Source organism: Gammaproteobacteria bacterium (genome assembly GCA_037388465.1).
Classification (GTDB): Bacteria; Pseudomonadota; Gammaproteobacteria; order SpSt-1174; family SpSt-1174; genus JARRKE01.
Genome location: JARRKE010000010.1, coordinates 1 through 45,337 on the forward strand (window position 1 = coordinate 1; position 45,337 = coordinate 45,337).

Annotated in this window: 44 protein-coding genes; 18 read left to right on the forward strand and 26 right to left on the reverse strand. The window is 62.9% G+C overall.

Annotation, left to right across the window (positions count from 1 at the left end; genetic code table 11):
- Window positions 1-472: DUF1641 domain-containing protein (locus P8Y64_03385; protein MEJ2059521.1), on the forward strand; the 472-nt coding region annotated here is incomplete at its 5' end.
- Between the two features lie 15 nt (window positions 473-487).
- Here P8Y64_03385 and rnhB read toward each other — a convergent pair.
- Window positions 488-1,099, reverse strand: a complete 612-nt coding sequence (gene rnhB, locus P8Y64_03390; protein MEJ2059522.1) for a ribonuclease HII — start codon at window positions 1,097-1,099, stop codon at window positions 488-490.
- A gap of 98 nt (window positions 1,100-1,197) precedes the next feature.
- On the opposite strand from rnhB, the gene P8Y64_03395 reads away from it, so the two are divergent.
- The 3 genes from P8Y64_03395 to lpxB are packed head-to-tail and all read left to right on the forward strand — an operon-like array spanning window position 1,198 to window position 4,397.
- Window positions 1,198-2,151, forward strand: coding sequence for a Gfo/Idh/MocA family oxidoreductase (locus P8Y64_03395; protein MEJ2059523.1), 954 nt, complete (start codon window positions 1,198-1,200; stop codon window positions 2,149-2,151).
- Between the two features lie 27 nt (window positions 2,152-2,178).
- Window positions 2,179-3,273, forward strand: coding sequence for a DegT/DnrJ/EryC1/StrS family aminotransferase (locus P8Y64_03400; protein ID MEJ2059524.1), 1,095 nt, complete (start codon window positions 2,179-2,181; stop codon window positions 3,271-3,273).
- Window positions 3,274-3,281: 8 nt separating this feature from the next.
- The gene (lpxB, locus tag P8Y64_03405) at window positions 3,282-4,397 is read left to right on the forward strand and encodes a lipid-A-disaccharide synthase (GenBank protein MEJ2059525.1); all 1,116 of its coding nucleotides are present in this window, start codon (window positions 3,282-3,284) and stop codon (window positions 4,395-4,397) included.
- A gap of 12 nt (window positions 4,398-4,409) precedes the next feature.
- On the opposite strand, the gene lpxA is transcribed toward lpxB, so the two are convergent.
- The 13 genes from lpxA to rpsB all read right to left on the reverse strand — a co-directional run bounded on the left by lpxA (window position 4,410) and on the right by rpsB (window position 16,778).
- On the reverse strand, window positions 4,410-5,177 hold the full coding sequence (lpxA, locus tag P8Y64_03410) for an acyl-ACP--UDP-N-acetylglucosamine O-acyltransferase (GenBank protein MEJ2059526.1): 768 nt from the start codon (window positions 5,175-5,177) through the stop codon (window positions 4,410-4,412).
- On the reverse strand, window positions 5,174-5,614 hold the full coding sequence (gene fabZ, locus P8Y64_03415) for a 3-hydroxyacyl-ACP dehydratase FabZ (protein MEJ2059527.1): 441 nt from the start codon (window positions 5,612-5,614) through the stop codon (window positions 5,174-5,176). Before fabZ ends, lpxA begins: the two co-directional genes overlap by 4 nt.
- Before the next feature lie 45 nt (window positions 5,615-5,659).
- Complete coding sequence (lpxD, locus tag P8Y64_03420; GenBank protein ID MEJ2059528.1) at window positions 5,660-6,652, reverse strand: UDP-3-O-(3-hydroxymyristoyl)glucosamine N-acyltransferase; 993 nt, start codon at window positions 6,650-6,652, stop codon at window positions 5,660-5,662.
- A gap of 19 nt (window positions 6,653-6,671) precedes the next feature.
- Window positions 6,672-7,199, reverse strand: a complete 528-nt coding sequence (locus P8Y64_03425) for an OmpH family outer membrane protein (protein MEJ2059529.1) — start codon at window positions 7,197-7,199, stop codon at window positions 6,672-6,674.
- Window positions 7,200-7,212: 13 nt separating this feature from the next.
- On the reverse strand, window positions 7,213-9,495 hold the full coding sequence (bamA, locus tag P8Y64_03430; GenBank protein ID MEJ2059530.1) for an outer membrane protein assembly factor BamA: 2,283 nt from the start codon (window positions 9,493-9,495) through the stop codon (window positions 7,213-7,215).
- A complete protein-coding gene (rseP, locus tag P8Y64_03435) occupies window positions 9,496-10,854 on the reverse strand; it encodes an RIP metalloprotease RseP (protein ID MEJ2059531.1) in 1,359 nt (452 codons plus the stop codon).
- On the reverse strand, window positions 10,851-12,053 hold the full coding sequence (ispC, locus tag P8Y64_03440; protein MEJ2059532.1) for a 1-deoxy-D-xylulose-5-phosphate reductoisomerase: 1,203 nt from the start codon (window positions 12,051-12,053) through the stop codon (window positions 10,851-10,853). The genes rseP and ispC overlap by 4 nt, the downstream gene beginning before the upstream one ends.
- A gap of 19 nt (window positions 12,054-12,072) precedes the next feature.
- On the reverse strand, window positions 12,073-12,873 hold the full coding sequence (locus P8Y64_03445; GenBank protein ID MEJ2059533.1) for a phosphatidate cytidylyltransferase: 801 nt from the start codon (window positions 12,871-12,873) through the stop codon (window positions 12,073-12,075).
- Window positions 12,866-13,606, reverse strand: coding sequence for a polyprenyl diphosphate synthase (gene uppS / locus P8Y64_03450; protein ID MEJ2059534.1), 741 nt, complete (start codon window positions 13,604-13,606; stop codon window positions 12,866-12,868). Before uppS ends, P8Y64_03445 begins: the two co-directional genes overlap by 8 nt.
- Window positions 13,607-13,622: 16 nt before the next feature.
- Entirely contained in the window at window positions 13,623-14,180 is a 558-nt protein-coding gene (frr, locus tag P8Y64_03455) for a ribosome recycling factor (GenBank protein ID MEJ2059535.1), read from the reverse strand.
- Window positions 14,181-14,183: 3 nt separating this feature from the next.
- Entirely contained in the window at window positions 14,184-14,906 is a 723-nt protein-coding gene (pyrH, locus tag P8Y64_03460; GenBank protein MEJ2059536.1) for a UMP kinase, read from the reverse strand.
- A 78-nt stretch (window positions 14,907-14,984) separates the two neighbouring features.
- Window positions 14,985-15,866 (reverse strand): translation elongation factor Ts, encoded by an 882-nt coding sequence (gene tsf / locus P8Y64_03465; protein MEJ2059537.1) that lies wholly within the window; start codon window positions 15,864-15,866, stop codon window positions 14,985-14,987.
- Window positions 15,867-15,881: 15 nt separating this feature from the next.
- Window positions 15,882-16,778: a 30S ribosomal protein S2 gene (gene rpsB, locus P8Y64_03470; GenBank protein ID MEJ2059538.1), complete on the reverse strand. Its 897-nt coding sequence runs from the start codon at window positions 16,776-16,778 to the stop codon at window positions 15,882-15,884.
- 236 nt (window positions 16,779-17,014) lie between these two features.
- On the opposite strand from rpsB, the gene map reads away from it, so the two are divergent.
- Together map and glnD are read left to right on the forward strand one after the other, a co-directional pair.
- A complete protein-coding gene (map, locus tag P8Y64_03475; GenBank protein ID MEJ2059539.1) occupies window positions 17,015-17,782 on the forward strand; it encodes a type I methionyl aminopeptidase in 768 nt (255 codons plus the stop codon).
- Window positions 17,783-17,823: 41 nt separating this feature from the next.
- Window positions 17,824-20,496, forward strand: a complete 2,673-nt coding sequence (gene glnD, locus P8Y64_03480) for a [protein-PII] uridylyltransferase (protein MEJ2059540.1) — start codon at window positions 17,824-17,826, stop codon at window positions 20,494-20,496.
- Window positions 20,497-20,547: 51 nt separating this feature from the next.
- On the opposite strand, the gene P8Y64_03485 is transcribed toward glnD, so the two are convergent.
- Window positions 20,548-21,309: a TIGR04219 family outer membrane beta-barrel protein gene (locus tag P8Y64_03485; GenBank protein MEJ2059541.1), complete on the reverse strand. Its 762-nt coding sequence runs from the start codon at window positions 21,307-21,309 to the stop codon at window positions 20,548-20,550.
- A 75-nt stretch (window positions 21,310-21,384) separates the two neighbouring features.
- Window positions 21,385-22,449, reverse strand: a complete 1,065-nt coding sequence (gene mtnA / locus P8Y64_03490; protein MEJ2059542.1) for an S-methyl-5-thioribose-1-phosphate isomerase — start codon at window positions 22,447-22,449, stop codon at window positions 21,385-21,387.
- Window positions 22,450-22,523: 74 nt separating this feature from the next.
- Here mtnA and P8Y64_03495 point away from each other — a divergent pair, with 74 nt between their 5' ends.
- The 5 genes from P8Y64_03495 (at window position 22,524) to P8Y64_03515 (ending at window position 27,182) form a co-directional block, all read left to right on the forward strand.
- Complete coding sequence (locus P8Y64_03495) at window positions 22,524-23,852, forward strand: TRZ/ATZ family hydrolase (GenBank protein MEJ2059543.1); 1,329 nt, start codon at window positions 22,524-22,526, stop codon at window positions 23,850-23,852.
- Window positions 23,853-23,925: 73 nt separating this feature from the next.
- Window positions 23,926-24,636, forward strand: a complete 711-nt coding sequence (gene ubiG / locus P8Y64_03500; protein ID MEJ2059544.1) for a bifunctional 2-polyprenyl-6-hydroxyphenol methylase/3-demethylubiquinol 3-O-methyltransferase UbiG — start codon at window positions 23,926-23,928, stop codon at window positions 24,634-24,636.
- Window positions 24,637-24,642: 6 nt separating this feature from the next.
- A complete protein-coding gene (gene gph / locus P8Y64_03505) occupies window positions 24,643-25,332 on the forward strand; it encodes a phosphoglycolate phosphatase (protein MEJ2059545.1) in 690 nt (229 codons plus the stop codon).
- On the forward strand, window positions 25,329-26,603 hold the full coding sequence (gene rmuC / locus P8Y64_03510; protein MEJ2059546.1) for a DNA recombination protein RmuC: 1,275 nt from the start codon (window positions 25,329-25,331) through the stop codon (window positions 26,601-26,603). Before gph ends, rmuC begins: the two co-directional genes overlap by 4 nt.
- 117 nt (window positions 26,604-26,720) lie before the next feature.
- Entirely contained in the window at window positions 26,721-27,182 is a 462-nt protein-coding gene (locus tag P8Y64_03515; GenBank protein ID MEJ2059547.1) for a cold-shock protein, read from the forward strand.
- A gap of 69 nt (window positions 27,183-27,251) precedes the next feature.
- Here the strand turns inward: P8Y64_03515 and P8Y64_03520 are convergent, their stop codons facing one another.
- Window positions 27,252-27,440 carry a hypothetical protein gene (locus tag P8Y64_03520; GenBank protein ID MEJ2059548.1) on the reverse strand — a complete coding sequence of 63 codons (189 nt, stop codon included), beginning with the start codon at window positions 27,438-27,440 and terminating at the stop codon, window positions 27,252-27,254.
- Between the two features lie 37 nt (window positions 27,441-27,477).
- Here P8Y64_03520 and hpnC point away from each other — a divergent pair, with 37 nt between their 5' ends.
- The 4 genes from hpnC to P8Y64_03540 are packed head-to-tail and all read left to right on the forward strand — an operon-like array spanning window position 27,478 to window position 31,293.
- Window positions 27,478-28,344 carry a squalene synthase HpnC gene (hpnC, locus tag P8Y64_03525; protein MEJ2059549.1) on the forward strand — a complete coding sequence of 289 codons (867 nt, stop codon included), beginning with the start codon at window positions 27,478-27,480 and terminating at the stop codon, window positions 28,342-28,344.
- A gap of 21 nt (window positions 28,345-28,365) precedes the next feature.
- Window positions 28,366-29,235, forward strand: a complete 870-nt coding sequence (gene hpnD, locus P8Y64_03530; protein MEJ2059550.1) for a presqualene diphosphate synthase HpnD — start codon at window positions 28,366-28,368, stop codon at window positions 29,233-29,235.
- Entirely contained in the window at window positions 29,228-30,535 is a 1,308-nt protein-coding gene (hpnE, locus tag P8Y64_03535) for a hydroxysqualene dehydroxylase HpnE (GenBank protein MEJ2059551.1), read from the forward strand. Before hpnD ends, hpnE begins: the two co-directional genes overlap by 8 nt.
- On the forward strand, window positions 30,532-31,293 hold the full coding sequence (locus P8Y64_03540) for a YciK family oxidoreductase (GenBank protein MEJ2059552.1): 762 nt from the start codon (window positions 30,532-30,534) through the stop codon (window positions 31,291-31,293). The genes hpnE and P8Y64_03540 overlap by 4 nt, the downstream gene beginning before the upstream one ends.
- A gap of 84 nt (window positions 31,294-31,377) precedes the next feature.
- Here P8Y64_03540 and P8Y64_03545 read toward each other — a convergent pair whose 3' ends face one another.
- The 3 genes from P8Y64_03545 to P8Y64_03555 are packed head-to-tail and all read right to left on the reverse strand — an operon-like array spanning window position 31,378 to window position 33,895.
- Window positions 31,378-32,418, reverse strand: a complete 1,041-nt coding sequence (locus P8Y64_03545; GenBank protein ID MEJ2059553.1) for a thioredoxin fold domain-containing protein — start codon at window positions 32,416-32,418, stop codon at window positions 31,378-31,380.
- 14 nt (window positions 32,419-32,432) lie between these two features.
- Window positions 32,433-33,095, reverse strand: a complete 663-nt coding sequence (locus tag P8Y64_03550) for an endonuclease III domain-containing protein (GenBank protein MEJ2059554.1) — start codon at window positions 33,093-33,095, stop codon at window positions 32,433-32,435.
- Complete coding sequence (locus P8Y64_03555; GenBank protein MEJ2059555.1) at window positions 33,092-33,895, reverse strand: pseudouridine synthase; 804 nt, start codon at window positions 33,893-33,895, stop codon at window positions 33,092-33,094. The genes P8Y64_03550 and P8Y64_03555 overlap by 4 nt, the downstream gene beginning before the upstream one ends.
- Window positions 33,896-34,208: 313 nt before the next feature.
- Between P8Y64_03555 and P8Y64_03560 the strand changes: the two genes are divergently transcribed.
- Entirely contained in the window at window positions 34,209-36,617 is a 2,409-nt protein-coding gene (locus tag P8Y64_03560) for an EAL domain-containing protein (protein ID MEJ2059556.1), read from the forward strand.
- 14 nt (window positions 36,618-36,631) lie between these two features.
- Here P8Y64_03560 and ispD read toward each other — a convergent pair whose 3' ends face one another.
- The 6 genes from ispD to P8Y64_03590 form a co-directional block, all read right to left on the reverse strand.
- Complete coding sequence (ispD, locus tag P8Y64_03565; GenBank protein ID MEJ2059557.1) at window positions 36,632-37,330, reverse strand: 2-C-methyl-D-erythritol 4-phosphate cytidylyltransferase; 699 nt, start codon at window positions 37,328-37,330, stop codon at window positions 36,632-36,634.
- Entirely contained in the window at window positions 37,327-37,626 is a 300-nt protein-coding gene (gene ftsB, locus P8Y64_03570; GenBank protein ID MEJ2059558.1) for a cell division protein FtsB, read from the reverse strand. Before ftsB ends, ispD begins: the two co-directional genes overlap by 4 nt.
- Window positions 37,627-37,675: 49 nt before the next feature.
- Window positions 37,676-38,962: a phosphopyruvate hydratase gene (gene eno / locus P8Y64_03575; GenBank protein MEJ2059559.1), complete on the reverse strand. Its 1,287-nt coding sequence runs from the start codon at window positions 38,960-38,962 to the stop codon at window positions 37,676-37,678.
- 66 nt (window positions 38,963-39,028) lie between these two features.
- The gene (gene kdsA / locus P8Y64_03580) at window positions 39,029-39,865 is read right to left on the reverse strand and encodes a 3-deoxy-8-phosphooctulonate synthase (GenBank protein MEJ2059560.1); all 837 of its coding nucleotides are present in this window, start codon (window positions 39,863-39,865) and stop codon (window positions 39,029-39,031) included.
- Window positions 39,862-41,508, reverse strand: coding sequence for a CTP synthase (locus P8Y64_03585; protein ID MEJ2059561.1), 1,647 nt, complete (start codon window positions 41,506-41,508; stop codon window positions 39,862-39,864). The genes kdsA and P8Y64_03585 overlap by 4 nt, the downstream gene beginning before the upstream one ends.
- A 154-nt stretch (window positions 41,509-41,662) precedes the next feature.
- Window positions 41,663-43,513, reverse strand: a complete 1,851-nt coding sequence (locus P8Y64_03590) for a KUP/HAK/KT family potassium transporter (protein ID MEJ2059562.1) — start codon at window positions 43,511-43,513, stop codon at window positions 41,663-41,665.
- Between the two features lie 251 nt (window positions 43,514-43,764).
- Between P8Y64_03590 and P8Y64_03595 the strand changes: the two genes are divergently transcribed.
- Together P8Y64_03595 and P8Y64_03600 are read left to right on the forward strand one after the other, a co-directional pair.
- A complete protein-coding gene (locus tag P8Y64_03595; GenBank protein MEJ2059563.1) occupies window positions 43,765-44,268 on the forward strand; it encodes a RimK/LysX family protein in 504 nt (167 codons plus the stop codon).
- Window positions 44,268-45,337 (forward strand): UUP1 family membrane protein (locus tag P8Y64_03600; GenBank protein ID MEJ2059564.1); only part of this gene is annotated, 1,070 nt, incomplete at its 3' end. The genes P8Y64_03595 and P8Y64_03600, both read left to right, overlap by 1 nt.

Consider the following 45,337-nt stretch of genomic DNA (forward strand, 5'->3'; position numbering starts at 1 on the left):
GCTGATGGTCAAGTGGCGCGCCGTCAGCGCCTTCATCGACCAGCACCTGGCCGGCGATCTCGCGGCGCTTGCCGTGCAGCTCACCGAGTTCGTGCAGCAGAACGAGACCGACGCCGCGCTGGGCGATCTGCTCACCACCCTGGGCAAGCTGCATCGCAACGGCACCCTGCGCCGCCTGGGCGATCTCAGCGATCTGCTGGCCGGGGTCGAGGAAAGCGTGGATCTGGTCGCCCTGCTGGGCGATGTGGTCCACGATGCCGACAAGCTGTCGGTCGGCAAGGCGCTGCAGATGATGAAGAGTGCGGAGCAGGCGTTCGAGGATGCCCAGCACGCCGGGGATCATCAGGATTACGGCGGCTGGCGCGGCCTGTTGCACCTGATGTCCGACAAGGATGTGCAGAAGGGACTGCGCCTGATCTCGATCCTGCCCGGCTATCTGGAAAAGCGCATCGAACAGGCGCAGGCCGCCTGAGCCGGCTGCAGGGCGTTATCTGCCCGCCGCGCGGCGCACCGGTGCGAAGCTGAGCCGGTGGCAGGGGCTGGGGCCGTGGCGGCCCAGGGCCTCGATGTGGGCGGCGGTCGGATAGCCCTTGTGCCTGGCGAAGCCGTATTCGGGATGCCGGCCGTCGAGCTCCAGCATGTAGCGGTCGCGGGCGACCTTGGCCAGGATGGAGGCGGCGCTGATGGCCGCTTCGGTGGAGTCGCCGCCGACGATGGCGCGCGTCTCGCAGGGCAGATCCGGGCAGCGGTTGCCGTCCACCAGCGCCAGTCCGGGCGCGACCTTCAGTTCGGCCACGGCCCGCTGCATCGCCAGCATGCTGGCGTGCAGGATGTTGATCTCGTCGATCTCGCGTTCGTCGGCAAAGCCCAGGCCCCAGGCCAGGGCCTTTTGCTCGATCTCGGCGGCCAGGCGTTCGCGGCGGCGTTCGCTGAGCTTTTTGGAATCCGCCAGCCCCTCGATGGGTGCGTCCGGATCGAGAATGACCGCTCCGGCGACGACCGGGCCCGCCAGCGGCCCCCTGCCCGCTTCGTCGACTCCCGCGACCAGTCGAGGCGAGGAAAAGGCGAGTTCGATCTGGGGCGGGTCGGTGTGCGTCATCGCGGCATGATAGACCAAGGCGCCTGCGGCGTCCTCTCTTGCGCCGTTGAGTATGTTAGGCTTAGCCGCCATTCAGCATGGACCGGATTCAAAGCCTGATGACTGCACTTCGATGCGCCGTGGTCGGCGTAGGTTACCTCGGCAAATTCCACGCCCAGAAATACGCCGCCGCCCCCGATGCCGAACTGGTCGCGGTGGTCGACGCAGACCCGGAAAGCGCGCAGCGCGTAGCCACCGAGAATGGCTGTCAGGCCCTGACCGATTACCATGAACTGCTCGGCAAGGTGGATGCGGTGAGCATCGCCGTGCCGACCACCCTGCACCACCAGGTCGCCAGGGATTTCCTGCAGGCGGGCGCACACGTGCTGGTCGAGAAACCGATTACCGTGACTCCCGAGGAAGCCGGCGAGCTGGTCGATATCGCGGCGCAGAAAAACTTGGTGCTGCAGGTCGGCCATCTCGAGCGTTTCAACGCGGCCATCCTCGGCCTGGGCGACCGGTTGGCCGAACCCATGTTCATCGAGTCGCACCGCCTGGCGCCGTTCAAGCCGCGCGCGACCGACGTGAACGTGGTGCTGGATCTGATGATCCACGACATCGACATCATCCTGGATATCGTGAAGTCCGAGGTGGTCAACATCGCGGCCAGCGGCGCGCAGGTGCTGTCCAGCGACATCGATATCGCCAACGCCCGCCTGGAATTCGCCAACGGCTGCGTGGCCAACGTCACGGCCAGCCGCATCAGCATGAAGATGGAACGCAAGATGCGCCTGTTCCAGCGCGATGCGTACATCGCCATCGATTTCCAGAACAAGGGCCTGACCATCCACCGCAAGGGTGAGGGCGAGATGTTCCCCGGCGTGCCGGAGATCAAGAGCGAAGAGACCTTTTACGAAGAGAGCGACGCGCTGAACAGCGAGATTCTCGCCTTCCTGAACGCCATCAGGACCGGCACCCCACCGCCGGTGAGCGGGGAGGACGGCAAGCGTGCGCTGGAAACTGCGATGCGTATCACCGACCTGCTCGCGCAATCCCCCAACAGTCTCAACTGATTCCAACTTTATATAGAGGTTACAGCCATGATCCCCATGGTCGATCTCAAACAGCAGTACCACGAGCTCAAGGCCCAGATCGACGCCGGCATACTGGAGGCGTTGGAGAACACCCACTTTATCCTCGGGCCGAACGTACAGGAATTCGAGAACGAAACCGCCGCCTACCTGGGTGTGAATCACGCCGTGAGCTGCGCCTCCGGCACCGACGCCCTGCACCTGGCGCTGGTGGCGCTGGGCGTGGGCCCGGGCGACGAGGTGATCACCACGCCGTTCACCTTCATCGCCACCGCCGAGGCGATCCGCTACGTGGGCGCGACGCCGGTGTTCGTGGACATCGACGAGCGCACCTTCAACATCGACCTGAACCAGCTGGAGGCCGCCCTCACCCCGGCGACCAAGGCCGTCATCCCGGTGCATCTGTTCGGGCAGCCGGTGGACACCGTCAGCCTCAAGGCCTTTTGCGAGGCGCACGACCTGCTGCTGGTCGAGGACTGCGCCCAGTCCTTCGGTGCGGCGGTCAAGGATCGCATGACGGGCGGTTTCGGCGATGCGGGCTGCTTCAGCTTTTTCCCCAGCAAGAACCTGGGCGGCGTCGGTGACGGCGGCCTGGTCACGAGCCAGTCCGACGAGGTGGCGGCGCGCCTGCGCATGCTGCGCAACCACGGCAGCAGCAAGCGCTACTATCACGACACGATTGGCTTCAACAGCCGTCTCGACGAACTGCAGGCGGTCGTGCTGCGCATCAAGCTCAAGCATATCGACCGCTACAATCAGGAGCGGCGCCGGGTCGCCCACCGCTACAACGACGGCCTGGTCGGCACCGATATCCTCACTCCGCACGAGGACGGCATCGGGACTCACGTGTTCCACCAGTACACCCTGCTCAGCGACCGCCGCGACCGCATCATGGCCGCGCTGTCGGACAAGGAGATCGCCTCGGCGATCTACTACCCGGTGCCCCTGCATCAGCAAAAGGCCTTTCAGGACACGGTCAGCGGCCAGAACTTCCCGGTGACCGAGAGCGTGGCCGCACGTTGCCTGTCGCTGCCGATCTTCCCCGAACTGGAGAACTCACAGATCGACACCATCTGTGAGGTGATCAAAGAAGCCATCCAGTGAAGCGGGCCATGATCGTCGCCGGAGAGGCCTCCGGCGACCTGCACGCGGCGAACCTGGTCCGCGAGCTGTACCGGCTCAATCCCGCCGTGCACGTCTACGGTATGGGCGGCGGCCAGCTGCGCGCCGCCGGCGCCAAGATCCTGATCGACTCCACCAAGCTCGCCGTGGTCGGGCTGTGGGAGGTGTTGGCCCATTACCGCGAAATCAAGCAGGTGCTGGGCCAGCTGCAGTCCTCCCTGCGCGACGATCCCCCCGACCTGCTGATCCTGGTCGATTACGCCGAGTTCAACCTCAAGCTCGCCAAGACGGCGCGTGAGCTCGGTATCAAGGTGTTCTTCTATATCAGCCCCCAGGTGTGGGCCTGGCGCGAAAAGCGTGTCCGCAAGATCAAGGAGCGGGTCGACCTCATGGGCGTGCTGTTCCCGTTCGAGGCCGATTTCTACCGCAAGCACGATGTGCCGGTGGAATACGTCGGCCATCCGCTGATCGATCACGTCGAGGCGGGGCTGAGCCCGCAGGCCACGCGCGAGATGCTGGGCCTGGACGCCGACGAGCCCGTCGTCGCCCTGCTGCCCGGTTCGCGCAAAAGCGAGATCTCGCGCCTGATGCCGCTGATGAACGCGGCGGTGGCGCATATCGGTAAGGAAGATCCGCGGTGCCGGTTCGTATTGCCGATCGCGCCCGGGCTGGAACGCGAGCTCATCGTGTCGCACCTGGAGGACCCGGAGCGGGTCGTTCTGGTGGAGGGGCACGCCTATGACGTGATGCAGATCGCGCGCGCCGCCATCGTGGCATCGGGAACGGCCACCCTGGAATGCGCCCTGATGGGCACGCCGATGGCTATCGTCTACCGGGTGGCGCCGCTCAGCTATTTCCTGTTCAAGCGGCTGATCCGCATCCCCTTCGTGGGGCTGGTGAACGTGATCGGCGGACGGGAGATGGCGGCCGAGTTCATACAGGACCGGGCCACGGCCGGGAACGTGGGCAGCGAGGTGTTGAGACTGCTGCGCGACGAGTCATATCACGCCGAGCGCCGTGCCCTGCTGCAGGAGGTGCGTGAGCGTCTGGGCAGCGGTGGAGGGGCCCGCAACGCGGCGGCGGCCGCGCTGAGCCTGCTGACCTAACAGGTTGTCGTTTTAACGGATTACTCCGCGGTTGCTAGTCAGCACGAAGTCGCGCAACTGCCCCACTTCCGGATATTTCGCGGCGTCTTCCTGCACCGCCTCCAGGGCCTCGGCCCGGTCGGTACAGCGGATCAGCGTCTTGAAGGCGCGGCGCAGGGCCTGGATGGTTTCCGGGGTGAAACCGCGCCGCTTGAGCCCTTCCTTGTTGATGCCTACCGCATGCGCGTAGTTGCCTGACGCCATGGTGTAAGGCGTCAGGTCGCGGTTCAGGGCGGAGCCCATGCCGGTAAAGGCATGCGCGCCGATGCGGCAGAACTGGTGGACCAGGGTGAAGCCGCTGAGGATGACGTGATCCTCGACCACCACGTGCCCGGCCAGGGACGAGGCGTTGGAGAAGATCACGTTGTTGCCCACCTCGCAGTCGTGAGCCACGTGCACGTAGGCCATCAACAGGTTGTTGCTGCCGATGGTGGTCTTGCCGTGGCCTTTGGTCGTGCCGCGATGCAGGGTCACGAATTCGCGGATGACGTTGTTGTCCCCGATGACCAGCTGCGTGTCCTCGCCGCGGTATTTGAGGTCCTGCGGTTCCTCGCCCACCGACGCGAACTGGAATATCCGGTTGTTCTCGCCGATGTGCGTCGGCCCCTTGATGGAGACATGCGGGCCGATCTCGCAGCCCTTGCCGACGGTGACACCCGGTCCAATGATGCTGTATGCGCCGACCGATACGTCTTCTGCAAGCTCGGCGGCTGGATCGATGATCGCCGTCGGGTGAATCACATCTCCACCTCGCGTCCGGCACACATCAGCTCGGCGCTGGCACAGAGTTCACCGTCCACCAGCGCGCTGGCCTCGAATTTCCACATGCCGCGGACCACACGGATCAGGCGAACCTTGAGCGTCAGTTGATCGCCGGGTTCCACCTGGCGCTTGAAGCGCGTGTTGTCCACCGATACGAGCAGATAGACGAAGTTTTCGCTGGGTTTGTCGTCCATGGTCCTGAACGCGAGCAGACCGGTGGCCTGGGCCATCGCCTCGATGATCAGTACACCCGGCATGACCGGCTTGATGGGGAAATGCCCCTGAAAGAAGGGTTCGTTGATGCTGACGTTCTTGATGGCGGTCAGGGTTTCGCCAGGCGTGCACTCCAACACCCTGTCCACCAGTAGAAAGGGGTAACGGTGAGGCAGATGCCCCATGATTTGATTGATGTTCATCATGATCCAATATCCAACAAGTCCACTAAATCCTGTATTCGGGCGTTATTGTTCTGATTTACGCGCGCTGTTCAGCCGTTTGATACACGCCATGGTGCGTTTCCATTCGCGCGTTTCCTGGGCCGGCATGCCGGAGGAGTAGACTCCGGGTCGTTCGATCGAGTTGGTCACCATCGACATGCCGGTGATGACGCTGCCGTCGGCGATTTTCAGGTGGCCGACGATACCGACCGCGCCGCCGATGGCGCAATTTTTGCCGATCACCGTGCTGCCCGCGATCGCCGTTGCGGCCGCGATGGCGGTATTTTCGCCGATCACCACGTTATGGGCGATCTGGACCTGGTTGTCGATCTTAACACCCGACTCGATACGCGTATCATCGATGGCGCCGCGGTCGACAGTGGTGTTGGCGCCGATCTCGACGTTATCACCGATGACGACCCGGCCGATCTGCTGCACCTTGATCCATTGCCCACCGTCGTTGGCAAAGCCGAAGCCGTCGGCGCCGATGACCGCGCCGTGGTGAATCTGGCAGGCCGTCCCGATTTGGCAGTCCTCGCCGATCGTGACATTGGCGCCGAGCCGGGTATCCCGGCCGATGGAGGCGTTCTCGAGCACGCAGCTGCCGGGGCCGATGAAGGCGCCGGCGGCCACAACCACGCCAGCCCCGATCACGGCGTGCGCCGAGACGGTTGCGGATGCGTCGACACGGGCGGCAGGGTCGACAAAGGCCGACGGATGCTGTCCTCCGGCCGATTCGGGCTGCGGGTACAACAGCGGCAGCGCCTTCGCGTAGGCGACGTACGGGTCGGAGACGACCAGGCAGTTGATCCGGCAATGCCCCGCATCCTTCTCGGTCAGCAGCACCGCAGAGGCCTGCGTGTGTTCGAGGTGCTTGCGGTACTTGGTGTTGCTGAGGAACGTCAGTGCGCCGGGTGCAGCATTCTGGATGGTGGCCACGTGGTCCACCGTTTCCTGCGCATCACCGATCAGCTTCGCTTCCAGACGGGAAGCGAGTTCCCCCAAGGTCAATGCCATCTGCCCCGCTCTTTCGTATTTATTTGCTGTCTTTGTTCTTGTTTTTGTTCAGGTAGTCGAGCACTTCGTTGGTAATGTCGACGCGTTTGCTGGCGTAAACCACGTTGTTGGCCAGGACGATGTCGTAATGGCCCTGCTCCGAGATCTGCACGATGGCGTTATATATCTGCTTTTGCAGCTTGCCCAGCGCCTCGTTGCGGGCGGAGTTGAAGTCTTCCTGGAAGGCGCTCAGTTCGCGGCTGAAGGTGCGTGACTTGTCGTTGATCTCGTTTTGCAGGTTTTCCTTTTTCTTGGCGGACATGACATCGCCTTCGTTCTTCATCTGCTCGTTGAGCTTCTGAAGCGCCTGGCGCTTTTTCATCAGGTCGCTTTCCCGAGCGGAGAACTTCTGCTTGAGCGCGTCGTTCGCTGCCTGAGCCTGCGGGGACTTCTGCATCAATTCAGAGACATTGACCACGGCGATCTTGAGGTTCGCGTCGGCCGCCTGGGAAGCCAGCGGAACCATCAGCATTGCCGCCATGAAAATCGAGCTCAGCCATTTCTTCATGATTCTCTCTCCATCAGAATTGGGTACCGATCGTAAACTGGAAACTCTGAGTATGATCACCCGGTTTCGCATTCAGCGCGCTGGCGAAACTGAAATTCAACGGCCCGATCGGAGACAGCCAGATCAGCCCTATGCCGGCCGAGGTCCTGAGCTGGTTGAATTCGAAGTCCTTCGGTTTGGCGAATACGTTACCGGCATCGAAGAACGCGCTCATCCGCACAGAATCCAGTTTTTGGCTGAACGGGACCGGGAACAACAGCCCGGTACTAAAGGTGGTCCGCAGGTCGCCACCATAGGGATCTCCGTTCGAGTCCAGCGGGCCCAGGCTATTATCCTTGTAACCCCGCACCGTGCCTACACCACCGGCATAGTATTTTTCGAAAAACGGCAGCGTGGTCGTCTTGCCGTAGCCCTTGCCGTAGCCGATGTTGCCCTTGGCGAATAAGCTTGTTTTATCGCTTAGGGGATAATGGTAAGTATTGTATAAGCTTAACTTATAGTATTCCAGGTCGCTGCCCGGCAGGGCGACGCTCAGGCCGGTCGTGCTCAGCAACCCGGAGTTGGCGAATACGGTACGGTTGCGGCTGTCGTGGGTGTAGCCCACGTTGATGAGGTATTCGTTGAATTCGTTGCCATTGGTACGCAGGTAATCCTGTACCTGGGTGGAGGCATTGGTACCGGTCTTGACCTTGGTGTTCTGCAAGCCCACGCCGAAGTTGAAGTTGTCAAACTCGGAAAGCGGGACGCCGTAGTTCAGATTGCCGCCGTAGCGGTCCGCGCTGTAGGTGGTCACGCCCGCGGCCGCGGCGTCGATCGTGCGGTAGTAGACGCTGAACCCGCGACTGATTCCGTTCAGGGTGTAATAGGGATTGGTGTACGACAGGCTGTAGACCGTGTTGACCTTGCTGGTATTGACCGACACGGCGACGTTCTTGCCCGTTCCGCGGAAGTTGCCGAAGCTCAGGCTGGTGTTGAAGATCACGCCCTCGCTGTCGGAATAGCCGATGCCGGCGCTGAAGCTGCTGGCCAGCCGTTCCTTGACGTCGACGACCAGGTTGACGGCGTCGTCGCGGCCGGGAATGCGCACCGTCTTGACGTTGGCCGACTCGATGTAACTGAGGCGCTGCAGACGGGTCTTGGAGCGCTTGATCTGGGCGCGGTCGTACCAGGCGCCCTCCATCTGGCGCATCTCGCGGCGCAGCACCACGTCCTGGGTCTTGTAATTGCCATGGAAGGTGATGCGGTTCACGTACACCCGACGGCCGGGGTCCACGTACAGCGTGACGGCGACCGTCTTGTTCTTTTTGTCGATGGTCGGAATTGGGTTGACGGTGGCGAACGCGTAGCCGTAGTTGCCCAGCCGTTCCTCGATTTTTTCGATCAGGTCGTTGATCTTCTTGCGCGAGAAGATCTCACCGGGCTTGATGGTGGACATGGCCTGCAGTTCCTTGACCGGCACGATGGTATCGCCGGCAAAGCCCACCGAGCTGACGCGGTACTGATCGCCCTCGTCCACGTTGATGGTAATGTAGATGTCCTTCTTGTCCGGCGTCAGCGAAACCTGGGTGGAATTGATATTGAAATTGATGAACCCGTGGTCGAGGTACAGCGACTTGATGCGTTCCAGGTCGCCGGCCAGTTTTTGCTTGGAATAGTCGTTGCTGCCGGTGATGAACGAGAACAGCGAGCCTTCGCTGGTTTCCAGTTCGTTCTTGATGTCGTCTTCGCTGTAGTAATGGTTGCCGACGATGTTGATGCGCTTGATTTTCGCGGTGGCGCCTTCGTGGATGTCGATGTCGATGCTGACGCGGTTGCGCGGCAGGTCCTTGACGCTGGTCTTGATGCGCACGTCGTATTTGCCGCGCGACAGGTAAACCTGCTGCAGCTCCGATTTCAGGCGATCGAGCACCGCACGATTGAAGGTGCGCCCGCGCGAAATCCCGACCTGCTTGAGCGATTCCTGCAGCTGTTTGGTTTCGATGAGCTTGTTGCCGTGGATCTTGATTTCGTCGATGGCCGGACGCTCGACGACCTTGATGACCAGCGAATCGTCCTGCTTCAGCAGTTCGATGTTCTTGAAGAAGCCGGTCTGATAAAGCGCATCGATGATCTTGGTGCTCTGGCCGTCATAGGTATCCCCCACCTGAATCGGCAGATAGGAAAAGACGGTGCCGGCGCTGATGCGGTGTAAGCCTTCAATCTTGATGTCTTTGACCTGAAATCCGTCGGCCAGCGCTGGTGTAGACAGCAAAAGCAGGCCCATACAGACCAGGTCCGGTCGTATGCGATGACTCATTTAGTGAAACAACCTGGATAAATCGTTGTAGAACGCCAGCACCATCAGCGCAGCGATAATAGCGAGCCCGATTCTTTGTCCCAAGGCCTCGGCCTCTTCGGAGACCGGGCTGCCTTTTACGAATTCAATCAGGTAGTACAACAGATGGCCGCCATCGAGTACAGGGATTGGCAGCAAATTGAGCACTCCCAGGCTGACGCTGATCAGGGCCAGGAAAGACAAAAACGCCGAGATGCCGATGCTGGCCGAGATGCCGGCGTATTCCGCGATGGTGATCGGGCCGCTGATATTGCGGATGGACACGTCGCCCTTGAGAAGGTTCCAGAACATCTGCACGGTCAGCGACGACATTGCCCAGGTTCGGGTCAGGCCCGCGCCCAGGGCGTCCACCGGCCCCTTGCGCACGATGGTCGACACCTCCTCGCGCATCGCCTGGGAAACGTAGGCGCCCACCTTGGCGCCGATGTAGCCTTCGACCTGGCCCTTGCGCTCGGCCTGCCCGGGCGTGATCGGCAGGGTCTGTCGTGCGCCGTCCCGCAGGATCAGCAGTTGCAGCGTCTTGTCCGGATTCTGGCGGATCACGTCGATGAAATGCGGCACGGACACGGCCGGCCGGCCGTCGATCTCGAGCACGCGGTCGTCTTTTTTCAGGCCGGCCTTGGCCGCGGCACCGCCGGCCTCGACGCCGGCGATGTAAGGGTTGGCGGCGTAAAACGGCACCATGCCGAGATTCCGGATCAGATCGGTTTCGTGCTTGAGGGCGGTCTGGTCATTGAGCTTGAGGTCGATGCGGCGTTCCTGCGCTCCGTTGGCGACCTGCAGGGTGATGTCGTGCTGATCGACCACGGCCTGTAGCATCGCCAGGCGCGCCTCCTCCCAGGTCTCGACCGGATCCCCGTCGACACTGCGGATGAGGTCGCCGGCCTGCAGACCGGTGACGGCGGCGGGCGTGCCGGGAACGACCGCACCGACATAGGGACGCACGCCCTGGACGCCGATGACGAACATCAAGGCGTAGGCGGCGATGGCGAACAGGAAATTGAAAAACGGTCCGGCGAACACGACGGCAAACCGTTTCCACAGGACCTGGTTGTTGAACGCCAGCGGGCGTTCCGCCACCGGCACCTCCCCTTCCCTTTCGTCCAGCATCTTGACGTAACCGCCCAGGGGCACGGCCGACACGACGTACTCGACGTCATCCTTGCCGCGAATCGCGAACAGGGGCTTGCCGAAGCCGATCGAAAAACGCAGCACCTTGATGCCGAGTTTGCGGGCCACCCAGAAATGGCCGAATTCGTGCACCGAGACCAGGATCCCGATGGCGACGATAAAGGACAGGACGCTGATCAGAAAGCTCATGCCCGCTCCAGGTGCCTGGCGACATCGACCGCGTGGGCGCGCGCCTGCGCATCGATCTCGAGGATGTGTTCGATGGAATCCGGCTTTTCCAGCGGCGTCTCGTCCAGCGTCTGTTCGATGACGCGCGGGATGTCGGTGAAACGCAGGCGCCGTTCGAGAAAGCTGTCGACGGCGATCTCGTTGGCGGCATTCAGAATGGCGGTGGCCGAATCGCCGCGCTGGAAGGCCTCGAAGGCCAGCGCCAGGCAGCGGAATTTTTCCATGTCCGGCTGGCGGAATTCGAGCTGGCCGAGGCTGAAGAAATCGAGCGGTTTCACGTTGGCTGCGATCCGGCCGGGCCAGCCCAGCGCATGGGCGATGGGGGTGCGCATGTCCGGCTGACCCATCTGGGCCAGGATGGAGCCGTCCACATAAGAGACCATGGAGTGGATGATGCTCTGCGGATGGATGACCACGGTGATGTCGTCGGGCGTGACGGAGAACAGCCAGCAGGCCTCGATGACCTCCAGTCCCTTGTTCATCATGGTGGCCGAATCGACGGAGATCTTGCGTCCCATCACCCAGTTCGGATGCGCGCAGGCATCCTCGGGCGTGACCGCTTCAAGTTTCTCCAGCGGTGTGTTCAGGAACGGTCCACCGGAGGCGGTCAGCAGCAGTTGATTGACGCCGGCGGCCTCGAGCCCGCCGGAAAAATCCGCCGGCAGGGATTGAAAGATGGCGTTGTGTTCGCTGTCGATGGGCAGGAGTTCGGCGGCGTGCTTGCCGACCTCGTCCATGAACAGCTGGCCGGACATGACCAGCGCCTCCTTGTTGGCGAGCAGGATGCGCTTGCCGGCCCGTGCCGCGGCCAGAGTGGGCGGCAGGCCGGCGGCACCGACGATGCCCGCCACCACGGTATGCACGTCCGGATGCTCCGCGAGCTGGCACAGGGCATCCTGGCCCGCGAGCACTTCGGTCGGCAGATCGTCGTCACGCAATCGCTGGCGCAGCTGCGCCGCCTTGTCCGGATCGGCCATCGCCGCCAGCGGGGGACGGTACCGGGCGCACAGCTTATGCAGACCATCGACGTCGTTGTTGGCCGTCAGCGCAACGATATGAAAGCGGTCGGAGTGATTCGACAGCACGTCGAGGGTGTTGGCGCCGATGGTTCCGGTGGCGCCGAGAATGCAGATACCCTTGCTGTTGGCCTGATTCGCCATATAAACCCGGACCTCGAGACTAATGCATGTAACGGAGACCGAGGGCGAATACCGGGGCGGCAGCGGTCAAGCTGTCGACCCGGTCCAGGATGCCTCCGTGCCCGGGTAGGATATGGCCACTGTCCTTGGCCCCCGCGGCCCGCTTGAGCAGGCTCTCGAACAAATCACCGAAGACGGAAACCACCACGACGAGCAACGAGAGCAGCACCAAGTATACCCCGTCGCCCAGGGGCAGCCCGAAGATTTTGCCGGCCGCAGCGGCCGCGACGCCGCTGAACAGCAGCGCGCCGAACAGGCCTTCGAGGGTCTTGCCCGGACTGAGCTCGGGAGCGAGCTTGCGCTTGCCGAAGGTCTTGCCGGAGAGATACGCGCCGGTGTCGGCCAGCGAGGTCAGCAGCACCAGATAGAACAGCCATTGCCAGCCCTGCTGGTGGATCCAGTAGATGCTGGCGAGCAGTACGGCGAGCACCGGCGGCCCGGCGGCCTTGAGCAGATAGTGCAGCGGCGAGGCGCCGTGCGGAACGTGGCGGATAAACGACAACAACACGACGACGAACGTCCACCAGGCCGTACCCGCGTAGATGGCGACCAGATTCAGGGGGGCGAACCAGACGACGGCCGCGCAGGCCGCGGCGGTCAGTATCAGATAGCCCGCGCGTGCGGCATTGTTCTGGATGCCGACCAGATTGGCCCATTCCCAACCGCCGACCAGCAGCATGATCAGCACCAGGACGGCCAGCAGTTCGCTGTTCACGAAGGCAATGGCGCCGAAGACGGCCAGCGCCAGAATCATCCCGGTAACCACACGTTGCTTAAACACGTCCGCCCACCTGTTCGGAGGTCATGCCGAAACGCCGCTGCCGGCGCGAGAAATCCGCCACGGCCTGGCCCAGCTCGGCTTCGCCGAAATCGGGCCACAGGGTGTCGGTGAAGTACAACTCTGCGTACGCGAGCTGCCACAGCAGGAAGTTGCTGATGCGCTGTTCGCCGCCGGTACGGATGAACAGGTCCGGATCGGGCTGATCGGCCAGGGCCGTGAAACCCGCCAGCTGTTCCGGGGTGAGGGATTCGACCGGTTCGCCGCGTTCGATGGCGTCCTTTACGGCCAGCTGCGCCGCCTGGGCGATGTCCCAGCGTCCGCCGTAATTGACGGCGATGTTGAGATACAGGCGACTCTGCCCGGCGGACTGTTCCTCGGCGCGCGCCATCTCCTGCTGAAGCTTTTCGTTCAGCGCCTCCCGCTCACCGATGAATTGCAGCCTAACGCCCTGCTCGACCAGTGCCTTGATTTCGCGTTTAAGCGCGCTCAAAAACAGCTCCATCAGCGCGCTGACCTCGCCGCTGGGACGGCGCCAGTTCTCGCTGCTGAACGCAAACAGCGTCAGATGTTTGATCTCGAATTTAACGCACGCCTTGATGATGGCGCGGGCCGCTTCGACGCCCTTGCGGTGGCCGACGGTGCGCGGCAAATGCCGGGCCTGTGCCCAGCGGCCGTTGCCGTCCATCACGATTGCCACATGGGTAGGGATCTTATCTGCCCCGACTTCAGACATCACGCACAGGGCCCTGTCAGATCTCCATCAATTCTTTTTCTTTGACATCCAGAATACCGTCGATTTCAGCGACGAACTGATCGGTCAGCTTCTGGATTTCGTCCGAGGCCCTGCGTTCGTCGTCTTCGGAGATTTCCTTTTCCTTCTGCAGGGTCTTGAAATCGGAATTCGCATCGCGCCGGATGTTGCGGATCGCGACACGGGCACTCTCGCCTTCGGCGCGCACGACCTTGACCAGTTCGCGGCGGCGCTCCTCGGTCAGCGGCGGCATGGGGACGCGAATGACGGTGCCGGCAGTCGCCGGATTCAGACCCAGATCGGAATTCATGATGGCCTTTTCAACGGCGGAGACCATCGGTTTTTCCCACGGCGTGACGGTCAGGGTGCGCGCGTCTTCCACATGGATGTTGGCGACCTGGCTGATCGGCACCTCGCTACCGTAGTATTCGACGGTCACGTGATCGAGGATGCTGGTATGCGCACGACCGGTACGGATCTTTTTCAACTCCGCATGCAGCGATTCGACACTTTTCTGCATGCGTTGTTTGGCGTCTTTTTTAATGTCCTCAATCATGACTCAACCTCGAACAACCAATGTACCGATATCCTCGCCGTGGACCACGCGTTTGAGGTCGCCGGGCTTGAAAATATTGAATATCCGCAGAGGGATGTTGTTGTCACGGCACATGACCATGGCCGTGGCATCCATGACGCCGAGACGCTGTTGCAGCGCCTCGTCGTAGGTGATTCGCGAATAACGCTTCGCATCGGCATCCAACTTGGGGTCGGCGGTGTACACGCCGTCCACCTTGGTCGCCTTGAGCATCAGGTCGGCGTTGATCTCGCTGGCGCGCAGGCTGGCTGCGGTATCGGTCGTGAAATAAGGATTGCCGGTACCGGCCGCAAATACGACGATGCGCCCCTTTTCCAGATGACGTATGGCGCGGCGGCGGATGTAGTCCTCGCAGACCTGATTGATCTTGAGCGCCGACATGACGCGGCAGAATCCGCCGATGCGCTCGATGGCGTCCTGCATCGCCAGCGCGTTGATGACCGTCGCGAGCATGCCCATTTGATCCCCCGTCACGCGGTCCATACCGGCCTGCTGCGCGAGCCCCGCACCGCGGAAGATGTTGCCTCCCCCGATAACGATGGCGAGTTCGACCTTTTCGCGGCTGAGTTCGAGAATTTCCTCGCCGAGCCGGTTGATGATTTTCGGATCGATCCCGTACTCGAGATCGCCCATCAGGGCTTCGCCGCTTATCTTCAATAAAACGCGCTTGTATTGGGGTTTGCTCATGCTTGTCTGGAATCGGTCACCAACTTGTTGTTTTAAATTTCCGACAAAAAAAGGGGGCTTGCAGGCCCCCTTTTTCGATCAAGCCCCTTTGACCTGGGCCATGACCTCGTCTGCGAAGTTTTCCTGCTTCTTCTCTATTCCTTCGCCGACTTCGTAGCGGATGAATCTGATGACTTCCGCGCCCTTCTCGGACAGCAGCTTGCCGACGGTCTGGTCGGGGTTCTTGACGAACGGCTGTCCCACCAGGGTGATCTCGGCCAGGTACTTCTTGATGCGGCCGGTGATCATCTTTTCGACGATCTCGGCGGGCTTGCCGCTTTCTTCGGCCTGCGCCTTGAAGATCTGCTTTTCCTTCTCGACGAGATCGGCGGGCACCTGCTCCTCGCTGATGCATACCGGCCGGCTGGCGGCGATGTGCATGCAGATGTCCTTGGCCAGCTCCTGGTCGCCGCCCTTGAGGTCCACCACGACGCCGATACGGGTGCCGTGGGTATAGACGCCCAGGTTGTCGCCCGCGGTTTCGAAACGTTGGAAACGGCGGATCTGGATGTTTTCGCCGATCTTGCTCACCAGTTCCTGGCGGGCGTCCTCCACGCTCTGGCCGTTGGCCAGTTTGTGGCTGAGCAGCGCGTCCAGGTCGTCCATCGGGTGGTCGAGCAGCACCTGTGCGACGCTGTCGGTGAAGGACTCGAAGTTTTCGTCCTTGGCGACGAAATCGGTTTCGCAGTTGATCTCCACGATCACGGCCTTGGAACCGGCATCGTCGGTCTTGACCACGATCTTGCCTTCCGCGGCGATGCGGCCGGCCTTCTTGACGGCCTTGGCGGCGCCGGACTTGCGCATCAGTTCAATGGCGGCTTCGATATCGCCATTGGTTTCCGTCAGCGCCTTTTTGCATTCCATCATCCCCGCGCCGGTGCGCTCGCGGAGATCCTTGACCATTGCAGCTGTAATCGACATGTCGTCCTCCCGAAATTATTCAGATTCGGCTTCGTTGGACGCCTCGGCGGCACCCTGCTCGGCCTCGGAAGACGCCTCGGTGTCTTCCGTCTTGGTCGCGGCCTTTTTCTTGGGGGCGGCCTTCTTGGTCGCAGCCTTCTTCTTCGGGGCGGCCTTTTTCTTGGGAGCGGCCTTGGGGGCCTCCTCGACCATCTCGACGTAGTCTTCGCCGGCCTGGGCCTGAGTCGACACGCTGTTTATGCCGTCGAGAATGCTGTCGGCCGCGGCCACGGTGTACAGCTGGATGGCGCGCATGGAGTCGTCGTTGCCCGGAATGACGTAATCGATGCCTTCAGAAGAGTTGTTGGTATCGACCACGCCGACCACCGGGATACCCAGCTTGTTCGCCTCGGAAACGGCGATGCGCTCGTAGCCGACGTCGATGATGAACAGGGCGTCGGGCAGCCCGTTCATGTCCTTGATGCCGCCCAGGCTCTTGTTCAGCTTGTCCAGCTCGCGGCGGCGCATCAGCACCTCTTTCTTGTTGAGGCGCTCAAAACCGCCTTCCTGAAGCATGGTTTCCAGCTCGTTCAGGCGGCGAATGGACTGCTTGACGGTCTTGAAGTTGGTCAGCATGCCGCCCAGCCAACGGTGGTTGACGTAGGGCATCTTGCAGCGTGCTGCCTCTTCGGCGATGGTGTCGCGGGCGGAACGCTTGGTGCCCACGAACATGATCTTGCCGCCGTTGGCGGCCAGTCGACCCAGGTAGTTCATGGCCTCGTTGAACAGAGGCAGGGTCTTTTCCAGGTTAACAATGTGGATTTTATTGCGTTCGCCGAAGATGAAAGGGGCCATCTTCGGATTCCAGTAGCGGGTCTGGTGCCCGAAATGCACGCCAGCTTCGAGCATCTGGCGCATGGTTACGCTCGTCATGACAATATTCCTCGTTAGGGTTGAGCCTCCATACGTCCCATACGACAACCCGGCTCAATGGCCGGGCACCCAGTCGCATGTGTCGACGTATGTGTGGTTTTTAACGGCCGGCAAAATCGGGTTTCGACGGCCTGTTTCGGGTTTGCGCGTAGCGCCGGCGCTTTATAACATAAACAGCTTATTCCAACAATCAGGCGCGGTCTTTTGCCGCCCTCTCTACACTGACCCTGTTCCCCATGTCCGTATCCATTAAAAACCCCGAGGAAATCGAAAAAATGCGGGTGGCCGGCCGTCTGGCCGCCCAGGTGCTCGAGATGATCGGGCCACACGTCCAGCCCGGGGTGACCACCGGCGAGCTGGACAGTCTGTGCCACGACTTCATCGTCAACGAACAGCAGGCCATCCCCGCGCCGCTCAATTACCGGGGCTTTCCCAGGTCCATCTGCACTTCCGTCAATCACCAGGTCTGCCACGGCATCCCGGGCGACAAGAAGCTCAAGAAGGGCGACATCCTGAATATCGACGTCACGGTGATCAAGGACGGCTTTCACGGCGATACCAGCAAGATGTTCTTCGTCGGCAAGTCCACGCCGGCGGCCGAGCGTCTGGTCAAGGTCACCCGCGAGGCCATGATGGTCGGCATCGAGATGGTCAGGCCCGGCGTGCGTCTGGGCGACATAGGCCACGCCATCCAGCAGTACGCCGAAGCCCGTCACTGCTCCGTGGTGCGCGAGTACTGCGGTCACGGCATCGGGCGCGAATTCCACGAGGAGCCGCAGGTGCTGCACTACGGCAAGCCGGGCACCGGGCTCGAACTCCAGGCCGGCATGACCTTCACCATCGAGCCGATGCTCAACAACGGCAAACGCCATGTCCGCATGCTGCCCGACGGCTGGACGGTGGTGACCAAGGACCACAGCCTTTCCGCGCAATGGGAGCATACCGTGCTGGTCACCCCCGACGGCGTGGAGATTCTCACCCTGCGTGAGGAGGAAAAGGTCTGAGCACCCCGGTCGTATGGACGAACCTGCCCGAGCCTGACTGGTTGCAGCGCGCCGCCCTGACGGCGCCCGATTTCGACGACCGCAGCCGGCTGCTGCCGCAGACCAAGGAATACCTGCGCCAGCTGTCCAAGGCGCTGCAGGCCGAATTCGAGCAGGACACGCCCATCACCGAACTGGTGCGCGGGCGCGCCCAGGCCGTGGATCAGCTGCTGGCCGGCTGCTGGCATGCCTTCGGCCTGGACGAGGATGCCTCGCTGGCCCTGCTCGCGGTGGGCGGCTACGGCCGGGGCGAACTGCACCCGGCGTCAGATATCGACATCCTGATCCTCTATCCGGACGAATCGCATCCCGACGAAGACCGGCTGTCCGCCTTTTTGACCTTCCTCTGGGATATAGGTCTCGACGTGGGGCACAGCGTGCGCAGTCTCGCGGTCTGCATCCAGGAGGCCGAAGCCGACGTCACGGTGATCACCAACCTGATCGAAAAGCGCCTGATCACGGGATCGCAACAGACGTTTCAGGTGCTGGACGCCGCCCTGGCGCCGGAACGGGTATGGAACAGCCGGGATTTCTTCAGCGCCAAGCTCAAGGAGCAGCAGGACCGGCACGAAAAGTTTCTCGCCTCGGCGTACCGGGTGGAGCCGAACCTGAAGGAAAGCCCGGGCGGGCTGCGCGACATCCAGATGATCGGCTGGGTCTGCAAGCGCCATTTCGGCACCGAATCCCTGCAGGAGCTGGTCGAACACGAGTTCCTCACGCAAAAGGAATACGACACGCTGGTCGAAGGCCAGAATTTCCTCTGGCAGGTCCGTTTCGCCCTGCATCAGATCTGCGGACGCAAAGAGGATCGCCTGCTGTTCGAGTTCCAGCGTCAGCTCGCCCACCATTTCGGTTACACGGAGGACGCCAACAACGCCTCGATCGAGGCCTTCATGCAGCGCTACTACCGCACCGTGATGGAACTGGAGCGGCTGAACGAGATGCTGCTGCAGCATTTCTACGAGGAGATTCTGCTCGGCGGCCGCAAGAACATTCCCGTCGTGGCGTTGAACCGGCGTTTCCAGTCCCGCGGCGGTTATCTGGAGGCGATCAATCCGCAGGTCTTCAGTCACTATCCGCCTTCCCTGCTCGAGCTCTTCCTGGTGCTGCAACAGCATCCGGAACTGGTCGGCATCCGGGCCAGCACGATTCGCCTGATCCGCGCCCATCTGCATCTCATCGACCAGCGCTTCCGCAAGGACCTGATCTGCCGCAGCCTGTTCATGGAGATGTTCCGCCACGGCGAGGGCCTTACCGCCACGCTGCGCATGATGAACCGGCACGGCGTGCTGGCGGCCTATCTGGCGCCATTCAGCAATGTGGTGGGTCGCATGCAGTTCGATCTGTTCCACGTGTACACCGTGGACGAGCACATCCTGATGGTGGTGCGCAATCTGCGCCGCTTCGCGATACCCGAATTCCGCCATGAGCTGCCGCAGTGCAGCAGCATTTTCGAAAACCTGCCCAAGCCCGAGCTCCTTTACCTGGCGGGCCTGTTCCACGATGTCGCCAAGGGTCGCGGCGGCGACCACTCGGAACTGGGTGCGGAGGATGCGCTGCAGTTCTGCCTCGACCACGGCCTCAGCCAATACGACGCTCACCTGGTCGCCTGGCTGGTGCGCGCCCATCTGATCATGTCGATGACGGCCCAGCGCCGCGACATCAGTGACCCGGTGGTGATTCACGAGTTCGCCCAGCAGGTCGGCAGCACCACCCGCCTGGACTATCTCTATCTGCTGACGGTGGCCGACATTCGCGGCACCAACCCCGACCTGTGGAACGACTGGAAAGGCCGGTTGCTGGCCGACCTGTATCAACGGACCCGGCGCGCCCTGCGCGAGGGGCTGGATCAGCCGCTGAACGCAAACGAACTCATCGCGGAGGTCCAGAACGAGGCATTGGCGTTATTGCGGGACAGGGAGATCGACGAAGAGACGGCGCGGCGTTGCTGGTCGGTGCTCGACGCGGATTATTTTCTGCGCCATTCGGCGGACGAGGTCGCCTGGCACGTGCAGGTCCGCCTGCAGGCCGATCCCGCCGAGCTGCCGGTGGTCGAGATCCGTCGCAAGACGGGTCGTGGCAGCACCGAAATCCTGATCTTCACCCGCGACGATCCGCGCCTGTTCGCGCTGGTGACGGCGGTGCTGGCGCAGGCCGGACTCGATATCCTGGATGCGCGCATCTTCACCACCGACGACGGCTACACCCTGGACACCTTCCTGGCGCTGGACGAGGACGGCGAGCCGATTACGGAAACGCATCACATCCGGCATATTCGCCAGGCACTGCTCGAGGCCCTGCATACGCCGACGGCGTTGCCGGTGGTCCAGCGCATGACGCCGCGGGTGCTCAAGCAGTTCTCGGTGCCCTGCCGGGTCAGCTTTTCCAATCCCGAATGGCTCCGGTATACCGTCATGGATCTCACCGCGGCCGACCGCCCGGGCCTGCTCGCCAAGGTCGGCAAGGTCATGGCGGAACTGGGGCTGCGGGTGCACAAGGCGCGTATCGCCACGGTCAGCGAAGTCGCCGACGACGTCTTTTTCATTACCGACGGACAGGGGCGGAAGGTGACGGGTGACACGCCGCAGGAAGAAATCCGCGCCCGCCTGGTCGAGGCGCTCGGCACGGCGGATGTGCCCGCGCAACCGCCGCCGGCAGGTCTGGAGACCAAATAAAAAACCCGCCATCCGAAGACGGCGGGCCTGGCGGCAAGCGGCGAGCCGGAATCAGAACTTGGCGAACAGTCCCAGATAGCTGCCGCCGAATTTGATATCGCCGTTGGTGTCGATGCTGCTGCTGTCGATCTTCAACTGAACCTGGCGATACCCGCCTTCGATACCGATGTGATCACCGAATACGTAGGCGACGCGGGCGCGGACGTCACTGAAGGACGACTTGCTGTAGCCGATGTAGCTGCCGGAGACACCCAGCGAAAGCGAGGTGGCCGGAATCTCGAAACCCAGGTTGCCGTACAGCATCGGAACCACGGCCGAGCCCTTGGCCTGCGTCGTCTGCGAGCTGTCGCTGAGCTTGAAATCCATGTCCAGGTATTTGAGGTCCAGACCCAGGTCGAGCTTCACCCAGTTATTGAGCGGGCTGTAGTAGAGCACCAGGTCGGTCTGGTTGACCTTGGCGTCGGTAACCACGCGCGTCCCCGTCGTATAGGTATTACCGCCGTAGGTGATGCTGCGTGTGACCACGTTGTCGCCGGTGGTTTTCAGGGTGCTGTAACCGAGGCGGATATTGGGCAATACGGGAAGCGGGTGTTCCAGGTCGGCCCACAGGTAGGTCTGGGTCTTGGATTTCAGGCCCAGATCGTTCTGGAGGTCAATGTCCGTGCCGGTGGTGCCGCCATTGGTATAGCTGATGTTGCCCGTGGGTTTGATATCCCAGCCGCCGCCACCGATTGAAAAATCGATCAGCCCGGCGTGGGCGGCAGGTGCGGTCAGGAATGTGGTCAACAGACCAACGGCAGCGAGTCGCTTCATGATTGCCCCTTATTATTTATGCTGCGGCCTCAACGGGCCGTATGGTTGTCAAAAATTGGTCACAGTCTAGCGGGGTTAGCCGGACGTAGCCAGCGGAACGTCCGTCTGCATCAGCTGCGCCATGCGCTCTGCCGTAGGCTGCTGCACGATTCCCTTTTCGGTAACGATCACATCCACCAGTTCAGCGGGCGTGACGTCGAAGGCGGGGTTCCAGGCATCGGCACCCTCCGCCGCGATGCGCTGGCCGTTCAGTGCCAGCACCTCGTCCTTGCTGCGCGTTTCGATCGGGATGTCGCCGCCGTGCGCGGTGCGCATGTCCACGGTGGAGCTTGGCGCGACGACCATGAACTTCACGCCGTGATGGCGCGCCAGGATCGCCAGACCGTAGGTGCCGATCTTGTTGGCGACGTCGCCGTTGGCGGTGATGCGGTCCGCACCCACCACGACCCAGGATACCTTGCCGGTGCGCAGCAACGAGGCCGCCGCCCCTTCGCAGATCAGCTCCACCGGAATGCGGTCACGGACCAGTTCCCAGGCGGTCAGGCGCGCGCCCTGCAGCCAGGGGCGGGTTTCGTCCGCATAGACCTGGCTGATGCGGCCTGCGGCGTAGGCGCTGCGAATCACCCCCAGCGCCGTGCCGTAACCGCCGGTGGCCAGCGAGCCGGTATTGCAATGCGTCAGCACCGCGCCGTCCTCGATCAGCGCCGCGCCGGCCTCGCCCATGCGGTAATTGGCGGCGATGTCGGCTTCGTGGATCGCGCCGGCCTCCGCGAGGAGCTTGTCGTAGGGATCGCCATCGATGCCGGCCAGCGCGCCCTGCAGGCGTTCCAGGGCCCAGAACAGGTTGACGGCGGTCGGGCGCGACGCGGCCAGACAGCGCATGTCCTCTTCCAGGGCCTCGCGCCAGTGGCCGGGGTCTTCGCGAAAGCGCTGGCGCGCCGCCATGACCACGCCGTAAGCGGCGGTGATGCCGATGGCCGGGGCACCGCGCACGACCATGTCGCGGATGGCGTTGGCGGTATCGTCGGCGTCGTAGAGGTCCAGCCAGCGTTCCTCGAACGGCAGCAGACGCTGGTCGAGTAGGCGCAGGTGATCCTCTGTCCACGCCATTGCGCGAATCGTGTCATGTCGTGTATCCATGGCGACATTCTCGGCGGCGGACCGTGCTTCATCAAGCTTGTGCATGTCACTGACTGTCGCTATCGTTGCTCGCCATGCACAAGGTCGACACGCTTTTACATGCCCGCTGGGTCATTCCGGTCGAACCGGCAGGCACGGTCTTCGAACATCACAGCGTCGCCATCCACGAAGGGCTCATCGTCGAGATTCTGGATACCGAGACGGCACGCGATCGTTATCAGGCCGATATCGAACACGACTTCGCCGACCACGCGCTGATCCCCGGACTCATCAATACGCATACCCACGCCGCCATGAGCCTGATGCGCGGCCTGGCCGATGACCTGCCCCTGCACGACTGGCTGCAACGCCACATCTGGCCCACCGAGGCGGCCTTCGTCAGCGAGTCCTTCGTGCGCGACGGCGTGACCCTGGCCATTGCCGAGATGCTGCGCGGCGGCACGACCTGCTTCAACGACATGTATTTCTTCCCCGAGGTGGCCGCGCGGGTGGCCACGCAGCTCGGCATGCGCGCCAGCATCGGGCTGATCGTGATCGACTTCCCCACGGTCTGGGCCAAGAACGCGGACGAATACATCGCCAAGGGGCTGGAGGTCTACGATCAGCACAAGGGCGAATCGCTGCTCAGCTTCGCGTTCGCGCCGCACGCCCCCTACACGGTTTCCGATGCGCCCCTGCAGCGCATCAACACCCTGGCCAACGAGGTCGGCGGCAGCATCCCCATTCACATGCACGTGCACGAAACGGCCACCGAGGTGGAGGAATCCGAAGCCCAGAACGGCCAGCGCCCGCTGGAGCGCCTGAACCGGCTCGGCCTGCTCTCGCCGCTGCTGCTCGCCGTGCACATGACCCAGCTGACCGATGCGGAAATCGACGCCGTCGCCGCGGCCGGCGCGCACGTCCTGCACTGCCCCGAGTCGAACCTCAAGCTGGCCAGCGGGTTCTGTCCCGTCGCCAGGCTCATGGAGGCCGGCGTCAACGTCGCCCTCGGGACGGACGGCGCCGCCAGCAACAACGATCTCGACCTGTTCGGCGAAATGCGCACCGCCGCCCTGCTGGCCAAGGGCGTATCCGGAAACGCGGCCGCCCTGCCCGCCGATCAGGTGCTGCGCATGGCGACCCTGAACGGCGCCCGCGCCCTCGGCCTGGACGATCGCATCGGTTCACTCGAACCCGGCAAGGCCGCCGACATCGTGGCGGTCGACCTCGGCGCCCTGGAGACACAGCCGCTGTACGATCCGGTCTCGCAGATCGTGTACGCCGCCGGCCGCGACCAGGTGACCGACGTGTGGGTCGCCGGCCGCCACCTGCTCAAGTCGCGTGCCCTGACGCGCATCGACGAGAACGAGATGCTGGGCGCCGTTCGCGACTGGCAGGCGCGCATTCAGGCCCGCGAGGCCTAGCCGAGCTGCATGCCCAAAGCCGGCGGCGGCTGGTACACTGGGCGGCACAGGTTTCCGCAGCCGGATATCAGCCATGAGTGCCGAACAAGCCAACGTCGACCATAACGAGATCAGCAAATTCGACGAGATCGCCCACCGCTGGTGGGACATGCAGGGCGAATTCAAACCCCTGCACGAGATCAACCCCCTGCGGCTGGATTACGTCGAAGCACGTGCCGGCAGTCTGGCCGGCAGGCACGTCGCGGACGTCGGCTGCGGCGGCGGCATCCTGGCCGAGGGCATGGCCGCGCGCGGCGCGAGGGTGACCGGCATCGACATGGCCGAGTCGCCGCTCAACGTCGCCCGCCTGCACGCGATGGAAAGCGGGCTGGAGATCGATTACCGCTGGATCACCGCCGAGGGGCTGGCCGCCGAAATGACGCACAGCTTCGACGTCGTCACCTGCATGGAGATGCTGGAGCACGTGCCCGACCCGGGTTCGGTGATCCGCGCCTGCGCCCAGCTGGTCAAGCCCGGCGGTCACGTCTTTCTTTCCACCATCAACCGCAATCCCAAATCCTTCCTGTTCGCCATCGTGGGCGCCGAATACGTGCTCGGCATGCTGCCCCGCGGCACGCATGAATTCGCCCGGTTCATCCGTCCCTCGGAACTCGGCGCCTGGGTGCGCGAGGCCGGCCTCGAGGTCCAGGACATCACGGGCATGAGCTACAACCCCCTGACCCGCGAATACCGCCTGGGCCGCGACGTGGACGTGAACTACCTGGTCCACACCCGTCCCGAATAGGCGCCTATGCCCGCCGAGATACGCACGGTCCTTTTCGACCTCGACGGCACGCTCGCCGACACCGCGCCCGATCTGGCCCAGGCCCTCAACACCCTGCTCGTGGAGCAGGGTCGCGAACCCCTGCCCTACGCGCACATCCGCAACCGCGTCTCGCACGGGGCCACCGCCCTGATCGAACTGGGCTTTCCCGAGGTCGCCGGCGACGGCGTCGCGCACTTGCGGCAACGCCTCATCGACCTGTATGCCGAAAACCGGCATCTCGAGACGCGCCTGTTCCCCGGCATGGAAGCGGTGCTCGGCTGGCTGGAAAAAAAGGGCCTGAGCTGGGGCGTGGTCACCAACAAGCCGACGGCACTGACCGAACCCCTGCTGCACATGCTCGGCCTGGACGGGCGCGCCGCCAGCGTGGTCTGCGGCGACACCCTGGAAAACCGCAAGCCGCATCCCGACCCGTTGCTGCTGGCCTGCAACCAGGCGGGATCGGCGGCGGCTGAATGCGTCTACGTCGGCGATGCGCAGCGCGACGTGGAGGCGGCGCACGCCGCCGGCATGCCCGCACTGATCGCCCTGTACGGTTATATCTCGCCGGACGACGACGTCGAGTCCTGGCGTGCCGACTCGCATATCAACGAACCGCGCGAAATCGTGGACTGGCTGCTGTCCGGCACCGCGTCCCTGCGCAAGGTGGAGCTATGAACGGGCTCGACAGTCTGTCCTGGATCATCGTCGCCGGCATAGGCGGGTTTGCATTCGGCGCCCTGCTGATCTGGGCGATCGCGCAGCGCCGCGAAGGCCGGTTGCGCAACCGCGTCACCACCCTGGAGGCGCAGATAGAGATCGACAACCGCCTGCACGAGGAACGCCTGGCGGCGCTGGAGCGCACCAAGCAGCAGCTCAGCGACAGTTTCGCCGCGATCTCCCGGGAGGCGCTGTCCAAGAACAACCAGGCCTTTCTGGATCTGGCGGCCGAAAACCTCAAGGGACTGCAGCAGCAGGCCCGCGCCGAACTCGATAAAAAGGAAAAGGGCATCGAAAACCTGGTCAACCCGATCCGCGAGACGCTGCAAAAAACCGAACAGCAGATTCGCGAGATAGAAAAGGAGCGCAAGCAGTCCTACGGCTCGCTGAGCGAACTGGTCAAGCAGATGAACCAGAGCAACTCGGCGCTGCAGCGCGAGACGCAAAACCTCGTCAACGCCCTGCGCCGTCCCGAGGTGCGCGGCCAGTGGGGAGAGATGACCCTCAAGCGGCTCGCGGAGCTGGCCGGCATGGTCGAGTACTGCGACTTTTTCGAGCAGGAGTCGCGCGATACCGAAGAGGGCCGCATGCGTCCCGACATGATCGTGCGCATGCCCGACCAGCGCGAGCTGGTGGTGGACGCCAAGACACCGCTGGATGCCTACCTCAATGCCGTCGGCGCGCGCGACGAGGAGGAACGCAAGACCTACCTCCGACAGCATGCGCGCAAGGTGCGCGACCGCATGAAGGAGCTGGCCAGCAAGGCCTACTGGGCGCAGTTCCCCCGTTCACCGGATTACGTCGTGCTGTTCATTCCCGGCGACCAGTTCCTGAGCGCGGCGCTGGAGCAGGATCCGGCACTGCTCGAGGACGCCCTCAACAACCAGGTCATCCTCGCCACGCCCACCAGCATCATCGCCCTGCTGCGGGCGGTGGCCTTCGGCTGGCGCCAGCAGGCCATCGCCGAGAACGCCGAACAGATCCGCGGCCTCGGCGAGGATCTCTACAAACGGCTCAGCGTGTTTGCGGGGCATCTGTCCCTGGTGGGCAAAGGGCTGACCCGCAGCGTGGATTCCTACAACAAGGCGGTCGGTTCGCTGGAGCGCAGCGTCATGCCGGGGGCCCGCCGCTTTACCGAACTCGGCATTCAGGCCCGCAAGCCGATCGAGCCGCCGGCGCGCGTGGAAGAACCCCCGAGGCAGCTCGACGTCGCCGATCCGGACGAATAAAACCAACATGAAATCAGGCGGTTAACTGTAGGATGTCTGACTGATATACTTTGGATTGGGGAAAACACAGTGAGTACAGCAACAATGACTGCCATTACGTATCAACGGGCTAACACCATGAACAAAAAGGAAATACGCAACAGTCTGATCATCAGCCTGCTGGTCTCCATTCCAGCGGCCTTCATCTTGTTTGCGCTATTGGAATTACTCGGCCTTTTCGACGTTCCGTCGGCCAATCTGGGCAGCTTCTGGCATCTGCATGCCTGGGGCATCCTGAGCTTTTTTGTCGCCGCCTTCGCGAGCTCGATGATCGTGCTCACGCTGAGCCGCCGCAGATCGCGCCCCACCTATACCCCGGGCAGCGTGGCCGGCGAGCGCAAGATGGGCAACGTGAAGTGGTTCAACCTGACCAAGGGTTTCGGCTTTATCGTGCAGGACGACGGACAGGAGGTTTTCGTGCACTATCGTTCGATCCGCGGCAGCGGCCGCCGTTACCTGCGTGAAGGCCAGCGTGTCGAGTACACCGTGGTGCAGCAGCCCAAGGGACCGCAGGCCGAAGATGTTCAGATCCTGAACTGAATCGAATCCACATAAACGGCAAAAGGCGCCGCAAGGCGCCTTTTGTTTTTGACGGTTTTTGCGGTGCCGTTATTTCAGCGAATCGCGCAAATTGCGTTTGACGTCGTGCAGCGTGTCCTGCAAATCACCCTTCAACGTATGCCGCTTGAACGGGTTGGCGTAAATCGGTTCACCCCGCCCGTAGTTGACGCCGAACCAGAGTCCGAGCAGCAGGCCGATCACCAAACCGGTTACCAGCATCTTCAAACGCTTTATCATCACGCCTCCAAGATCGATAGCCCCAGAATATTGACGCATGACAATGCCTGAAGCCCGTTTGAGCGTCAAACATGCCTACCGCAGTTGCGAACAACTGGCTGCCGCGCATTACGAGAACTTTCCCGTCGCATCCTGGCTGCTGCCGCGCCGCATACGTAAACCGGTCGCCGCCATTTACGTCTTTGCGCGGCGCGCGGATGATTTTGCCGACGAGGGCACGGATACCGCCGATGTCCGGCTCGCGCAACTGGACGCCATGGGCGCGGCGCTGGATCACGTCGTCGCGGGCGGCGAATCGGACGATCCGCTGTTCATTGCACTGGGCGATGCCATCGCACGGCATCATCTGCCACCGCAATTGTTTCATGACCTGCTCGCCGCCTTTCGTCAGGACGTGGACAAACGGCACTACGCCGATTTCGGCGAGGTCATGCAGTATTGCCGCCTTTCAGCCAATCCGGTGGGCCGCCTGTTGTTGCATCTCACGGGAGAAGCCAGTGAACGCAACCTGGCCTATTCCGATGCGATCTGCAGTGCCCTGCAGCTGATCAATTTCTACCAGGACCTGTACAGTGACTACGCAGAGCGCGGGCGAATTTACATTTCCCAGGACGAGATGGACCGCTTCGGCGTCGATGACTCCTATTTTGCCGGACGCGTTACGGATGTGCGCATGCGCCGGCTGATGGAACACCAGTTTCAGCGCGCCGACCAGTTGCTGCGTTCCGGGGCGCCGCTTGGCCGCGCCCTGCGCGGGCGTTTCGGTATGGAGATACGCGCCATCATCACCGGCGGCGCGCGCGTGCTTCACAAACTCAAGCAGCAATCCGACCTGTTCAGCCGCCCGCGGCTCGAATCCGGCGACGCCTGGCACATCATCAAGGCAGCCCTGTTCGGGCGCTGAACTCTCCGGTAGGCTTGCGCGATGAATCCCGACCAGTACTGCCAGCAAAGGGCCGCGCGCAGCGGTTCCAGCTTTTATTACAGCTTTCTGTTTCTGCCCGAGGAACGGCGCCGGGCCATCATCGCCCTGTACGCCTTTTGCCGCGAGGTCGACGATGTGGTCGACGAATGCACGGACCCGAATGTCGCGCGCACCAAGCTGGCGTGGTGGCGCGAAGAGGTGGAACGCTGCTTCCGGCATGCCGCCGAGCATCCGGTGACACAGGCGCTGCAGGACACGCTGGAGCGCTTCAACCTGCCGGAAGAGTATTTCCACGAGATCATCGACGGCATGCAGATGGATCTCGATTACGATTCCTACCCCACCTTCACCGAACTCTCGCTGTACTGTTACCGGGTGGCCGGCGTGGTCGGCCTGCTGGCGGCGGAGATTTTCGGTTACGAGGACCGTGCGACACGCAAATACGCCAACGATCTCGGCCTGGCCTTTCAGCTCACCAATATCCTGCGCGACGTGCACGAGGACGTGAGCCGCGGACGCATCTACATCCCCCTGGACGAACTGGACCGGTTCGGCGTCAAGCCGCAGGACCTCTCCCGTCCCCAGACCAACGACCGGCTGCGTGCCCTGTTCGCCTTCCAGGCCGAACGCGCGCAGGGCTATTACCGCCGCGCCTTCGAGCATCTGCCGGAACAGGACCGCTACGCCCAGCGCAGCGGCATCATCATGGCCGCCATTTACCAGCATCTGCTGGCGCTCATCGAACGCGACGGATTCCGTGTCCTGGAACAGCGTATCCGGCTGACGCCGCTCAGCAAGCTCTGGATCGCCTGGAAAACGATGCGCGGCGAACGTCGCCGTATGCGGCGCTTGCAGAAACAGCGTGCCTGAAGACGTCCTGGTCATCGGCGCCGGCTGGGCCGGGCTGGCGGCCGCCGTCGCCCTCAGCGCAAAAGGCATTCCCGTCCATCTGATCGAGGCCGCCCCCCAAGCGGGCGGACGCGCCCGCGCCGCCGGTCAGGGGCCGCGCCAGGCGGACAACGGCCAGCATCTTTTGCTGGGCGCCTACACCGCCATTCTCGGCCTGCAAAAGCTGATCGGCCTGGACGAAAAGACCCTGTACGAACGCCGTCCCCTGTCCCTGACGGTGTATCGTGATGGCAGCCCGCCGATGGGGCTCGCCCTGCCCCGTCTGCCGAGCCCGCTGCACCTGGCCGCCGGTTTGTTGCAGGCCCGCGGGCTGCGCTGGCGCGAGCGGATCGAGGCCCTGCTGCACGCCGGCGTCCTGACCAGAATCCCCGCCGTGGACCTCAGCGTTAGCGATTTTCTGGCCGCCAGCGGCCAACCCGAAACCCTGATCCGCGAATTGTGGGCGCCGCTGTGCCTGGCCGCCATGAATACCCCACCGGAAACCGCCTCGGCGCAGGTCTTCGCGCGCGTGCTGCGGGAGACCTTCCTGGCGCCGCGCCGTTATTCCGATCTGCTGCTGCCGCGCGTCGACCTCTCCGCCTTGCTGCCTCTGCCGGCCCTGGCGTACCTGCAGGAACGCGGGGCGCGGATTTCGTTCAAAACCCGCGTTCAGCGTCTGATCGTGGGCGATACGGGCATCGAAGGCGTGGAAACGCGTGACGGCCCGCTGGCGGCCAGCCGGGTCGTGCTGGCGACGGACACCGTCGCGGCGGCCCGGCTGCTGGCCGGGCATCCGCAGACCGCCGCCCTGGGCGAGGGCCTGGTCAGGCTCGGTGCCGAACCCATCTGTACCGTGTATCTCCAGTTCCCGCCGCAGTGCCGCTTGCCGACCCCCATGATGGGTTTTTCCGGCACGACCCTGCAGTGGCTGTTCGACCGGCGCCTGACGGACGCGCCGGGCCTGTTCGCGGCGGTGATCAGCGGGCCCGGGGAGCACATGCTGTGGGATGCCGGTACGCTGCTCGAGCGCATCGCCGACGAGATCCGGCGCTTTCTGCCCGATCTGCCCGAACCCGAAGACGGCTGGGTGATCCGCGAAAAACGCGCGACCTTTCACTGTGGGGTCGGCAGCGAAACCGACCGTCCCGGCAACCGGACTCCGCTCGACGGCCTGTGGCTGGCCGGCGACTACACCCGCACGGGTTTGCCTGCAACGCTCGAAGGCGCGGTGCGCAGTGGTTTAGAATGCGCCCGCGCAATGACAAAGCAGCTTACGATATGACGCCAGAAGAGATTCTCAACTACCAGCCGGCGGGCGATCTGCTCAAGGACCGGGTCATCCTGGTCACCGGTGCGAGTGACGGTATCGGCCGGGCCGTGTCGCGTGCCTATGCCAGACACGGGGCCACCATCATCCTGCTCAGCAAGACGATCAAGAAGCTCGAAGAGGTCTACGACGAGATCGAGGCCGACGGCGGGCCCAAACCTGCGATCTACCCGCTCAACATGCAGGGGGCCACGCCCAAGGATTACAAGGAGATGGCCGAGAACATCGAAAAGGAGTTCGGCCGTCTCGACGGCCTGCTGAACAATGCCGCCTGGCTGGGCGCCTACACGCCGTTCGTGCATTACGAGCCGGAGCTGTGGACCCAGGTCATCACGGTCAACCTGCAGGCGCCTTACATGATCACCCACGCCTGCCTGCCGCTGCTGGAAAAGGCGTCCGATCCGGCGATCGTATTCTCGTCCCACGAATCGATGAAGGCCTACAACGGCGCCTTCGGCGTGGCCAAGGCCGGCCAGCACGCCATGATGAAGATCCTGGCCGACGAATACAGCGATACGGACATCACCATCCGCGTCAACAGCGTCGATACCGGCCCCGCGCGCACCATGATGCGGCGCATGCATTACCCGGGCGAAAACCCCATGAGCGTCCCGGATCCCGCCGACCTGGTGGCGCCCTACCTGTATTTCATGGGACCGGAATGCACCGAGACCGGCACCGACTTCAGCATCCCCAGGGCCCGGGGCGAATAGCACCCTCCTCAGGATTTTCCTCCGGAACGTGTAACCGGCGCGGCGGGGGCTTGGCATGATGCCCGACCCCGCCGCCCGCCCGAGCTATTTCATCAAATCGATGGTCACGCCGCGGGCGCGCAAGGCGTCGGCCCGCGTGTCGATATAGCGCTGGAACTCCGGCTGCTTGCGATAGGCTCCGGAGGCCACGTAGTCCAGCACGGACTGCATGTGGAAGGCCTTCAGGTAGGCGCCGGTGCGAAACACCTCCTGCCCCGAGGCATCGAAAAACACCAGACTGGGTGTGTAGCCGATCTGCAGCGATTTGGCCCACCTGGCTGCCGTGGTGCGCTTGCCCGAGGGCGTGGTGACGGGCGTGTCGGCCCACATGTCGAGTACCGCGACGTCATAGCGCCTGAGCAGTTTGACGCTCTCGGGGCGCTTGAGGATATCCAGGTGCAGTTCGTCGCAATCGGCACAGGCCTTTTGCTCGAACATCACCACCAGCGGCTTGCCGCCCTTGAGCTTGGAAAAGTCGTAAGGCGGGTGCAGATACCAGGGCTCGACATGCAGCTTGCCGGTGGCGGGTTCCGGCGAGACCTTGGCCAGGTAACTGCGGAAACTCTCCCGGCCTTCGAGATGCCGCCCGGCGTAATCGAGCGCGACATTGAACTTGTGGGGCGGGAAATAGCCGTTGATGCGCAGCACGGTCTGCCCCTTGGCGTTCAGCATCACCAGCGTGGGGGTGAACATGATCTTCTGGGAGACGGCGAACTGTTTCTCGGTCATGGACTTGCCGTCGAAACCGGTGACGTCGCGGTCGCCCCACATGTTGATGGCGATGACGTCGAAATACTTGCGGGTCTTGTCGGCGATCGACTTCTGCCCGAAATTGTCTTCCAGCAGCTTTTTGCAGTACGGGCAGCCGTCCTGATAGAAGTACAGCATCACCCGCTTGTGATGCGCCGCGGCCTCGGCCACGTCGTCGCGGATATCCAGAAACGACTGTTTGAACCAGGCGGGTTGCTCATGATAGCCCGGATTGACCATCCCCTCGGACAGTCCCCCCTCCTCGGCGGCATGCGCCATGCCGACAAGAGAAATCACCGCAAAAAACAAAGCCAACCTATTGATTATAATAGACATCACAACCCCCTCCGTTATCGTTCAAGTATAGCATCCGGATAACGACAACCGCGCCTCAGCGTACAGGCCTCGCAACGGGGCCTGGGCCGGCAGATATCCTTGCCGTGACGCACGATCAGGGCGTGGTACTCGTTCCAGACGCTGACCTCGGGTTTCAGCTCCGCTTCGAAGCGATGGCGCAAAGGCTCGTACCCGATATGTTCTTCTACGTAGCCCAGCCGGGAAAAGATGCGCCGCGTATAGGCGTCGACCACGAAGACCGGCCGCTCGAAGGCGTACAGCATCATGTCATCGGCGGTTTCCGGCCCGATCCCGTGTACCGACAACAAGGCCCTGCGCAGTTCCAGGGTCGGATAGCGGGCGAGCCGTTCATAGCCGCCCTGCCCCAGATACCAGCGCGTGAACACCTGCAGGCGTCTGGCCTTGATGTTGAAATAGCCGGACGGCCTGAGATGCCGGGCCAGCTCGTCCGGCCCCGCCGTGGCGATTCCCGCGGGGGTACACAGCTCAGCCCGTTTGAGATTGGCGATGGCGCGCTCGACATTGCGCCAGCTGGTGTTCTGGGTCAGTACGGCGCCGACCATGATCTCGAAGGCATCCGAGGCCGGCCACCAGTGTTGCGGACCGTAGGCCTTCAGCAAGCGCCGATAGACCGAAAACAGGCCGGCGGATTTCATCGCCGGCGCTGCGGCGGCCCATGCGATTTTTTCTTGTGTGCGTACAGCCTGGCGATCGCCGGCGGCTTGAGTCCGGCTGCCTGGTAAAGATCGCGTATCTGGCCGGGCGTGAGTTCCACCCAGCGGCCCGGACGCAGCTGGCGCTCCAGGGCGATGGGTCCGTAACGCACGCGCATCAACCGGCTGACCGTGATGCCCTGGCTGTTCCACAGGCGGCGCACTTCGCGGTTGCGCCCCTCGTGCAGGATGACGTGGTACCAATGATTGACGCCGCTGCCGCCGGCGTCGGTAATCTCGTCGAAACGCGCCTCCCCGTCCTCCAGCATCACGCCGCTGGTCAGGCGCTGGATGATCTCCGGGGTGACCTCGCCGCGCACGCGCACGGCATATTCGCGTTTGATCTCCGCGGACGGATGCATCAGCCGGTTGGCCAGTTCGCCGTCATTGGTGAACAGCAGCAACCCGGAGGTGTTCAGGTCCAGTCTTCCCACGGCCACCCAGCGACTGCTTTTCATGTTCGGCAGCGAAGCGAAGACTGTGCGGCGGCCTTCGGGATCCGTGCGGGTGGTCACCTCCCCTTCGGGTTTGTGGTAGACGATGACCCGGATCCTGGGTTCTTCCGCGCGCCGCAAGGAGATCTGGCGGCCGCGCAGGGTGATCCGGTCGGTGGTCTCCACCTGCACGCCGAGCTGGGCGACGACGCCGTTGACTTCGATTTCACCGGCCTCGATCCAGCGTTCGATTTCGCGGCGCGAACCGTAACCGGCGCGGGCAAGCAGCTTTTGTAGACGTTCACTCATAGGAAATGGTTATCGGATAACAGCGGGCTGAAAAATCGAATTCGGTGATTATGTCTCGAAACGGCCGCTTGGCGCGCGTTGTTTGCGTTCAAGGCGTATGCCCCTCTCCCCTAGTCAATATTTTGACATGGATCTGGCTTCAGGGTGTCGAAATCTGTATAAAAATCAGGCGAATATCCACAACAATTGCGTGGCGTATTCAACATTCAAATTCTATACTCGGAAATCAGAAAGGAACGGAAATACCGAGGACGGAATGGATACGCGAGAGCCGGACTCAATTCAGGATGCTTTTGACCCGGAAGAGGTTGGGATGCTGCGCAAAGCAGTGAACGTCCTGCCCGACATCTTCTTTATCTACGACATCGCCGCCGAGCGCTTCCTGTATTGGAACGATACCACGACTGAGGCGACCGGATTCTCGGACGAAGAGATCGTCCACATGGCGCCGATCGATTTTTTCCGCGACACCGACGTCAAACGGTTCCAGCGCGCGATCCACGAAACCGAAAAAACCGGTGAGTCGACCATTGACGTCTGTCTTTATCACAAGGACGGCAGCAGTCACCCCTATGAATTCAGTACGGCACGCCTGACCCCGTTCAACAGCGAAAAGCAGATCATCTGCGGCGTAGGCAGGGACATCCAATCCCGTATCGAGGCCGAGCAGGCGCTGTTCGAAAGCGAGGAACGCTACCGGTTGACCATGGAATCTTCGCTGGTCGGCATCGGCATCATTCAGGACCTCGGCTTCAAGTACGTCAATCCGATGATGTGCGAACTGTTCGGCTACGACCGCGAGGAAATGCTGGATGATCTGCATGTACCCGATCTCGTGGTGCCGGAGCAGCGCGACCGGCTGAAAAGCAATCTCGTCATGCGCAGCCGGGGCGCGAAGACCGAACCCTATGAACTGACGTTCGTGCGCAAGGACGGCACCAGGTTCTTCGCGCTGGTCAATGGCGCCCACGTCGATTACGAGGGCAAGCCGGCCTCCATCGGCGTGGTGATGGACATCACCTCCTACAAGAACGCGGAGCTGGAACGCCAGAAGGCGCACAGCTACCTGGACTCGGTGCTGGAGGGCATCATCGTCACGGATACGCGCGGCGTTATTTCATTCGTGAACTCCGCCTTCTCGCGCATGACGGGCTATGCCGCTTACGAGGTGATCGGCAAAACGCCCTCGGTGCTGAAGTCGGGGCGGCACGATCAGGCGTTCTATCAGGACATGTGGTCGTCGATCAAGGAAACCGGCCAGTGGCGCGGCGAGATATGGAACCGCAGCAAGGACATGAGTGATTTTCCGTGTCTGATGCATATCAGCGCGGTGAAGGATGCGTCGGGCAAGGTCACCAGCTACATCGGCGTTTTTTCCGACATCACCAGCATCAAGGAGTCGGAGCAGAAGCTCAATTACCTGGCCCACCATGATCCGCTGACGGATCTTCCCAACCGTCTGCTGTTCAGCGCGCGACTGGAACATACGATCGAGCGCCAGCGGCGCAACAAGCGCTATGCGGCGTTGCTGATGGTCGACGTCGACAGCATGAACAACATCAACAATGCCTTCGGGCATGCCATGGGCGACCACATTCTCAAGCTGGTCGCCGACCGCCTGCGCGATACGGTACGCAAGGAGGATACGGTTGCACGTCTCGGCGGGGACGAATTCGGCGTCATCATCGAGGATCTCGGCGAAACCCAGCATGCGGGACGGATCGCCGACAAACTGATCCGATTGATTTCCATCCCCATCGTGGTCGACAGCCATACCTTGATCGTCAAGAGCAATATCGGCATCAGCACTTATCCGCGCGACGGGGGAAGCCGGGATACCCTGGAAAAGGGTGCGGCATCCGCCCTGGCGCGCGCCAAGAAGCGCGGGGCCAACCAGTACGAATTTTCAGAACCCTCGCTGGCCAAGGTCGCGCGCAAAAAGCTCCATCTCGAGAGCGAGCTGTACAAGGCGATCGGCAGCAAACAGCTCGCCGTCCATTACCAGCCGCAGGTCGATCTGCGCAGCTGCCGGGTGGCCGGCTTCGAGGCGCTGATGCGCTGGCATCACCCTACCCTGGGCGACATTCCACCCAAGGACTTCATTCCCGTTGCCGAGGAGGCCGGCCTGATCGACGCGATCGGCGAATTCGTACTCAATACGGCGGCCAAGGACCTGAAGACATTCCAGACCTTGTCGGAGACACCGCTGCGGGTCGCGATCAATATCGCCACCCGACAGCTGCATGCCCAGCAGACCCTGTCAGAGATGGTGCAGGACATTATCACGCGCTATCAATTGAACCCGGACCAGCTCGAACTGGAAATTACCGAATCGGCCTTCGAGTCCTATGGCGAGGTCAAATCGGCCATCGACGCCATCGAGCGTCTGGGCATCCGTTTTTCGATCGATGATTTCGGTACGGGGTATTCCTCGCTGCGGCGGCTGCAGCGCCTGCCCGTGCGGCGCATCAAGATCGACCAGGGATTCGTGATGGGCATTCCGTCCAACAAGGACAATATCGCCATCTCCACGGCCATTATCGCCATGGCGCACAGCCTCAGCATGGAGGTGGTGGCGGAAGGCGTTGAAACCCGCGCGCAACTGGACTTTTTACGCAATCAGGGTTGCGATGAAGTGCAGGGCTTTCTGATCAGCCGTCCGGTGCCAGCCAGCGAGGTGGCGGCGACGATCGAGAACGCACCGCTCGTCTGCGCCGACTGACAATCCGCCAGCTGCTACGCCACGCCGTGCTCGGCGAGCCAGGCCTCGGCGTAGCGAAGATCCTCGGGATGCGTGATCTTGAGGTTGTCGGGCGCCCCGGCCACCAGGCGCACCTTCCTGCCCATCTGCTCCAGCGCCGACGCCTCGTCCGTGATGCTCAGTTCCGCATCCAGGGCCCTGGCCAGCGCCTCATGCAATTCCCCGAGACGGAACATCTGCGGCGTCAGCGCATGCCAAAGGCCGGTGCGCGGCACGGTCGAGGCGATGTGGCCCGTGCCGTCGTCGCGCTTCATGGTGTCGCGAACCGGGGCGGCCAGAATGCCGCCCTCGCCGCTCGACAGGCAGTCTTCGATGAGCCGGTCCAGATCGACCCGACTCAGGCAGGGACGGGCCGCATCGTGCACGAGCACCCAGTCATCCCGCGATGCGGTTTCGAGCAGCGCGTTCAGCGCGTTGAAAACGGAATGGGCGCGCTCCTCGCCGCCGGCGACCTGCCGCAGCCGGGCATCCCCGGCAATCGGCAGGGACGGGAAGTAGCGATCGTCCGCGCGCAGTGCAACGACCGCGCCCTCGATGCGAGGATGTTCCAGCAAGGCAGAGAGGGCATGTTCGATGACGGTCCTGCCCGCCAGAGAGAGATATTGCTTGGGGCGGTCCGCCGCCATGCGGGTACCCAGACCGGCGGCGGGCACCGCCGCCCAAATCACACTCACGGGCGGTCGTCCTTCTTGTCCGCAGGCAGGTGAACGATCTGGTAGAAGGTTTCGCCGGGTTTGACCATACCCAGCTCGAGGCGGGCCCGTTCCTCGACCGCTTCGGTACCGGACTTAAGGTCCTCCACCTCCGCGGCGAGCGCCTGGTTGCGCTGTCCCAGGACCTGATTTTCCTGCTTTTGGGCGGCGACGGCGGCGCGAAGTCTCATGACGTCACCCACACTGCCGTCGCCTCCCCACAGCTTGACCTGCAGCAGAAGCAACAAGGCGAGCAGCAGCAGGTTGATGAGCTTCATGCCCCCGAGTTTAGCTGCTGTCGACGCCTCGGTCATGGTGGCGGTCGTGTCAGGCCAGGTGCTTGAAGGCGCCCCGTCCGGCGTAGCGTGCATTGCCGCCGAGCTCTTCCTCGATGCGGATCAGCTGGTTGTACTTGGCGACCCGGTCGGAGCGCGACAGCGAGCCGGTCTTGATCTGCCCGGCGGCCGTGCCGACCGCGAGGTCCGCGATGGTCACGTCCTCGGTTTCGCCCGAGCGATGCGAGATCACCGAGCGGTAGCCCGAGCTGTGGGCCAGCGAGATGCATTCCAGGGTCTCGGACAGGGTGCCGATCTGATTCAGCTTGATCAGGATCGCGTTGCCCACGCCCTTGTCGATGCCTTCCTGGAGGATGCGGCTGTTGGTCACGAACAGGTCGTCGCCGACCAGCTGCAGACGGTCGCCGAGCTGATCGGTGAGCTGCTTCCAGCCATCCCAGTCGTTCTCGGCCAGACCGTCCTCGATGGACACGATCGGATACTGGCGTACCCAGTCGGCGAGGAAATCGATGAACCCGGCGGAATCGAAGCGCTTGCCCTCGCCGTCCAGTACGTACTGGCCGTCCTTGTAGAACTCGGAGCTGGCGGGGTCGAGCGCTAGGGCGATATCGTCGCCCGACTTGAAACCGGCCTTGTCGATGGCCTCCAGAATCGCCTCGACGGCGGCGACGTTGGACGGCAGATCGGGGGCGAAACCGCCTTCGTCGCCGACGGTGGTGTGCAGGCCGCGGCCGTTCAGCACCGACTTGAGGGCGTGAAACACTTCGGCGCCATAGCGCACCGCTTCGGCGATCGAGCCCGCGCCCAGCGGCACGACCATGAATTCCTGCAGGTCGATGCTGTTGTTGGCGTGGGCGCCGCCGTTGATGATGTTCATCATCGGCACCGGCAGGACGAAATTGCCGGAACCGTCCGCCAGCGAGCGGTACAGCGGCTGGTGCTTGTCCGCCGCCACCGCGTGCGCATTGGCCAGAGAAACCGCCAGCAGCGCATTGGCGCCCAGGCGGCTCTTGTTGTCGGTGCCGTCCAGATCGATCATGCGCTGGTCGAGGGCCTTCTGGTCGGCGGCATTCATGCCGAGCAGGGTTTCCCGAATCTCGTTGTTCACGTTGGCGACGGCCTGCTGAACCCCTTTGCCGCCGTAGCGCTTGGTATCGCCGTCGCGCAGCTCGATCGCCTCGCGCGAACCGGTGGACGCACCGGAGGGCACGGCGGCACGGCCGCGGGCACCAGAGGACAGGATCACGTCGGCCTCGACGGTGGGATTACCGCGGGAGTCGAGGATTTCACGTGCACGGATATCGGCAATTTCAGGCATGTTTTTTCTCTTTTACTTCAGGAAGTTATAACGATAAGTGAAAGTAATTTCAGATTTATGACCGGATCAGGAAAGCGTGGTTTCGGCCAAGCCGGCCCGCTTGACGGTCTCATCCAGCGTCTTGAGCACCTCGAGCAGCGCCTCCATCCGCTCCAGAGGCCAGGCGTTCGGGCCGTCGCTGAGGGCCTGGTCGGGATCGGGATGGGTTTCCATGAACAGGCCGGAGATGCCGGCGGCGACCGCGGCCCGCGCCAGCACGGGCACATGCTCGCGCTGTCCGCCGGAGCGCGTCCCCTGCCCGCCGGGCAGCTGCACCGAATGGGTGGCGTCGAATACCACCGGGCAACCGGTCTCGCGCATCACCGCCAGACCGCGCATGTCGGAAACCAGGTTGTTGTAGCCGAAGGTATAGCCGCGCTCGCAGACCATCAGGTCGTCGTTGCCGGCCTCGCGGGCCTTGTCGACCACGTTGCCCATGTCCCAGGGCGCCAGGAACTGGCCCTTCTTGATGTTCACCGGCTTCATCTGGCGCGCGACGTTCTGGATGAAGTTGGTCTGCCGGCACAGAAAGGCGGGCGTCTGCAGCACGTCGACGACGGAGGCCACTTCTTCCAGCGGCGTATCCTCGTGCACGTCGGTAAGCACCGGCACGCCGATCTGCTCGCGCACCGTTTCCAGAATCCGCAGCCCCTCCTCCATGCCCGGACCCCGGAAGCTCTTGCTGGAGGAACGGTTGGCCTTGTCGAACGAGGATTTATAAATGAAAGGAATGCCGAGGCGAGCCGTCAGTTCCTTGAGCTGGCCGGCGGTTTCCAGCGCCAGCGCCTCGCTTTCGATCACGCAGGGGCCGGCAATCAGAAACAAAGGTTGATCGAGGCCCACCTCGAAACCGCATAACTTCATGCGACGTCCGCCTTGTTCATCTTGTCGTGCTGCAGGCGCGCGGCGCGGACGAAACCGGAGAACAGCGGGTGCCCGTCGCGCGGCGTCGAGGTGAATTCCGGATGGAACTGGCAGCCCAGATACCAGGGATGGTCGTGCAGTTCGACCACCTCAACCAGGGTGCCGTCGCTCGACTCGCCGGAGATCACCAGGCCGGCGTCGACGAGCTGCTGGCGATAGGTGTTGTTGAATTCGTAGCGATGGCGATGACGTTCCGTAATCAGCTCGTCACCGTAGCAATTGCGGGCCAGCGTCCCCGGGGCGAGACGGCATTGCTGACCGCCCAGGCGCATGGTGCCGCCCAGGTCGGAATCGGCGGCGCGCTTTTCCACGCTGCCGGAGGCGTCCTGCCATTCGGTAATCAGGGCGATGACCGGATGGGGCGTCTCGGGATCGAATTCCGTGCTGTGCGCCCCTTCGAGCCCGGCCACGTGGCGCGCGAATTCGATCACGGCCACCTGCATGCCGAGGCAGATGCCGAGGTAGGGCACCTTGTTCTCACGTGCGTAGCGCGCGGCGGTGATCTTGCCTTCCACGCCGCGGGTGCCGAAACCGCCGGGCACCAGGATCGCATCGACGTCGGACAGGCAGTCGGTGCCTTCGGACTCGATCTGCTCGGAGTCGATGTACTTGATGTTGACGCGCGTCTTGGAGTTGATGCCGGCGTGGCGCAGGGCCTCGTTCAGCGACTTGTAGGAATCGGTCAGCTCCACGTACTTGCCGACCATGCCGATGGTGACCTCCGCCTCCGGGAACTCCATGGCGTTCACCACGTTCTTCCAGTCGGAAAGATCGGCCGGCTTGACGTCGATGCCCAGCTTGCGCAGCACGATTTCATCCAGCTTCTGGGCATGCAGCCAGAGCGGAATCTTGTAGATGTTATCGACGGTGATCGCCGAGATGACGGCCTTCTCGTCCACGTTGGTGAACAGGGCGATCTTGCGCCGCTCCGTCTCGGGCAGCGGCTGGCCGCTGCGGCACAGCAGGATGTCGGGCTGGATGCCGATGGAGCGCAGTTCCTTCACCGAGTGCTGGGTGGGCTTGGTCTTGAGTTCGCCCGCTTCGGCGATGTACGGCAGCAGCGTCAGGTGGATGAACAGCGCGTTCTGGCGCCCTTCCTCCACGCCCATCTGGCGAATCGCCTCGAGGAACGGCAGCGACTCGATGTCACCCACGGTGCCGCCGATCTCGACCAGGGCGATGTCGGCGTCGTCTGCTCCTTCGCGGATCTTGCGCTTGATCTCGTCGGTAATATGGGGAATGACCTGCACGGTGCCGCCCAGGTAATCGCCGCGCCGCTCCTTGCGGATGACGTCTTCGTAAACCTGACCGGTGGTGAAGTTGTTGCTGCGGCTGGTCTTGATGCGCACGAAGCGCTCATAGTGACCGAGATCCAGGTCGGTCTCGGCCCCGTCCTCGGTGACGAACACCTCGCCGTGCTGGAAAGGACTCATCGTGCCGGGATCGACGTTGATGTAGGGGTCGAGCTTGAGCAGCGTGACCTTGAGTCCGCGCGCCTCGAGGATAGCCCCGAGGGACGCAGCCGCAATACCTTTGCCCAGAGAGGAAACCACCCCTCCGGTGATGAAAACGTAACGTGTCATGAGACCTCGGCGCGCGCGAACGATAAAGAGCGAAGGCGCTGCAAGGATACCAGAGCTCCCTATCACGCTCAATTGGCCAGGCGCAGCAGCAAGGGGCTACACACAATAAAATCAACCGGTTATCCGGTCTATAACATGACTTTGAGCGAAACGCTCAGATTTCCATGCGAATGCCGAGCTCGACCGACCGGCCCGTCGGCAAATGATAAAACTCCGTCGCCCGCTGCGCGTTGCGCGCCATGACGGCATAGAGGCGTTTGCGCCAGGTGGGCATCTCCTCACCCTCCCCGGTCACCACGTAGGTGGAACGATCGGAGTAAAACACCGTGGTCTCCGCCTCCAGGCCGGGAATCAGGTTCTGATCCTGGCACAGCTTCATGGCCACCGAGACGTTCGGGCTCTGCATGAAGCCGTAATAGACATAGAGACGGTAAAACCCGTGGCGCAGCGGCTGGACTTCCAGGCGACCGCTTGCCGGCACGCTGGGGATGTTTTCGTTGATGACGGTCAGCAGAATCACCCGCTCATGCAGCATCTGATTGAGCTTGAGGTGATGCAGCAGACCGCTGGAAACATGATTGCCTCTCGGGGTGAGAAACACGGCCGTGCCGGGCACCCGCTGCGGGTGCCCCTGCTCGAAACTGGCCAGGAAGGCATCGATCGGCATGGTCCGACTGCTGCCGCGCCCTTCCACCAGCCGGCGCCCGCCCGCCCAGGTCGACATCAGCAACAGCACCAGACCGCCGATCACCAGCGGGAACCAGCCGCCCTCGATAATCTTGAACAGGTTCGCCCCGAGGAAGGCCAGGTCGACCGTCAGGAACCCGGCGACGACCAGCAAGGCCAGTGCCGGTGACCAGCGCCAGCGCCGGCGCATGACGAAATACGCCAGGATGGTGGTGATCACCATCGTGGTGCTGACCGCCACGCCGTATGCGCCCGCCAGGTTGCTGGAGGAACCGAAACCGACCACCAGGGATACGGTGGCCACCAGCAGGGCCCAATTGACGAAGGGCACATAGATCTGCCCCATCTCTTGTGACGAGGTCTGGATGATCTCGATGGGCGGCGACTGCCCCATCTGCACCGCCTGGCGGGTCAGGGAAAAGGTGCCGGAAATCACGGCCTGCGAGGCGATCACGGTGGTCACGGTGGCCAGGCCGATCATGGGATAGACCGCCCAGTGCGGCACCAGGTTGTAAAACGGATGATGGACCAGGACGGGATGGTCGAGGATCAACGCCCCCTGACCGAAATAGTTCAGCAGCAACGCGGGCAGCACCAGCCCGAACCAGGCCAGGCGTATCGGCCTGCGGCCGAAATGCCCCATATCGGCGTACAGCGCTTCGCCGCCGGTGACCACCAGAAACACACCGCCCAGCACCAGATACGAGGTGGGCGGATTGTCCAGAAAGAAGCGAACGGCATAAACGGGGTTGATGGCCGTCAGCACATGCGGATTGTGCAGGATGCCGTGCACACCCAGCACGGCCAGGACCACGAACCACAGCAACATGATGGGACCGAACACGGAACCGATGCGCTGGGTGCCGTGCTTCTGGCCCGCGAACAGCAGCACCAGAATCACGATGGTCAGCGGAATCACGAATTCATGCAGACGGGGCTCGGCGACCTTCAGCCCCTCCACCGCGCTCATCACCGAAATCGCCGGCGTGATCATGCCGTCGCCATAGAGCAACGCTGCGCCGAACACCCCCATCAGCAGCAGGACGGACGCGCCTTTGGTCTCCCGCGAACGCCCGCGGCGCAGCAAAGCGATCAGGGCGAGGATGCCGCCTTCCCCCCGGTTGTCGGCCCGCATCACGAAGATCAGATACTTGACCGAGATAACGATGATCAACGCCCAGAAAATGAGCGACAGGACCCCGAGCACGTTGGCGTTGGTAATGGCCACGCCGCCGCTGCCCATAAAGCACTCGCGCAGTGCGTACAACGGGCTGGTGCCGATATCGCCATAGACGATGCCGAGCGCCGTCAGACTCAGGGGGAGTACCGACTTGTGGGGGCGGGCCGGTTCGGCCGAGGCGGCCCTGCTGCGGCCGGTCGAATTGAATGGTGTGTCACTCACGGGCGGAAAGGTCCGGGTACATGGCGTTGAGTTTACCCGGAAAAGCCGGATTAGACCGGGCGATGTCGATTAGTTCAGCCATCCGAGCGGTTTCGATGCGCGAGACTCGTGACGGTTTGACAGGGATACATTATTCTCCAGCAATATCCCGTTGCGAGGTCGATCGCATGCCCCCGTCCCGCATCCCTGCCTGGCTGCTGCTGTTCATGCTCGCGGTTTACGCCCCACCCTTATGGGCCAAGACAGTGGTCGGCTGGGTCGAGCGCGCCAAGGTTTTTTATAACGCCCACACCCTGGAACTGCACGCGAAGATCGACTCCGGCGCCAAGACCTCGTCGCTGAATGCCGACAACCTGGTGCGTTTCGAGAAAGACGGCAAGCCATGGGTGCGCTTTGAAGTGGTCGATGCGCAGGGGGAGCACGTGGTGGTCGAACGGCCGCTGCTGCGCACCGCGAAGGTACGCCGGCACTTCGGCGACACCCAGGTGCGCCCGGTCATCGAACTGGGGCTGTGCCTGGGCGACATCTATGAAGTGACGCAGTTCACCCTCGTCGACCGGACCGGGTTCAACTATCCCCTGCTCGTCGGCCGCCGCTATCTCGACGGCCACTTTCTTATCGATCCCGGCCGCACGCATTTGTCCAAACCCGCCTGCACGCCGGGCAAGTAATGAACCAGCGGCACCTCTACATTCTCGTCACGCTGCTTTGCGCGATTGGCGGCGGACTGTTCCTGTACAAGCATTTCATCCTGGGCTTTCCGCTTTCCCCCGAAACCACCGAGCAAACCTGGCAATACGAGGTACGTATCCGTTTCGACGGCACCGGCGAGGCGGCCAAGATCAGCCTGCACATCCCCACCGGCAACCGATCCCTGGCGGTGCTGGGCGAGGATTTTTTCTCCGGTCGTTTCGGCCTGGGAACGGCGCGGGATACGGACGGTAACCGCGTCGCGCTGTGGACCATCCGCACCGCGAAGGGCCGGCAGACGCTGTTTTACCGGGCCACGCTGCAGCGCCAGGCGAATCGCGAAAGCGCCACGACGACCGCGCCGTCCTCCCCTCCCGCCGTACAGGCGCCCGATTTTTCCGATAGCGAAGCCAAGGCCGCGCAGGCCCTGATGGACCAGGTTCGCGCCCGCTCGGCAGATGCGACGACGCTGGTCACGCAGCTCCTGACGCTGCTGGCGAAACCGGGGCCGGAAACCGCGCTGTTGATCAAACCGCGCGACACGGACGAAACCAGGCTCGACATGGCGGCCCGGCTGCTCGCCCTGGCGGGCCTGCCCGCGCGCGTCGCGCACGGCATCGAACTCTCCTCCCAGAACGCGCAGCCGAAAATCCACGCCTGGCTGGAAGTCTTCATGGGCCGCAGCTGGCAGCTGTTCGACCTGGCCACGCAGCAGCGGGTCTCGCGCTCGCAGGTGCTGGTCATCTGGCGCGGCGCGGGCGGAATCGCGTCCCTGCGCGGCGGCGAACGCCTCGATACCCGCGTGACGCTGACGCCCGGCTCGGAACTCGCCACGCGCATGCTGTACCGCCAGGCCGGTTCGGCGGGGCACTGGCTGCTCGGATTCTCACTGCTCGGCCTGCCCCTGGAGACGCAGCAGGTTTACCGGGTGCTGCTCACGGTGCCGCTCGGTGTACTGGTGCTGGTGCTGCTGCGCAACCTCGTCGGCATCAAGACCTTCGGCACCTTCATGCCGGTCCTGGTCGCCCTGGCCTTTCGCCAGACCGAACT

What these genes read in the sequence shown, in the direction of transcription:
- rnhB (MEJ2059522.1), bottom strand. Translation starts at nt 1,099, where the DNA reads ATGACGCACACCGACCCGCCCCAGATCGAACTCGCCTTTTCCTCGCCT.
- P8Y64_03395 (MEJ2059523.1), top strand. Translation starts at nt 1,198, where the DNA reads ATGACTGCACTTCGATGCGCCGTGGTCGGCGTAGGTTACCTCGGCAAA.
- P8Y64_03400 (MEJ2059524.1), top strand. Translation starts at nt 2,179, where the DNA reads ATGATCCCCATGGTCGATCTCAAACAGCAGTACCACGAGCTCAAGGCC.
- lpxB (MEJ2059525.1), top strand. Translation starts at nt 3,282, where the DNA reads ATGATCGTCGCCGGAGAGGCCTCCGGCGACCTGCACGCGGCGAACCTG.
- fabZ (MEJ2059527.1), bottom strand. Translation starts at nt 5,614, where the DNA reads ATGAACATCAATCAAATCATGGGGCATCTGCCTCACCGTTACCCCTTT.
- lpxD (MEJ2059528.1), bottom strand. Translation starts at nt 6,652, where the DNA reads ATGGCATTGACCTTGGGGGAACTCGCTTCCCGTCTGGAAGCGAAGCTG.
- P8Y64_03425 (MEJ2059529.1), bottom strand. Translation starts at nt 7,199, where the DNA reads ATGAAGAAATGGCTGAGCTCGATTTTCATGGCGGCAATGCTGATGGTT.
- bamA (MEJ2059530.1), bottom strand. Translation starts at nt 9,495, where the DNA reads ATGAGTCATCGCATACGACCGGACCTGGTCTGTATGGGCCTGCTTTTG.
- rseP (MEJ2059531.1), bottom strand. Translation starts at nt 10,854, where the DNA reads ATGAGCTTTCTGATCAGCGTCCTGTCCTTTATCGTCGCCATCGGGATC.
- ispC (MEJ2059532.1), bottom strand. Translation starts at nt 12,053, where the DNA reads ATGGCGAATCAGGCCAACAGCAAGGGTATCTGCATTCTCGGCGCCACC.
- uppS (MEJ2059534.1), bottom strand. Translation starts at nt 13,606, where the DNA reads ATGTCTGAAGTCGGGGCAGATAAGATCCCTACCCATGTGGCAATCGTG.
- frr (MEJ2059535.1), bottom strand. Translation starts at nt 14,180, where the DNA reads ATGATTGAGGACATTAAAAAAGACGCCAAACAACGCATGCAGAAAAGT.
- pyrH (MEJ2059536.1), bottom strand. Translation starts at nt 14,906, where the DNA reads ATGAGCAAACCCCAATACAAGCGCGTTTTATTGAAGATAAGCGGCGAA.
- tsf (MEJ2059537.1), bottom strand. Translation starts at nt 15,866, where the DNA reads ATGTCGATTACAGCTGCAATGGTCAAGGATCTCCGCGAGCGCACCGGC.
- rpsB (MEJ2059538.1), bottom strand. Translation starts at nt 16,778, where the DNA reads ATGACGAGCGTAACCATGCGCCAGATGCTCGAAGCTGGCGTGCATTTC.
- map (MEJ2059539.1), top strand. Translation starts at nt 17,015, where the DNA reads ATGTCCGTATCCATTAAAAACCCCGAGGAAATCGAAAAAATGCGGGTG.
- P8Y64_03485 (MEJ2059541.1), bottom strand. Translation starts at nt 21,309, where the DNA reads ATGAAGCGACTCGCTGCCGTTGGTCTGTTGACCACATTCCTGACCGCA.
- mtnA (MEJ2059542.1), bottom strand. Translation starts at nt 22,449, where the DNA reads ATGGATACACGACATGACACGATTCGCGCAATGGCGTGGACAGAGGAT.
- P8Y64_03495 (MEJ2059543.1), top strand. Translation starts at nt 22,524, where the DNA reads ATGCACAAGGTCGACACGCTTTTACATGCCCGCTGGGTCATTCCGGTC.
- ubiG (MEJ2059544.1), top strand. Translation starts at nt 23,926, where the DNA reads ATGAGTGCCGAACAAGCCAACGTCGACCATAACGAGATCAGCAAATTC.
- gph (MEJ2059545.1), top strand. Translation starts at nt 24,643, where the DNA reads ATGCCCGCCGAGATACGCACGGTCCTTTTCGACCTCGACGGCACGCTC.
- rmuC (MEJ2059546.1), top strand. Translation starts at nt 25,329, where the DNA reads ATGAACGGGCTCGACAGTCTGTCCTGGATCATCGTCGCCGGCATAGGC.
- P8Y64_03515 (MEJ2059547.1), top strand. Translation starts at nt 26,721, where the DNA reads ATGAACAAAAAGGAAATACGCAACAGTCTGATCATCAGCCTGCTGGTC.
- P8Y64_03520 (MEJ2059548.1), bottom strand. Translation starts at nt 27,440, where the DNA reads ATGATAAAGCGTTTGAAGATGCTGGTAACCGGTTTGGTGATCGGCCTG.
- hpnC (MEJ2059549.1), top strand. Translation starts at nt 27,478, where the DNA reads ATGACAATGCCTGAAGCCCGTTTGAGCGTCAAACATGCCTACCGCAGT.
- hpnD (MEJ2059550.1), top strand. Translation starts at nt 28,366, where the DNA reads ATGAATCCCGACCAGTACTGCCAGCAAAGGGCCGCGCGCAGCGGTTCC.
- P8Y64_03540 (MEJ2059552.1), top strand. Translation starts at nt 30,532, where the DNA reads ATGACGCCAGAAGAGATTCTCAACTACCAGCCGGCGGGCGATCTGCTC.
- P8Y64_03545 (MEJ2059553.1), bottom strand. Translation starts at nt 32,418, where the DNA reads ATGTCTATTATAATCAATAGGTTGGCTTTGTTTTTTGCGGTGATTTCT.
- P8Y64_03550 (MEJ2059554.1), bottom strand. Translation starts at nt 33,095, where the DNA reads ATGAAATCCGCCGGCCTGTTTTCGGTCTATCGGCGCTTGCTGAAGGCC.
- P8Y64_03555 (MEJ2059555.1), bottom strand. Translation starts at nt 33,895, where the DNA reads ATGAGTGAACGTCTACAAAAGCTGCTTGCCCGCGCCGGTTACGGTTCG.
- P8Y64_03560 (MEJ2059556.1), top strand. Translation starts at nt 34,209, where the DNA reads ATGCTGCGCAAAGCAGTGAACGTCCTGCCCGACATCTTCTTTATCTAC.
- ftsB (MEJ2059558.1), bottom strand. Translation starts at nt 37,626, where the DNA reads ATGAAGCTCATCAACCTGCTGCTGCTCGCCTTGTTGCTTCTGCTGCAG.
- eno (MEJ2059559.1), bottom strand. Translation starts at nt 38,962, where the DNA reads ATGCCTGAAATTGCCGATATCCGTGCACGTGAAATCCTCGACTCCCGC.
- kdsA (MEJ2059560.1), bottom strand. Translation starts at nt 39,865, where the DNA reads ATGAAGTTATGCGGTTTCGAGGTGGGCCTCGATCAACCTTTGTTTCTG.
- P8Y64_03585 (MEJ2059561.1), bottom strand. Translation starts at nt 41,508, where the DNA reads ATGACACGTTACGTTTTCATCACCGGAGGGGTGGTTTCCTCTCTGGGC.
- P8Y64_03595 (MEJ2059563.1), top strand. Translation starts at nt 43,765, where the DNA reads ATGCCCCCGTCCCGCATCCCTGCCTGGCTGCTGCTGTTCATGCTCGCG.